The sequence below is a fragment of the Paracoccus sp. PARArs4 genome (genome assembly GCF_947311865.1).
Classification (GTDB): Bacteria; Pseudomonadota; Alphaproteobacteria; order Rhodobacterales; family Rhodobacteraceae; genus Paracoccus; species Paracoccus zeaxanthinifaciens.
The window spans coordinates 57,672-113,960 of sequence record NZ_CAMZMW010000010.1; the positions used below are offsets into that span (position 1 = coordinate 57,672).

At 67.4% G+C, this 56,289-nt stretch carries 54 protein-coding genes (1 of these 54 cut by a window edge); 36 read left to right on the forward strand and 18 right to left on the reverse strand.

From position 1 onward, the window contains the following. The 4 genes from QMZ16_RS10035 to QMZ16_RS10050 all read right to left on the reverse strand — a co-directional run. A protein-coding gene (locus tag QMZ16_RS10035; protein ID WP_282603128.1) for an alkaline phosphatase D family protein crosses the window boundary here: on the reverse strand, positions 1 to 1,385 show its 5' portion. 52 nt of this gene lie to the left of the window's left edge; 1,385 of the gene's 1,437 nt are visible here — the first part of the coding sequence; it begins with the start codon at positions 1,383 to 1,385; the stop codon falls past the left edge of the window. Positions 1,386 to 1,454: 69 nt separating this feature from the next. Next, positions 1,455 to 2,096 carry a DUF3047 domain-containing protein gene (locus QMZ16_RS10040; protein WP_282603129.1) on the reverse strand — a complete coding sequence of 214 codons (642 nt, stop codon included), beginning with the start codon at positions 2,094 to 2,096 and terminating at the stop codon, positions 1,455 to 1,457. 87 nt (positions 2,097 to 2,183) lie between these two features. After that, a complete protein-coding gene (locus QMZ16_RS10045; protein WP_282603130.1) occupies positions 2,184 to 3,572 on the reverse strand; it encodes an FAD-linked oxidase C-terminal domain-containing protein in 1,389 nt (462 codons plus the stop codon). Between the two features lie 76 nt (positions 3,573 to 3,648). Then, a complete protein-coding gene (locus QMZ16_RS10050; RefSeq protein ID WP_282603131.1) occupies positions 3,649 to 4,545 on the reverse strand; it encodes a LysR family transcriptional regulator in 897 nt (298 codons plus the stop codon). 162 nt (positions 4,546 to 4,707) lie between these two features. Between QMZ16_RS10050 and QMZ16_RS10055 the strand changes: the two genes are divergently transcribed. Together QMZ16_RS10055 and QMZ16_RS10060 are read left to right on the forward strand one after the other, a co-directional pair. After that, positions 4,708 to 5,331, forward strand: a complete 624-nt coding sequence (locus QMZ16_RS10055; RefSeq protein ID WP_282603132.1) for a glutathione S-transferase — start codon at positions 4,708 to 4,710, stop codon at positions 5,329 to 5,331. Between the two features lie 7 nt (positions 5,332 to 5,338). Beyond that, complete coding sequence (locus QMZ16_RS10060) at positions 5,339 to 6,958, forward strand: pyridoxamine 5'-phosphate oxidase family protein (RefSeq protein WP_282603133.1); 1,620 nt, start codon at positions 5,339 to 5,341, stop codon at positions 6,956 to 6,958. A gap of 4 nt (positions 6,959 to 6,962) precedes the next feature. Here the strand turns inward: QMZ16_RS10060 and QMZ16_RS10065 are convergent, their stop codons facing one another. Continuing rightward, entirely contained in the window at positions 6,963 to 7,637 is a 675-nt protein-coding gene (locus QMZ16_RS10065) for a GntR family transcriptional regulator (protein ID WP_282603134.1), read from the reverse strand. A 106-nt stretch (positions 7,638 to 7,743) separates the two neighbouring features. On the opposite strand from QMZ16_RS10065, the gene uxuA reads away from it, so the two are divergent. The 5 genes from uxuA to QMZ16_RS10090 are packed head-to-tail and all read left to right on the forward strand — an operon-like array spanning position 7,744 to position 12,974. Next, positions 7,744 to 8,955 (forward strand): mannonate dehydratase, encoded by a 1,212-nt coding sequence (uxuA, locus tag QMZ16_RS10070; RefSeq protein WP_282603135.1) that lies wholly within the window; start codon positions 7,744 to 7,746, stop codon positions 8,953 to 8,955. Next, positions 8,952 to 10,082, forward strand: a complete 1,131-nt coding sequence (locus QMZ16_RS10075) for an AGE family epimerase/isomerase (protein ID WP_282603136.1) — start codon at positions 8,952 to 8,954, stop codon at positions 10,080 to 10,082. The genes uxuA and QMZ16_RS10075 overlap by 4 nt, the downstream gene beginning before the upstream one ends. Positions 10,083 to 10,126: 44 nt before the next feature. Next, complete coding sequence (locus QMZ16_RS10080) at positions 10,127 to 11,098, forward strand: C4-dicarboxylate TRAP transporter substrate-binding protein (RefSeq protein WP_282603137.1); 972 nt, start codon at positions 10,127 to 10,129, stop codon at positions 11,096 to 11,098. A 59-nt stretch (positions 11,099 to 11,157) separates the two neighbouring features. Then, positions 11,158 to 11,691 carry a TRAP transporter small permease subunit gene (locus QMZ16_RS10085; protein ID WP_282603138.1) on the forward strand — a complete coding sequence of 178 codons (534 nt, stop codon included), beginning with the start codon at positions 11,158 to 11,160 and terminating at the stop codon, positions 11,689 to 11,691. Further along, complete coding sequence (locus QMZ16_RS10090) at positions 11,688 to 12,974, forward strand: TRAP transporter large permease (protein ID WP_022706292.1); 1,287 nt, start codon at positions 11,688 to 11,690, stop codon at positions 12,972 to 12,974. The genes QMZ16_RS10085 and QMZ16_RS10090 overlap by 4 nt, the downstream gene beginning before the upstream one ends. A gap of 13 nt (positions 12,975 to 12,987) precedes the next feature. On the opposite strand, the gene QMZ16_RS10095 is transcribed toward QMZ16_RS10090, so the two are convergent. Further along, a complete protein-coding gene (locus QMZ16_RS10095; RefSeq protein ID WP_282603139.1) occupies positions 12,988 to 13,755 on the reverse strand; it encodes a DeoR/GlpR family DNA-binding transcription regulator in 768 nt (255 codons plus the stop codon). A gap of 165 nt (positions 13,756 to 13,920) precedes the next feature. On the opposite strand from QMZ16_RS10095, the gene QMZ16_RS10100 reads away from it, so the two are divergent. From QMZ16_RS10100 to mvaD, 12 genes are all read left to right on the forward strand, one after another. After that, positions 13,921 to 14,889, forward strand: coding sequence for an ABC transporter substrate-binding protein (locus tag QMZ16_RS10100; RefSeq protein ID WP_282603140.1), 969 nt, complete (start codon positions 13,921 to 13,923; stop codon positions 14,887 to 14,889). After that, positions 14,889 to 16,592, forward strand: a complete 1,704-nt coding sequence (locus tag QMZ16_RS10105) for an iron ABC transporter permease (RefSeq protein WP_282603141.1) — start codon at positions 14,889 to 14,891, stop codon at positions 16,590 to 16,592. The genes QMZ16_RS10100 and QMZ16_RS10105 overlap by 1 nt, the downstream gene beginning before the upstream one ends. After that, the gene (locus tag QMZ16_RS10110) at positions 16,580 to 17,620 is read left to right on the forward strand and encodes an ABC transporter ATP-binding protein (RefSeq protein WP_282603142.1); all 1,041 of its coding nucleotides are present in this window, start codon (positions 16,580 to 16,582) and stop codon (positions 17,618 to 17,620) included. Before QMZ16_RS10105 ends, QMZ16_RS10110 begins: the two co-directional genes overlap by 13 nt. Then, positions 17,621 to 18,649, forward strand: a complete 1,029-nt coding sequence (locus QMZ16_RS10115) for an MBL fold metallo-hydrolase (protein ID WP_282603143.1) — start codon at positions 17,621 to 17,623, stop codon at positions 18,647 to 18,649. It abuts the gene before it with no gap. Further along, a complete protein-coding gene (locus tag QMZ16_RS10120; protein ID WP_282603144.1) occupies positions 18,646 to 19,179 on the forward strand; it encodes a histidine phosphatase family protein in 534 nt (177 codons plus the stop codon). The genes QMZ16_RS10115 and QMZ16_RS10120 overlap by 4 nt, the downstream gene beginning before the upstream one ends. Then, complete coding sequence (locus QMZ16_RS10125; protein ID WP_282603145.1) at positions 19,176 to 19,634, forward strand: HAD family acid phosphatase; 459 nt, start codon at positions 19,176 to 19,178, stop codon at positions 19,632 to 19,634. Before QMZ16_RS10120 ends, QMZ16_RS10125 begins: the two co-directional genes overlap by 4 nt. 201 nt (positions 19,635 to 19,835) lie before the next feature. Next, the gene (locus QMZ16_RS10130; protein ID WP_282603146.1) at positions 19,836 to 20,870 is read left to right on the forward strand and encodes a hydroxymethylglutaryl-CoA reductase; all 1,035 of its coding nucleotides are present in this window, start codon (positions 19,836 to 19,838) and stop codon (positions 20,868 to 20,870) included. Further along, positions 20,867 to 21,916, forward strand: coding sequence for a type 2 isopentenyl-diphosphate Delta-isomerase (gene fni / locus QMZ16_RS10135; protein ID WP_282603147.1), 1,050 nt, complete (start codon positions 20,867 to 20,869; stop codon positions 21,914 to 21,916). Before QMZ16_RS10130 ends, fni begins: the two co-directional genes overlap by 4 nt. A gap of 11 nt (positions 21,917 to 21,927) precedes the next feature. Next, positions 21,928 to 23,079 carry a hydroxymethylglutaryl-CoA synthase gene (locus QMZ16_RS10140; RefSeq protein WP_282603148.1) on the forward strand — a complete coding sequence of 384 codons (1,152 nt, stop codon included), beginning with the start codon at positions 21,928 to 21,930 and terminating at the stop codon, positions 23,077 to 23,079. After that, a complete protein-coding gene (locus tag QMZ16_RS10145) occupies positions 23,060 to 24,196 on the forward strand; it encodes a hypothetical protein (RefSeq protein ID WP_282603149.1) in 1,137 nt (378 codons plus the stop codon). The genes QMZ16_RS10140 and QMZ16_RS10145 overlap by 20 nt, the downstream gene beginning before the upstream one ends. Next, positions 24,196 to 25,113, forward strand: a complete 918-nt coding sequence (locus tag QMZ16_RS10150) for a hypothetical protein (RefSeq protein WP_282603150.1) — start codon at positions 24,196 to 24,198, stop codon at positions 25,111 to 25,113. The genes QMZ16_RS10145 and QMZ16_RS10150 overlap by 1 nt, the downstream gene beginning before the upstream one ends. Further along, complete coding sequence (mvaD, locus tag QMZ16_RS10155; protein ID WP_282603151.1) at positions 25,106 to 26,104, forward strand: diphosphomevalonate decarboxylase; 999 nt, start codon at positions 25,106 to 25,108, stop codon at positions 26,102 to 26,104. Before QMZ16_RS10150 ends, mvaD begins: the two co-directional genes overlap by 8 nt. Before the next feature lie 300 nt (positions 26,105 to 26,404). On the opposite strand, the gene QMZ16_RS10160 is transcribed toward mvaD, so the two are convergent. After that, entirely contained in the window at positions 26,405 to 27,304 is a 900-nt protein-coding gene (locus QMZ16_RS10160) for a LysR family transcriptional regulator (RefSeq protein ID WP_282603152.1), read from the reverse strand. A 126-nt stretch (positions 27,305 to 27,430) separates the two neighbouring features. Here QMZ16_RS10160 and QMZ16_RS10165 point away from each other — a divergent pair, with 126 nt between their 5' ends. Continuing rightward, positions 27,431 to 28,114, forward strand: a complete 684-nt coding sequence (locus QMZ16_RS10165) for a type 1 glutamine amidotransferase domain-containing protein (RefSeq protein ID WP_282603153.1) — start codon at positions 27,431 to 27,433, stop codon at positions 28,112 to 28,114. Positions 28,115 to 28,153: 39 nt separating this feature from the next. Here the strand turns inward: QMZ16_RS10165 and QMZ16_RS10170 are convergent, their stop codons facing one another. The 3 genes from QMZ16_RS10170 to QMZ16_RS10180 all read right to left on the reverse strand — a co-directional run bounded on the left by QMZ16_RS10170 (position 28,154) and on the right by QMZ16_RS10180 (position 29,613). Further along, positions 28,154 to 28,675: a TetR/AcrR family transcriptional regulator gene (locus tag QMZ16_RS10170; protein WP_282603154.1), complete on the reverse strand. Its 522-nt coding sequence runs from the start codon at positions 28,673 to 28,675 to the stop codon at positions 28,154 to 28,156. Beyond that, on the reverse strand, positions 28,672 to 29,001 hold the full coding sequence (locus tag QMZ16_RS10175) for a multidrug efflux SMR transporter (protein WP_282603155.1): 330 nt from the start codon (positions 28,999 to 29,001) through the stop codon (positions 28,672 to 28,674). The genes QMZ16_RS10170 and QMZ16_RS10175 overlap by 4 nt, the downstream gene beginning before the upstream one ends. A 66-nt stretch (positions 29,002 to 29,067) precedes the next feature. Next, complete coding sequence (locus QMZ16_RS10180) at positions 29,068 to 29,613, reverse strand: XRE family transcriptional regulator (RefSeq protein ID WP_282603156.1); 546 nt, start codon at positions 29,611 to 29,613, stop codon at positions 29,068 to 29,070. A 93-nt stretch (positions 29,614 to 29,706) separates the two neighbouring features. Between QMZ16_RS10180 and QMZ16_RS10185 the strand changes: the two genes are divergently transcribed. Continuing rightward, positions 29,707 to 30,852, forward strand: coding sequence for a benzoate/H(+) symporter BenE family transporter (locus tag QMZ16_RS10185; RefSeq protein WP_282603157.1), 1,146 nt, complete (start codon positions 29,707 to 29,709; stop codon positions 30,850 to 30,852). 220 nt (positions 30,853 to 31,072) lie between these two features. Further along, positions 31,073 to 31,291, forward strand: a complete 219-nt coding sequence (locus tag QMZ16_RS10190) for a hypothetical protein (protein ID WP_282603158.1) — start codon at positions 31,073 to 31,075, stop codon at positions 31,289 to 31,291. A gap of 102 nt (positions 31,292 to 31,393) precedes the next feature. Here QMZ16_RS10190 and QMZ16_RS10195 read toward each other — a convergent pair whose 3' ends face one another. Beyond that, complete coding sequence (locus QMZ16_RS10195; protein WP_282603159.1) at positions 31,394 to 32,029, reverse strand: TetR/AcrR family transcriptional regulator; 636 nt, start codon at positions 32,027 to 32,029, stop codon at positions 31,394 to 31,396. A gap of 228 nt (positions 32,030 to 32,257) precedes the next feature. Between QMZ16_RS10195 and QMZ16_RS10200 the strand changes: the two genes are divergently transcribed. Next, complete coding sequence (locus QMZ16_RS10200) at positions 32,258 to 33,340, forward strand: efflux RND transporter periplasmic adaptor subunit (RefSeq protein ID WP_282603160.1); 1,083 nt, start codon at positions 32,258 to 32,260, stop codon at positions 33,338 to 33,340. Then, entirely contained in the window at positions 33,337 to 36,375 is a 3,039-nt protein-coding gene (locus QMZ16_RS10205; RefSeq protein WP_282603161.1) for an efflux RND transporter permease subunit, read from the forward strand. The genes QMZ16_RS10200 and QMZ16_RS10205 overlap by 4 nt, the downstream gene beginning before the upstream one ends. Positions 36,376 to 36,418: 43 nt before the next feature. Here QMZ16_RS10205 and QMZ16_RS10210 read toward each other — a convergent pair whose 3' ends face one another. Further along, complete coding sequence (locus QMZ16_RS10210) at positions 36,419 to 37,765, reverse strand: Na+/H+ antiporter NhaC family protein (protein ID WP_282603162.1); 1,347 nt, start codon at positions 37,763 to 37,765, stop codon at positions 36,419 to 36,421. Between the two features lie 174 nt (positions 37,766 to 37,939). Then, on the reverse strand, positions 37,940 to 38,440 hold the full coding sequence (locus QMZ16_RS10215; protein ID WP_282603163.1) for a MarR family winged helix-turn-helix transcriptional regulator: 501 nt from the start codon (positions 38,438 to 38,440) through the stop codon (positions 37,940 to 37,942). Between the two features lie 154 nt (positions 38,441 to 38,594). Here QMZ16_RS10215 and QMZ16_RS10220 point away from each other — a divergent pair, with 154 nt between their 5' ends. From QMZ16_RS10220 to QMZ16_RS10235, 4 genes are all read left to right on the forward strand, one after another. Beyond that, positions 38,595 to 39,785, forward strand: coding sequence for a hypothetical protein (locus QMZ16_RS10220; RefSeq protein ID WP_282603164.1), 1,191 nt, complete (start codon positions 38,595 to 38,597; stop codon positions 39,783 to 39,785). Beyond that, the gene (locus QMZ16_RS10225) at positions 39,785 to 41,020 is read left to right on the forward strand and encodes a Zn-dependent hydrolase (protein ID WP_282603165.1); all 1,236 of its coding nucleotides are present in this window, start codon (positions 39,785 to 39,787) and stop codon (positions 41,018 to 41,020) included. The genes QMZ16_RS10220 and QMZ16_RS10225 overlap by 1 nt, the downstream gene beginning before the upstream one ends. Positions 41,021 to 41,369: 349 nt before the next feature. Beyond that, complete coding sequence (locus tag QMZ16_RS10230) at positions 41,370 to 42,557, forward strand: DUF3500 domain-containing protein (RefSeq protein WP_282603166.1); 1,188 nt, start codon at positions 41,370 to 41,372, stop codon at positions 42,555 to 42,557. Then, positions 42,554 to 43,111: a hypothetical protein gene (locus tag QMZ16_RS10235; protein ID WP_282603167.1), complete on the forward strand. Its 558-nt coding sequence runs from the start codon at positions 42,554 to 42,556 to the stop codon at positions 43,109 to 43,111. The genes QMZ16_RS10230 and QMZ16_RS10235 overlap by 4 nt, the downstream gene beginning before the upstream one ends. Before the next feature lie 188 nt (positions 43,112 to 43,299). On the opposite strand, the gene QMZ16_RS10240 is transcribed toward QMZ16_RS10235, so the two are convergent. Next, positions 43,300 to 44,205, reverse strand: coding sequence for a LysR family transcriptional regulator (locus QMZ16_RS10240; protein ID WP_282603168.1), 906 nt, complete (start codon positions 44,203 to 44,205; stop codon positions 43,300 to 43,302). Between the two features lie 101 nt (positions 44,206 to 44,306). On the opposite strand from QMZ16_RS10240, the gene QMZ16_RS10245 reads away from it, so the two are divergent. Further along, positions 44,307 to 45,047, forward strand: coding sequence for an SDR family oxidoreductase (locus QMZ16_RS10245; RefSeq protein ID WP_282603169.1), 741 nt, complete (start codon positions 44,307 to 44,309; stop codon positions 45,045 to 45,047). 71 nt (positions 45,048 to 45,118) lie between these two features. Here QMZ16_RS10245 and arsJ read toward each other — a convergent pair whose 3' ends face one another. From arsJ to QMZ16_RS10265, 4 genes are all read right to left on the reverse strand, one after another. Further along, complete coding sequence (gene arsJ, locus QMZ16_RS10250) at positions 45,119 to 46,372, reverse strand: organoarsenical effux MFS transporter ArsJ (RefSeq protein ID WP_282603170.1); 1,254 nt, start codon at positions 46,370 to 46,372, stop codon at positions 45,119 to 45,121. Beyond that, positions 46,369 to 47,367: an ArsJ-associated glyceraldehyde-3-phosphate dehydrogenase gene (locus tag QMZ16_RS10255; protein ID WP_282603171.1), complete on the reverse strand. Its 999-nt coding sequence runs from the start codon at positions 47,365 to 47,367 to the stop codon at positions 46,369 to 46,371. The genes arsJ and QMZ16_RS10255 overlap by 4 nt, the downstream gene beginning before the upstream one ends. Beyond that, positions 47,364 to 48,197 (reverse strand): helix-turn-helix domain-containing protein, encoded by an 834-nt coding sequence (locus tag QMZ16_RS10260; protein ID WP_282603172.1) that lies wholly within the window; start codon positions 48,195 to 48,197, stop codon positions 47,364 to 47,366. Before QMZ16_RS10260 ends, QMZ16_RS10255 begins: the two co-directional genes overlap by 4 nt. 237 nt (positions 48,198 to 48,434) lie before the next feature. Beyond that, positions 48,435 to 49,463: a LacI family DNA-binding transcriptional regulator gene (locus QMZ16_RS10265; protein ID WP_282603173.1), complete on the reverse strand. Its 1,029-nt coding sequence runs from the start codon at positions 49,461 to 49,463 to the stop codon at positions 48,435 to 48,437. A 274-nt stretch (positions 49,464 to 49,737) separates the two neighbouring features. Here QMZ16_RS10265 and QMZ16_RS10270 point away from each other — a divergent pair, with 274 nt between their 5' ends. The 7 genes from QMZ16_RS10270 (at position 49,738) to QMZ16_RS16300 (ending at position 56,145) form a co-directional block, all read left to right on the forward strand. After that, positions 49,738 to 51,006: an ABC transporter substrate-binding protein gene (locus tag QMZ16_RS10270; RefSeq protein ID WP_282603174.1), complete on the forward strand. Its 1,269-nt coding sequence runs from the start codon at positions 49,738 to 49,740 to the stop codon at positions 51,004 to 51,006. 83 nt (positions 51,007 to 51,089) lie between these two features. Beyond that, the gene (locus QMZ16_RS10275) at positions 51,090 to 51,935 is read left to right on the forward strand and encodes a sugar ABC transporter permease (RefSeq protein ID WP_282603175.1); all 846 of its coding nucleotides are present in this window, start codon (positions 51,090 to 51,092) and stop codon (positions 51,933 to 51,935) included. Then, positions 51,932 to 52,768, forward strand: coding sequence for a carbohydrate ABC transporter permease (locus QMZ16_RS10280; protein WP_282603176.1), 837 nt, complete (start codon positions 51,932 to 51,934; stop codon positions 52,766 to 52,768). Before QMZ16_RS10275 ends, QMZ16_RS10280 begins: the two co-directional genes overlap by 4 nt. Before the next feature lie 30 nt (positions 52,769 to 52,798). Further along, positions 52,799 to 53,842, forward strand: a complete 1,044-nt coding sequence (locus QMZ16_RS10285; RefSeq protein ID WP_282603177.1) for an ABC transporter ATP-binding protein — start codon at positions 52,799 to 52,801, stop codon at positions 53,840 to 53,842. 9 nt (positions 53,843 to 53,851) lie between these two features. After that, a complete protein-coding gene (locus QMZ16_RS10290; protein ID WP_282603178.1) occupies positions 53,852 to 55,129 on the forward strand; it encodes a hypothetical protein in 1,278 nt (425 codons plus the stop codon). Between the two features lie 256 nt (positions 55,130 to 55,385). After that, entirely contained in the window at positions 55,386 to 55,736 is a 351-nt protein-coding gene (locus tag QMZ16_RS16295; protein ID WP_348984644.1) for a transposase, read from the forward strand. 58 nt (positions 55,737 to 55,794) lie between these two features. Next, positions 55,795 to 56,145, forward strand: coding sequence for a transposase (locus tag QMZ16_RS16300; RefSeq protein ID WP_348984662.1), 351 nt, complete (start codon positions 55,795 to 55,797; stop codon positions 56,143 to 56,145). The last annotated feature ends 144 nt before the right edge of the window (positions 56,146 to 56,289 follow it).

A 56,289-nucleotide genomic window follows, 5' to 3' on the forward strand; every position in this document is an offset into this window, starting at 1 on the left:
GCCGACCAATCGGCGCCGTGCCTGTCCAGCACCAGGAAGTTCCGCTCGGCGGCATAGCGGTGGCGCTGGCCGGGCAGGGTGCGGATCGCGATGGGATGGCGCGGCAGGGGATCCTCGCCCAGCCAGGACAGCATTCCCAGGAAACGCGCCCATGCCTTGGGCGGGGCGCGATGCGAGATCCCCGAGGCGACCAGCTGATGCATCGCGTGACCGTCCGACAGCCGCATGACCGCGCGGGTCGCCAGGTGGATCTCGCCCGAGAGGGTGGTGAGGCGGTGGCCGGGGGCCTCGGCCATGTCGCGGACCAGCCCCAGCATGCGCCGCCATTCGTCGCGATGCGCGCGGCTCTGCCATTGGTCGCGCAGGTCGTCCTCGTATTTCTGCATGCTTGGGATGGCCAGCATGACGGTCTCCAGGATCGACATGCGCGGACCCAGCAGGGGCACGCTCGACATCAGCATCGTGTGCCCGCCCGTCGTTGCCCGGGCCTGATCCTGCATCATGGACCACCCGCCCGGACCCATGATCCGGCGGCGCGTGCGTTCGCCGCGCAGGTCCGGTGCCAGGATTCGCAGGTCGCCCGCGGCGACCGACCAGCCCAGATGCGCGCCCGCCGGATCGGCAAAGCGCGCGGGCAGGTCGCCCTCGGTCGTGGCGTGCTGGAACAGCAGGAACGCCTCTCGGGCGGCATGGAACAGGGTCTGCCCGATGTCCGAGCGGGTGCGTTCGGTCCGCAGCGAGCCCCAGCCATCGCAGATGTCGTGGTCGTCCCATTGCATCAACGAGGGCACGCGCGCCGACAGCCATGCCAGTTCCGGCGCGGCATAGAGCGCGGCATAGCGGTCGAAGAACCGTTCGCGCAGATGGCGGTGCAGATCGGCCAGCTGTTCTGCGGTGGGATCGGCGGGCAGGCGGTCGGGCCAGTCCTCGGTCAGCGGATGGCCCTGCGTGACCTCGTCGGCATAGACCTGATCGCCCCCGTGCAGCATCAGCGCGAAGGGCACGCGGCGATGTTCGTCGCGCAGGCGCGACCACATCACGTTGCGCTCGGACCCCTCGCGGTCCATGTCGCCGACCTCTTCACCGTTGCAGGACACATAGGCCAGGCGCAGGTCGCCGGTCATGTCGCCCGCGACCTCGTATTCCCGACCGCCCCAGCCATAGCTGGACGCGCGATCCGCAGGCAGGGCGAAGCGCGCGCGCCAGACCGAGGCGCGGTCGAAATCTGCGATACGCTCGGGCTGGGCCGTCCCTTCGGCCAGGGTCAGCGGGCCGGGGACATCGCCTGCGGGCATGATGAACATGGCCGCCAGCCGCATCTGTGACCCCGAGATGTCATCGAGCAGCAGGATCGGACCGACGGGCTGGAAGGGATCGTTTGCCATTCCCGTGGGTTACGATGCCCGCACGGTCCCCGCAATTCGCAAATGGGGCCGTCGCGGCGACGTGATCCCCTAGCGCAGGGTCAGCCCGCCGATCGCGGCGCGGATGCGGCTGTCGGTGTCGTCGCTGTCGCCCGACACGGCCAGCCCGACCAGCGCACCCTTGCTGCCCCCGAAGGCGCGCGCGTAATCGCCCGCCAGGTCGACATTCTCGGAATGCGAACCGGTGCCAGCCTGGCGCAGCGGGATCGTCACGCCCTGTCCGCGCGGCCCGTAGGGTGACGGCAGCACCTGCCCCCGACCGTGATTGCCGCCCCAGGCGTATTGGATGATCCGCACCTCGGAATTGCCCAGCAGGCTGCGGATGTTCGCGTTCGCCAGTCCGGGCGCCGAGGCTTCGGGCACGAAGACGAAATAGATCGACAGGTTCCGGTCGTCACCGCCCTTGCGCGACAGGTCGGTCGCGGGCACGGATTCCTCGACCGTCCAGTTCCAGGATGCGGCATCCGCGCCCCAGTCGCCCTGTCCGACCCGCGTCCACGCGATCGAGACCGACCCCTCGGACTGCATCGAAAGGCTGGACCCGAAGCGATAGTCGTTCGTGCTGAACAGCGACAGGCGCTGTTCCTGCCAACCGCTGGCAAAGCTGATCGGCCCGGCCATGGCCGCGCCGCCAAGCGCCATGAAGGTGGCTGCCGTGATCGCAAGACGCATCGGAATTCTCCTTGTGGTAACCGTGCTTCGGGGCCGATACGTGCGCGGGGGGCGGAACGTGACAGCCGCTCACGCGGATGTGAGCGGTCAGACCTCGACCACCTTGCCGGGGTTCATGATGTTCAGGGGGTCGATGCTGCGCTTGATCTGGGCCATCAGGTCCCAACCCTCGCCGTGTTCGGCACGCATATAGGCGGTCTTGCCGGACCCCACGCCATGTTCGCCCGTCACCGTCCCGCCCAGTTCCAGCGCGATCATGTTCACCGCACCCGCAAGCGTTTTTGCGCGCGCCATGTCGTCGGGATCGTCGGGGTCGATCAGGATCGCAAGGTGGAAATTCCCGTCGCCCACATGCCCCACCAGCGGCGCGACCAGCCCGGATTCCGCGATCAGCACCTTGGTCCGCGCGATGCATTCCGCCAGCGCCGAGATGGGCACGCAGCAATCGGTCAGCACCGCCGAACAACCGGGCCGCAGCGCCTTGGCCGCGAAATAGGCGTTGTGCCGCGCCTCCCACAGGCGGGTGCGGTCCTCGGTCCGGCTGGCGCTGCGGAAACCGCTGACGCCGAATTCGCCCGCGATGTCGCCGAAGGTCGCGACCTGTTCCTCGACCCCGGCCTCGGTCCCGTGGAATTCGAGGAACAGGTGCGGCTTCTCGGGCAGGTCCAGGTCGGGGTTGAAGATGTTCATGCCGCGCATCTGCATCTCGTCCAGCAGCTCGATCCGGGCCATGGGCAGGCCGCTCTGGATGGCGAGGATGACGGTATCGACCGCGTCCTCGACCGTGTCGAAGGCGCAGGTGGCGGCCATGATGCGTTCGGGCGATCCGTGCAGCCGGACCGTCAGTTCGGTGATGATCCCGAGCGTCCCTTCCGAGCCGACGAACAGATGCGTCAGGTCGTACCCCGCCGAGGATTTGCGCGCGCGGCTGCCCGTCCGGATCACGCGCCCGTCGGCCAGCACGACCGTCAGTGCCATCACGTTTTCCCGCATCGTGCCATAGCGCACGGCATTCGTCCCCGAGGCCCGCGTCGCCGCCATGCCGCCGATCGTGGCGTCGGCGCCGGGATCGACGGTGAACATCAGCCCCGTGGCGCGCAGTTCGGCGTTCAGCTGCGTCCGTGTCACACCCGGCTGCACCACCGCGTCCAGATCGCGGTCGTTGACGGCCAGGACGCGGTTCATGCGGCTGGTATCGACGCTGATCCCGCCCTTCAGCGGCACGACATGCCCCTCCAGCGACGAGCCGATGCCGAAGGGCACGACCGGGCAGCGATGCTCCGAACAGATCCGCATGATCGCCGCGACCTCCTCGGTGCTGTCGGGAAATGCCACGGCGTCCGGCAGGTGCGGCGTCGCATAGGCCGCGTCCCGCCCGTGCAGGTCGCGGATGGACGGCCCGGTCGCAAGCCTGTCGCCCAGAAGGTCGCGCAGCCTTGCGATGGCCTTTTCATGGTTCGGTGTCGCGGTGGTCATGCTGCGCTCCTCTGGCCTGTGGGGCCATGTGTGGGATGTCGCGCGACGGGGTGCAAGGCCGGGGTTGTCGCGCTGATCACGCCAGAACCGGCAATGCGCGCAGGCGTTCGGTCGCGAGATCGATGAAGCTGCGGACCTTCGCGGGGGCGCGGCGGCCCTCGGGATGGACCAGGTGGATGGGCAGCGGCTCGGGTTCGTGGTCGGTCAGCACGGCGCATAACCGGCCCGCCTGAAGGTCGGGGCCGACCTGATAGGACAGCACTCGCGTCAGTCCCCAGCCCTGGCGGGCGACCTCGATTGCGGCGGCGACGCTGCTGAGACGCAGGCGCGGCCTCATCCGGATCACCTGCGCGGGGTCCCCGCCGAAGCGCCATTCGACCAGCGGGCTGACGGGGGCCGCCGCGGCGATCCTGTGCCGCGCCAGATCCTCGGGGGTGCGGGGCGTCCCGTGCCGCGCAAGATAGCCGGGCGAGGCGCAGACCACCCGGCGCACGCTGCCCACGCGGATCGCGACCAGCCCCGACGAGGGCAGCGGCCCGATCCTGACCGCGACGTCGAAGCCTTCCTCGACCATGTTCACGACCCGGTCCACCATCACCACATCGGCGGAAACCTCGGGGTGGGTGTCCAGGAATTCGGTCAGGATGGGGGTGACGTAGATGCGCCCGAACTCGTTCGAGCAGGTCAGCCGCAATTCGCCCTTGGGTTTCAGCGCCGCGCCCGAGGCCGCATCATCCGCCGCCTGAAGCTGGGCCAGGACGTGGCGCGCATCCTCGAGATAGGTCTTGCCGACCTCGGTCAGGCGGACGCGGCGGGTGGTGCGGGTGAACAGGCGCGCGCCCAGACGCGTCTCCAGCGCGTTGACGCCGCGCGTGGCGGATGGCGCGCTGATGCCGACGCGCCGCGCGCCCTCGGCAAAGCTCTCGGATTCGGCCACGGCGATGAAGATCTCGAGGGTCTGGAGCCGGTCCATTCATGCCATCCGGTGAAATTATTCCTTTTGCAAAGGGTATATTCATTCGCCCTGCGCGGCAAATTAACTTTGGTGCCGGACGACGCGCCGCCCGGCCCGAAGATCGACAGGGCGGCCATCCCGCTGACGCTGGAACGCCCCGTCACGCAAGGAGAAAGACCGATGACCCCGATCACCCTGTACCGCCACCCGAAATCCGGCCATTGCCACCGGGTCGAACTGATGATGGCCCTGCTGGGCATCCCCTACCGGACCGTCGATCTGGACATGGCGAACGGTGCGCACAAGGCGCCCGATTTCCTGCGGATCAGTCCCTTCGGCCTCGTCCCTGCCATCGACGATGGCGGCTTTACCCTGGCCGACAGCAACGCGATCCTCGTCTATCTGGTGGGCACCCATGCGCCCGATGCGGGCTGGATCCCTGCCGACCCCAAGGATGCTGCCGAGGTGCAGCGCTGGCTGAGCATTGCCGCCGACGACATCTATGCCGGACCCTGCGCCGCGCGTTTGGTCAAGGTCTTCGGCACGGACCACGACCATGCCGCTGCGGTTTCCCGGGCGCACCGGCTGCTGTCGGTGATGGAGGCGCATCTGGCGGGCCGCGACTGGCTGGGCGCGGATCGCGTCACCATCGCGGATGTCGCGGGCTACAGCTATGTCGCCCATGCCCCCGAGGGTGGGGTGGACCTGTCGCCCTATGCCCGGGTCCGCGCGTGGATCGACCGGATCGAGTCCCTGCCGGGCTTTGTCGGCATGGCGCGTTCGCCCATCCCCCAGCTGGCCTGATGTCCCGATGACCCATGCCAACCCCTTTCACGAAGCCGAGCGTGCGGCCCAGATGCGGGCGGGCGTGGATGACGTGTCGCGGTGGGCGGGCGGCTTCGTCCGCGATCACCTGCCGGATCAGCATCGCAGGTTCCACGCGGGCCTGCCCTTCATGGTCCTGGCGGGCGCGGACGCCTCGGGGCATGTCTGGGTGACCCTGGTCGAGGGCCAAGACGGCTTCGTCACCTCGTCCGATCCGCGGCATCTGGCGTTTCGCGCCCATGTCCCGGACGACGATCCACTGGCGCAGCGCTTCGCGCAGGGGGGCGATGTGGGTGCGGTGGGGATCGACCTTGCGACGCGGCGGCGCAACCGGTTCTCGGGGCGGCTGCGCCCCGTGCCGGACGGCTTCGTCATCCGCGTGGCGCAGACCTTCGGGAATTGCCCGCAATACATCCACGAGCGCAGCCTTGCCCGCGTTCCGTCATCCCCCGGCCCCGTGCGCCGATCGGATGCGCTGGACGATGACCAGATCGCGCGGATTCACGCGGCGGACACGCTGTTCATCGGATCGGGTCAGCACGAGGGCGCGGGCGCGGCCTCGGACGGGTACGACGCCTCTCATCGGGGCGGGGCGCCCGGCTTCGTGCGGGTCGAGGGGCGGAACCGGCTGCTGATCCCCGACTACATGGGCAACAATTTCTTCAACACCATCGGCAATATCATGGCCGATCCCCGCGTGGGGCTGGTCTTCGTCGATTTCGCGACCGGCGGGTTGCTGCATCTTCGCGGGCGGGCCAGCGTCGACTGGTCGCCCGAGGGTGCGCATGATCCCGACGCCTGGCGCATGATCCGGGTCGAGGTCGAGGCCGTGATCGACCGGCCCGCCGCGCTGTCGCTGCGCTGGTCGCGGACGGAGGCTGGGACGCGCAAGCTGCGGGTGGTGCGCAAGACGGTCGAGTCCGCCTCCATCACCTCGTTTCATTTGGCATCGCTGGACAGGCGGCCCCTGCCGCGGTTTCGCGCGGGGCAGCATCTGCCGATCACGGTCCAGGTGCCGGGGCAGGCTGGGACCAGCAGCCGCAGCTATTCCCTGTCGGGCGATCCGAAGGGGGGCGAGTACCGCATCACCGTCAAGCGCGAGGATCGCGGCCTCGTCTCGCGCCATCTGCATGACGCGCTGCCAGAAGGAGGCGTGATCGAGGCGGGCGAGCCCTCGGGCGAGTTCGTGCTGCCCGAGGGGCGCGGGCCGGTGGTCCTGATCGGGGCGGGCGTGGGGCTGACGCCGATGCTGTCGGCGCTGCATGCGCTGGCGGGGACCGACCGCAGGACCTGGTATCTGCACGCGGCCCGCAGCGGGCGCAATCACGCGATGCGGGACGAAGTTGCGGCCCTTGTCGCGGCCCACCCGAACCTGCGGCAGGGCGTGTTCTACAGCAGGCCCGAGCCCCATGACCGGATCGGGGGCGATCATCACGAGACGGGCCGGATCACCGCCGGGCATGTGCTGGCACTGGGTGTCGGACCCGATGCGGATTACATGATCTGCGGACCGGCGGGCTTCATCGCGGATCTGCGGAACGGGCTGGAGGACGCGGGCATCCCGCCTGAACGGATCCTGTTCGAGACCTTCGGACCGGGGGCCTGACGGCTCAGCCCGGCTCGAAGCAATGGGGCTGAAGCCGGGCGACCTTCTGCAGGTCCGCCAGCACGCCGCGCAGATGGGTGCGGATCGCGGCCTCGGCGGCGGTCGCGTCGCCTGCCGCGATGGCCTCGACGATGGCTTCGTGCTGGTCGATCAGGTGATCGGTCGGAAACTCCTCGGCGGTCAGGTGGCGCACGCGGTCCATCTGCATCTTGATCTGCTGGATATGCGCCCAGACCCCGCCACGGCCCGCAGCCGCCGCCAGCGCCTGGTGGAAGCGTTCGTCCAGCGCGAAGAAGCCCGCACCGCCCTTCGCGCGGCGCTGTTCGGCGATCAGGCCCCGCAGATGCGCGATGGCGGCGGCATCGGCGCGGTCCGCCGCGATGCGTGCGATATCGGCCTCGACCGCCTCGCGGACGAACTGGCCCTGCGTCACGTCGTTCATGTCGATCTTGCACACGAAGGTGCCGCGCTGCGGGCGGATCTCGACCAGGTTTTCGGCTGCCAGCTTGATGAACGTCTCGCGCACGGGTTGGCGCGACAGGCCATAGGCGGCGGCGATTTCCTGTTCCGACAGCCGCGTTCCGGGTTGCAGCCTGCCGCTGACGATGCGGTTGCGCAGATCGGCGATCAGCTGAACGCCAAGCGGCGCGGTGGCTTCGATTGTGGCAAGCGTATCCATGCCAAGCGTTCTACTCTGCCACACGGCCCCTGCCAAGTTGATATACTACCATACTTGTAATCAACGCGGACCCGCGCTAGGCATGAAGGGGGACAAGGGAGGAATCATGCGGCAGACATGGCGCTGGTTCGGCCCCCGTGACGGGGTCGGCATCGAGGACATGCTTCAGGCAGGGGTCGAGGGGGTCGTCTCGGCGCTGCACCACGTGCCGACCGGCGCGGTCTGGACACCCGAGGAAATCGCACGCCGCCAGGCCGAGATCGCGACGCGGCCCGACGGGACACCCTCGGGTCTTGCCTGGGAGGTCGTCGAGAGCCTGCCCGTATCCGAGGACATCAAGCGGCAGTCGGGCGAGTGGCGCGCGCATGTCGCGGCCTATCGCGACAGCCTTGCGAACCTTGCGGCGGCGGGGATCCGGACGGTCTGCTACAACTTCATGCCGGTGCTGGACTGGACGCGGACCGATCTTGCCTGGCGCGTCGGGCATGGCGGGACGGCGATGCGCTTCGACCTGATCGACTTTGCCGCCTTCGACATCCACATACTGCAGCGCGAAGGGGCGGCGGATGCGTTCCCCGAGGGCGTCGCGGATCAGGCCGCCCGCCGGTTCGCCGCCATGGACGATGCCCGCCGCGAGGGGCTGTCGCGCAACGTGGTCTTCGGCCTTCCGGGCGCGGCCGAGAATTTCAGCCTGTCCGATGTGCGCGATCACCTTGCGGAATACGCCACCATCCCGACCGAGCGTCTGCGCGCCAACCTGATCGACTTCCTGTCGCAAATCGCCCCCGAGGCCGAGCGGCTGGGCATCCGCCTGTGCTGTCACCCGGACGATCCGCCCTTCCCGCTGCTGGGCCTGCCGCGGATCATGTCGACCGAGGCCGATTACCGCGCCATCCTCGACGCGGTCGATCTGCGCGCGAACGGCGTGACGCTGTGTTCCGGATCGCTTGGGGCGCGGGCCGATAACGACCTGCCGGGGATGATGCGCCGCCTGGGCGATCGCGTGCATTTCCTGCACCTGCGCAACGTCACCCGCGAGGAAGACGCCACCCCCTGTTCCTTCCACGAGGCCGAGCATCTGGGCGGCGGCACCGACATGGTCGCCCTGATCCACGCCGTGCTGGCCGAGGAGGCCGCGAGACGTGCGGCGGGGCGCGACGATGCCTCGATCCCCTTCCGCCCCGATCACGGGCAGGACATCCTGGACGATCTGCGCCGTAACGCGCAGCCCGGTTATCCGGCAATCGGACGGCTGAAGGGGCTGGCCGAGCTGCGCGGGATCATGACCGCGCTGTCCCATCCGCTGGTGGCGTCATGACGGGGGTCGCGGGCGCAGAAGGCTTCGCCTCGCGGCTGATCCCTGCCTGGCTGGCCGTCGCGCTGCCGCAGGGCGAGGGTCCCGCGCCGGTGATCGAGGCGCTTGGCGATGACGGCCCCCGCACCACGCTGGCGCAATGCCGCACGGTCTTTGCGCTGGCGCATCTGGCGCGCGTGGCCGACCGCCCCGATCTGCTGGACGCGGCGCATCGCATCCACGGTTTCGTGTCGTTGCACCTGCGCGGCGCGGATTGGGGGCACCGTTTCTCGGACGGGCAGGGGCCGGATGCCTGCCTGCGCCGCAGCTATGATCAAAGCTTCGCGCTTCTGTCCGTCGCGGCGCTGATGCGCGCGGGGTCGGACCGCGTCGATGCCCGCGACCTGCACCGCATCTGGGATTTCATCGAGACCAGGCTGATCGAACCCGCGACCGGCGCCCTGTGGCAGGACGAGCGCGGCCCAGACAGCCCCGACACCCGCAGCCAGAACCCGCAGATGCACATGCTCGAGGCCGTGCTAGAGGCGCATGCCGCAACGGGCGATCCCGTCTGGCTGGCCCGCGCCGAAGGTCTTGCGGCGGTCGGCCTGCGCCACTTCGTCGATCCCGCGACGGGTGCCGTGCGCGAGTTCACGGGCCCTGACCTGGAACCGACCGACGACGCCAGCGGCACCCGCCGAGAGCCGGGCCACCAGTACGAATGGGCGTGGCTGCTGCATTGCCTGGCCGACGCGACGGGGCGCGACGACCTGCGCAAGGCCGCGGCCCGCATGACGGAATTCGCGGAAACGCACGGCCTGCGCCGGGGCGGCCCGCTGGACGGCGCGCCCTTCGAGGCGGTGGACGCCACGGGCCGTCCGACCCTGCCCGAGCACCTTCTGTGGCCGCTGACCGAGGCGGGCAAGCTGCATGCGCGGCTTGGCCATCGGGACCGGACCATCCGCATCGCGGACATCATCTTCGGCGCCTATTTCGCGCCGGATCACGACCCCCGCTGGATCAACCGGCTGGATGCCGAGGGTCGCACCACGTGGGATGCCGCACTGACGCGGCTTCTCTATCACGTGGCGATCTTCGTGACCGAAGGGCATCGCGCGGGCTGCTGGAGGATCGGCCCCGCGACCGCATGATGCGTCGTAACGACGACATGACCGAACAACAAGGAGGAGACACAATGACCCATCTGACCAAGGCGACCGCCGCCGCCATCCTTGCGCTGGCCGTATCGCCGGCAATGGCGCAGGACTTCAAGCTGGCGCTGTCCACGTCCCAGCCCACCACGGACCCGATGGTCATCGCCATGGAGGAGGCGAAGACCAAGATCGAGGAGCGCAGCGAGGGCCGGATCGGGGTCACCATCTATCCCAGCTCTCAGCTGGGCGAGGATAACGACGTGCTGGAACAGATCCGCGGTGGCGCGCCCATCGCCGTTCTGGTCGATGCGGGCCGCCTGTCGGCCTTCAAGCGCGAGCTGGGCATCCTTGCCGCCCCCTACCTGGTCGAGGACTACACCGGATACGCGGCGATCACCTCGTCGCCGGTCTTCCAGGGCTGGGCGGACGAGCTGGCCGAAAGCTCGGGCCTGCGGCTGATGAACTACAACTGGTTCCAGGGCACGCGGCAGATGTTCACGAAGAAGCTGGTCGAGGGGCCGGACGACCTGTCGGGCGTCCGCGTGCGCACCATCGACGCACCCGGCTGGGTCGCCACGGTCGAGGCGATGGGCGCGACGCCTGCGCCGATGGCCTGGTCCGAGGTCTATTCGGCGATGCAGCTGGGCGCCATCGACGGCGCCGAGGCCCAGCTGACCGGGGCCTTCGGGATCAAGCTGCACGAGGTTTCGACCAACGTGGCCTTCACCAACCACATCCAGCTGTTCACCGGTCTCGTGACATCCGAGGACTGGTACCAGTCGCTGCCCGACGACCTGCGCACGATTCTGGACGAGGAGTTCAAGGCCGCAGGCGACATGGCGACCGAAGGCACCGTCGCGCGGCTGGCGCAGGTCCAGTCCGACATGGAGGCCGCGGGCGTCAGCTTCAACGAGCTGGACACCGCCCCCTTCCGCGAGGCGACCGCCGCCGTCTACGAGACGCTGGACCTGGTCGAGGCGCGCGAGGTGCTGCAGCCCTATCTGAGCCAGTGACACGGGTGCCCGCCCCCGGCCGGACCGGGGGCGGGTCCATGACGGAAATGGGGGACGCCGTGACGTTCTGGAACATCTTCGACCGGGCCGAACGGCTGGCCGCGCTGCTGGCGCTGGTGGCCGTGGTCCTGTCGGTGCTGGTGGCGGGGATCGGGCGCAGCCTTGGCTGGCCCGTCGCCGCCGCGCCGCAATATGCGCAGCTGTCGCTGATCTGGGCCTGCATGCTGGGTGCCGACATCGCCGCCCGCCAGGGGCAGCACATCCGCGTCGGCGCGATCTTCGACATGCTGCCGCGCCCCGTTCGCGCGGCCCTCACCGCGCTGAGCCTTGCGCTGATCCTGCCCTTCCTCGGCTTCGTGGCCTGGCACGGATGGTTCCTTGCGACCAACAACTGGGAGCGGGAACTGGGTGCCTCGGGGCTGTCCTATGGCCTTGTGACGCTGGCGCTGCCGGTGGGCGCGGTGCTGCTGATCCTGTCCTTCACGCGCCGCCTGTGCGCCGAGGGGCTGGCGGGGCTGTTCGACCACCTGGCGAACGAGGACGCCCCCTCGGATGGCCCTTCCGAACATGCGGCGAAGGAGGAAATCCTGTGATCTCAAGCCTCATCCTGATCCTTGCGCTGACGCTGATCGCCATCGGCATGCCCGTGGCCTTCGCCATCGGGATCGCCGGAACGTCCTATTTCCTGCTGCCCTCGACCTTTTTGCCCGACCAGACCTCGGTCCAGCGGATCGTGGCCGTCAGCCAGTCCTTCCCGCTGCTGGCGGTGCCGCTGTTCATCCTGCTGGGCAACCTGATGAACGGATCGGGCATCACCGAGCGGCTGATCCGGTTGTCCACCACGCTTGCGGGCTGGATGCGGGGCGGGCTGGCGCAATCCTCGATCCTGCTCAGCGCGCTGATGGGCGGCGTGTCGGGATCGGCGGTGGCGGATGCCGCGATGCAGGCGCGCATCCTTGGCGTCCCCATGGTCGCGCGCGGGTATTCCCCCGGCTTCGCGGGGTCGCTGCTGGCCATCGGCGGGCTGATCACCGCGACCATCCCGCCCAGCCTGGGGTTGATCCTCTATGGCTATCTGGGCGAGGTGTCGATCGGGCGCCTGTTCATCGCGGGCATCGTGCCGGGCGTGCTGCTGACGATCGCGCTGATGCTGACCACCACCATCGTCGCCCGCAGGCGCGGCTATGTGCCCGAACGCGACCGCGCACCCACCCTGTCCGAGGTCTGGCGCGATTTCATCCACGGGTTCTGGGCCGTGCTGTTCCCCGTCTGGCTGCTGGTCGGGATCCGCTTCGGCTTCTTCACCCCGTCCGAGGCCGGCGCCTTCGCCATCGCCTATACGCTGATCGTGGGAATGGGCATCTATCGCGAACTGACCCTGCGGCGCGTCTACGAGGCGTTCATGCAGACGCTCAGCGATATCGGGATGATCATGCTGATCATCCTGTTCTCGGGGGCCTTCGGCTATGTCATCACCTTCGAGCGCGTCCCCCAGGACATCGCGGAATTCGCGCTGACCGCGCTGACCGACCCGACGGTGCTGCTGTTCGTCGTCTCGGCCTTCCTGCTGGTGCTGGGCATGCTGATCGAGGCGACGGTCCTCGTGATGCTGCTGACGCCGATCCTGGTGCCGGTCGTGACGGCGGCGGGGATCGATCCGGTGCATTTCGGGCTGATCATGATGACGCTGGTGACCTTCGGGGGCATGACGCCGCCGGTCGGGGTGTCGATGTTCACCGTCTGCGGGATCCTGCGCTGTTCCTATCGCGACTATACGGTCGAGGCGCTGCCCTTCATCGCGGCGGTGCTGGGAACGGTGGTGCTGATGATCCTGTTCCCCGGCGTGGTGATGTTCCTGCCCAACTGGCTGATGTAGGCGGCGCGGGGCGTCAGGCGACCAGGACCCTGGTGCCCCGCCCCGCGCATTCGCGCATGACCCGATCGGGCAGCGGGGCGGTGGTCACGACGATGTCGTGATCGGACAGCCGCCCGTGGCGACAGGCGAGGTCCAGCCCCATCTTGCCGCCATCGGCAACCAGGATACGGGTCGCAGCACAACCCGCGATCGCGCGGCGGGCCATCACCTCGTCGGTGTCATAGTCCAGCACCTCGCCCAAAGGGGTCAGGCCGCCGCAGCTGAAGATCGCGAAATCCATCCGGTAGCCCGCGAAGAACTCCAGCGCGGTCGCGCCCACCAGGTCCAGGTCGCGCATCCGCACCGTCCCGCCCGCCATGGCCACCGCGATGCCGGGGGCGTTCTGCAACGCCGATACCGCGTGGATGCTGTTCGTTGCCACGAACAGATCCCGATGCCCGGCAAGAAAGCGCGCGCAATGCTCGACCGTGGTCCCTGTCCCAAGCGCCAGCCGCGACCCGTCTGGGATCAGCCCCCTGACAACGGTGGCGATGCGCTGCTTGTCCTGCCACGCGATGCCCACGCGCGGGTGATAGCCGATATTCTCGGTCCGGTTGCGCAGCTGCACGCGGCCATTGCGACGCTGCACCAGCCCCGCCTGATCCAGGTCGCGCAGATCGGCGCGCACGGTCTGGACCGAGACGCCCAGCCGGTCCGACAGCTCGGTCGCGGACAGGGGGCCGCCCTCGGACAGAAGCGCAACGATGACATCGCGCCGTTCGACCAGATCAAGCCGTGACATGATTTTCCTTCGAAACCACCGCAGATTGCGCGAAGCCTAGGGTATCGGCGCAAGTGTCTGCAATATAATAAATTCTTCAAACTCGCGTCGTCGAACCGTCACATTGCGCGACCATAAGGCCCCTGTGCTTGGCTTTCGAACGAAAGCAAACCTCAGGAGAGCCCGATGAAGACCTTCCTCACCTCGACCGCCCTCGTGCTGCTGGCGGGCACCGCCATGGCGGATACGATCACGCTCTATACCTCGCAGCCGAACGCGGATGCGCAGCAGACCGTCGATGCCTTCATGGCCGCCAATCCCGGCACCGAGGTCGAATGGGTCCGCGACGGCACCACCCAGCTGATGGCCCGCCTGCGCGCCGAGATCGAGGCCGGCAATCCCCAGCCCGACGTGCTGCTGATCGCCGATACCGTCACGCTGGAGGGCATGGCGCAGGAAGGTCTGCTGACCGCCTACCAGTCCCCCGAGGCTGCGAATTACGACGCCGCGCTGAATTCGCCCGAGGGGTATTACCACTCGACCAAGCTGATCACGACCGGCATCGTCTACAATACCGGCGTCGAGACCGCGCCCGAATCCTGGGCCGACCTGGCGCAGGACGGGCTGAAGGGGCAGGTCGCGATGCCGTCGCCGCTGTATTCGGGCGCCGCGCTGATCCACCTGGCGACGCTGACCGGCGATGACAGCCTGGGCTGGGAATACTACGAGACGCTGGCCGCGAACGAGGCCCGCGCGCAGGGCGGCAATGGTGGCACCTTCAAGGCCGTCGCCTCGGGCGAGAAGCCCTATGGCATGGTCGTGGACTTCCTTGCGATCCGCAACAAGGCCGAAGGCTCGCCGGTCGAATTCGTCTTCCCGACCGAGGGCGTGTCCTACGTGACCGAACCGGTGGCGATCATGTCCACCGCGAAGAACCTCGAGGGTGCGCAGAAATTCGTGGACTTCCTCATCAGCGAGGAAGGCCAGCAGCTGGTCCTGGACATGGGCTACATCCCCGCCCGCGAGGGCATGGGCGTTCCTGAGGGCTTCCCCGCCCGCGACCAGATCCGGCTGATGGATTTCGACCCCGCCGCCGCGCTGGAACAGGCCGAGGCCGACAAGGCGAAGTTCACCGAGCTGTTCGGCGCCGAGTGATGCAGGCTGCCATGCAGAAAGGGGGCAGCCGGTCCGAGAACCGGCTGCTCTCGGTCGTGCTGCTGATCGCGACCTTCGTGACGCTGGCGCCGGTCATGCGCCTGTTCGTCGAGGGGCTGACCGACCGCACGCGCCCGGGTCTTGGCCTTGCGGCGGATGTGCTGTCGCAGCCCGCGACGCTGGATGCGCTGCGCAATTCGCTGGTCACGGCGGGGCTGGGGACGGTGATCTCGGTCGTGCTGGGATCGGCCTTCGCCTTCATCGTGGCGCTGACGGATCTGCGCGCCAAGGCGGCGCTGGTCTTCTGCCTGATGATCCCGATGATGATCCCGCCGCAGATCACGGCGCTGTCCTGGATCCAGCTGATGGGGCCGTCCTCGGTCCTGCTGAAGACGCTCTGGATCGCGCCGCCACTGGGTTCGGCGCAGCCGCTCTATTCGCCGGGGGGGATCGTCCTGCTGCTGGGCATCCAGCACATGTCGATCGTGTTCCTGACCCTGCGCGCGGGCCTGCGCGCCATCCCGCAGGAGGTCGTCGAGGCCGCCCGCATCAGCGGCGCGCGCGGGCTTCGGACATGGTGGCAGGTCGTGATGCCCCTGACCCTGCCCAGCCTTGCTGCGGGCAGCGCGATCACCTTCGTCACCGCGCTCGGGAATTTCGGGATCCCCGCGATGCTGGGCATTCCCGCAGGCTATTCCACGCTGCCGACGCTGGTCTATCAGAAGCTGGCGGGCATGGGCACGGGCGTCCTGGCCGAGGTGTCGGTGCTGGCCATGCTGATCGGCACAGTCGCGATCGCGGGCATCCTGGCGCAGCGCCTCTTCCAGACCCGCCAGCGCGTGCATCTGGTCGGATCGACCTCGCGCCCGCTGGCGATCCCGCTTGGCCGTGCCCGCCTGCCGGTCGAGATCGCGCTGTGGGCCGTGGTCGCGGCGATCCTCGTGCTGCCGATGCTCGGGCTGATCGCGACCTCGCTGGTGCCGGCATATGGCGTGCCGCTGCGGCTGGACACGATCACGCTGAAATCCTGGGCCGAGGTGCTGTTCAGCCAGCCCGTCACCCGCCGCGCCTTCGCGAATTCGCTTGGCCTCGCGCTTGGGGCCGCGCTGGTGCTGATGGCGATGTGCCTGCCGCTGGCATGGCTGATGTCGCGCAACCCCACGCGGCTGACGCGGCTGTTCGACAGCCTGCTGGACCTGCCCTATGCGCTGCCGGGGGTGGTGCTGGCCATCGCGATGATCCTGCTGCTGATCGACCTGCCGCTGACGGATGCGACCCTGTATGGCACCGTCTGGATCATCTTCCTTGCCTATCTGGCGCGGTTCTTCGCGGTGATGTTCCGCCCCGTGCAGGCCAGCCTGAAGCAGCTTGACCCCGCCATGGCCGAGGCCGCGCAATCGGTGGGCGCGGGCCTGTCGCGCCGGATGCGCGACGTGGTCCTGCCGCTGACGGCGCCCGCCGCCGCCGCGGGGGCGATCCTGGTCTTCCTGACCGCGTTCAACGAACTGACCGTCTCGGCGCTTCTGTGGTCCTCGGGGACCGAGACGCTCGGGGTGGTGATCTTCAACCTCGAGGACAGCGGCGAGACCGCGATGGCCAGCGCGCTTGCCATGACCATCGTGCTGGTCGTCATGGCGCTGATGGGCCTGATCCAGCTGTTCTCGCGCCGCTTCCCCAAAGGAGTCGTCCCATGGCAGACATAGACCTGTCCTCTGTCGGCAAGGATTTCGCGGGCACGCCCGCCCTGCAGGACATCACCACCCGGTTCCATGACGGAGAGTTCATCGCCCTGCTGGGTCCGTCCGGCTGCGGCAAGACCACGCTACTGCGCCTGCTGGCGGGGTTCGAGATGCCGGACCGTGGCCGCATCGCCATCGGCGGCTGCGACGTGGCGGATGCGGGGCGGGGCGCGATGGTCCCCCCCGAGGACCGCAATATCGGTTTCGTCTTCCAGTCCTATGCCCTGTGGCCGCACATGTCGGTGCGCCGCAATGTGTCCTATCCGCTGGAGATACGCCGCCTGTCGCGCGATGCCATTGCCACCCGGACCGAGGCCGCGCTGCAGGCCACCGGCCTTGGCGATTATGCCGACCGGATGCCGTCGGACCTGTCGGGCGGGCAGCGACAGCGAGTGGCCCTTGCGCGCTGCCTCGTGTCCGACCCGCAGGCCGTCCTGCTGGACGAGCCGCTGGCGAACCTGGACGTGGCGCTGCGTGCCTCGATGCAGGCGGTCTTCACCGATTTCCACCGCCGCACCGGGGCCACGATGGTCTATGTCACCCATGACCAGTCCGAGGCGATGGCCATGGCCGACCGCATCGCGGTGATGGACCGGGGCCGGATCCGGCAGCTGGACACGCCGCAGAACCTGTATGAACGCCCCGCCAGCCGCTTCGTCGCGGAATTCGTCGGGCGCGGGACGGTGGTGCCCGTGCAGGCCCATGACGGCGCGGGCCGCGCCCGCATCCTGGGGGCCGAGGTTGCGGTGAACGCCGCCCCGCAATCGCGCTTTGTCGATCACGTCTGCCTGCGCCCCGAGAACCTTGCGATCTCCGAGACGGGCGACCTGCGCGCCAAGGTCGCGCGTGTCACCTATCTTGGCGGGAAATACCTGCTGGAAACCGTGCTGGATTGCGGCACCCGCCTGGTGACCGAGACCCGCGCCCGCTTCGATCCGGGCGCGCAGCTTGGCCTGACCATCAACGCCCCCTGGGCCTTTGCCGAGGATTGAATGGACAGCGTGAAGATCCTTTCGGGCATGGGCGTGAAGGGCCCTGCCTGCATCAGGCTGGATGTCGGCGGGATGCGCCTGATCCTCGATTGCGGGACGGGCCCGGACGAGGGCGCGGATTTCGACCCCGCCTGGCTGGCGGGCGCGGATGCGGTGCTGATCACCCATGACCACGTGGACCATATCGGCGGCGCGCGTCACGCGGTCGCGGCGGGGCTGCCGATCCACGCGACACGGCAGACGGCGGCATTGCTGCCCGCGGGGGCGGATCTGCGCCTGCTGCCCGAACGCGGTGTCACGCGGATCGCGGGGGTCGATCTGACGACCGGTCGCAACGGGCATGCCGCGGGCGGCGTCTGGATGCATTTCGACATGGGCGAGGGGCTGTTCTATTCCGGCGACTGGTCCGAGGAATCCGATTGGTTCGCCTTCGATCCGCCCCCGCCTGCGGGGACGGCGATCCTCGACTGCTCCTATGGCGGTTTCGACGTGGCGCAATCCGATTGCATCGCGGACCTGGACGACCTGCTCGAGGTGCTGCCGGGGCAGGTGCTGCTGCCGGTGCCGCCATCGGGCCGCGCGGCCGAGCTGGCCCTGCGGCTGATCCGCCGCCACGGACCGGGCAGCGTGATGGTCGACGACGCCTGCCTGCCGGCCATCGCGCATCTGCCCGAGGCGCGCGGACTGGCATCCGCCACCGAGGCGCGCTTTCTTGTCTGCGACACGCCGAACGCCGAAGCCGGCGCGGCATGGCGGCATCTGCGCGCGTGGCGCGATGCGGGCAGGCTGGGGCAGGACGCGCATGTCGTCTTCACCGGCCACATGAACGCCCATGCGCGCGGCTTCTGCGACCGCCCCGGCGGGCATTTCCGCCGCTGGAACGTGCATCCGCCGCTGCGCGACCAGCGACGGATGCTGGAACGGCTGGCCGCGCGGCGCTTTGCCCCGGCCTTCTGCCCCGACCCCGAGATCTATCTGGCGCTGGACATGGGCGCGCAGGTCTTCATGCACCAGGAGGTGACGCCATGATCCCCGCCCGCAGCTTCTGCCTGATCCGCCACGGCGAAACGGCCGCCAATGCCGAGGCGATCATCGCGGGCGCGACCGATGTGCCCCTGACGCCAAGGGGTCGCGATCAGGCCCGCGCCCTGGCAGGGCGCGAATGGCCATCGGGCATCGCGCTGTTCGCCAGCCCGATGTCGCGCGCCCGCGATACCGCGCTGCTGGCCTTTCCGGGGCTCGACCACCAGCCCGAGCCCGATCTGCGCGAACGCGACTGGGGCATCTTCGAGGGACGCCCCGTCGCCGATCTGCCCCCGCGCGAAATCACGCCGCAGGGGGGCGAGGGCTGGGACGACATGCTGGCCCGCGTGGACCGTGCGATCCGGCGGATCTGCGCGACCTCGGGCGATGCGCTGCCGGTGCTGGTCTGCCATTCGGGCGTGATCCGTGCCGCGCGCGTGCTGTGGACCACCGGCGATGCGGGCGACCGTCCGCCCAACGCCACGCCGATCCTGTTCAGCCCGGACGGCGACCGATTCAAGGAAGGAACGATATGACCGCCACCACCCCCTGCGTCGTCTTCGACGTGGACGGCACGCTTGCCGAATTCGACGCCGACCGCCTGGGCCATCTTGTCCACGGCACGACCAAGCACTGGGACGCCTTCCACCACGCGATGGCCGACGCCCCGCCCATCCCCGAGGTCGCCCGCCTGATGCGCAAGCTGAAGGAGGGGGGCGAGACGGTCGTCATCTGCTCGGGGCGGCCCCGCGGCTGGCAGGATCACACGATCGCATGGCTGCGCAAGCACGACCTGCCCTTCGACGGGATCTATCTGCGCCCCGAGGATCAGGACGGCGCCAGCGACCCCGAGGTCAAGCGCCGCGCCCTGGCCGAGATGCGCGCCGACGGGCTGGCGCCCTGGCTGGTCGTGGACGACCGGCGGTCCGTCGTGGATGCCTGGCGGGCCGAGGGGCTGGTCTGCCTGCAATGCGCGCCGGGGGACTTCTAGGGCCGCGCGACGGGGGCGCGGACAGGCTGGGCGGGAAACCGCTCCGCCAACATGCCCGACACGCGTCGAACCGCGCGTCCGACGCCGATTTCCGCACGGAAACGCGCGGCAAGTTGACATAACTTGCACGCGACGTCTCGATTCTGCCCGCGAAGAATGCGATGCATCCAGATGATGCAGAACGAAGAAGCGGAAGCGCCCGTGAAAGACCAGATGATTTCCCATACCCCGGTGCCCACGCAATGGGTCGGCCCGATCCTGTTCCGCGGCCCCGTCGTCGAGGGCCCGATCAGCGCGCCGCTGGCCACCTACGAGACGCCGCTCTGGCCCTCGACCGCGCGGGGGGCGGGGGTTTCCCGGCATTCGGGCGGGATCCAGGTCTCGCTGGTCGATGAACGCATGAGCCGCTCGATCGCGCTGCGGGCGCATGACGGGGCGGCAGCGACCGCCGCCTGGCAGTCGATCAAGGCCCGCCAGGAAGAGGTCGCGGCCGTCGTCGCCACCACCAGCCGCTTCGCCCGCCTTGTCGAACTGAACCGCCAGATCGTGGGCAACCTGCTGTTCATCCGCATCGAATGCGTGACGGGCGACGCCTCGGGTCACAACATGGTCACCAAGGCCGCCGAGGCCGTGCAGGGCTGGATCCTGTCGGAATACCCGATGCTGGCCTATTCCACGATCTCGGGGAACCTGTGCACCGACAAGAAGGCGTCGGCGGTCAACGGCATCCTGGGCCGCGGCAAATACGCCGTCGCCGAGGTCGAGATCCCGCGCAAGATCCTGACCCGCGTGCTGCGCACCAGCGCCGAGAAGATGGTCCGCCTGAACTACGAGAAGAACTATGTCGGGGGCACGCTGGCGGGGTCGCTGCGCAGCGCGAACGCGCATTTCGCGAACATGCTGCTGGGCTTCTACCTGGCGACGGGGCAGGACGCGGCCAACATCATCGAGGCCAGCCAGGGCTTCGTCCATTGTGAGGCCCGCGGCGAGGATCTGTATTTCTCGTGCACGCTGCCCAACCTGATCATGGGCTCGGTCGGCGCCGGCAAGGGCATCCCCTCGATCGAGGAGAACCTGTCGCGGATGGGCTGCCGCCAGCCGGGCGAGCCCGGCGACAACGCGCGCCGTCTTGCGGCGATCTGCGCGGGCGTCGTGCTGTGTGGTGAATTGTCGCTGCTTGCGGCCCAGACCAACCCCGGAGAGTTGGTCCGCACCCACATGGAGATGGAGCGATGACCGACAGCAAGGATCACCATGTCGCGGGGCGCAAGCTGGACCATCTGCGTGCACTGGACGACGATGCGGATATCGACCGGGGCGACAGCGGCTTCGACCGCATCGCGCTGACCCATCGCGCCCTGCCCGAGGTGGATTTCGACGCCATCGACACGGCGACCAGCTTCCTGGGCCGTGAACTGTCCTTCCCGCTGCTGATTTCCTCCATGACCGGCGGCACCGGAGAGGAGATCGAGCGCATCAACCGCAACCTGGCCGCAGGTGCCGAGGAGGCCCGCGTCGCCATGGCGGTGGGCTCGCAGCGCGTGATGTTCACCGACCCCTCGGCACGGGCCAGCTTCGATCTGCGCGCCCATGCGCCCACGGTGCCGCTGCTGGCCAATATCGGCGCGGTGCAGCTGAACATGGGGCTGGGGCTGAAGGAATGCCTGGCCGCGATCGAGGTGCTGCAGGCGGACGGTCTGTATCTGCACCTGAACCCCCTGCAAGAGGCCGTCCAGCCCGAAGGGGATCGCGACTTTGCCGATCTGGGCAGCAAGATCGCGGCCATCGCCCGCGACGTTCCCGTGCCCGTCCTGCTGAAGGAGGTGGGCTGCGGCCTGTCGGCGGCCGATATCGCCATCGGGCTGCGTGCCGGGATCCGGCATTTCGACGTGGCCGGTCGCGGCGGCACATCCTGGAGCCGGATCGAGTATCGCCGCCGCCAGCGGGCCGATGACGATCTGGGCCTGGTCTTCCAGGACTGGGGCTTGCAGACCGTGGACGCCCTGCGCGAGGCACGGCCCGCGCTTGCGGCCCATGACGGGGCCAGCGTCCTGATCGCCAGCGGCGGCATCCGCAACGGCGTCGACATGGCGAAATGCGTCATTCTGGGGGCCGATATGTGCGGGGTCGCCGCGCCCCTGCTGAAAGCGGCCCAAAACTCGCGCGAGGCGGTTGTATCCGCCATCCGGAAACTGCATCTGGAGTTCCGGACAGCCATGTTCCTCCTGGGTTGCGGCACGCTTGCCGACCTGAAGGACAATTCCTCGCTTATCCGTCAATGAAAGTGCCTAAGATGACCGTGACAGGAATCGAAGCGATCAGCTTCTACACCCCCCAGAACTACGTGGGACTGGATATCCTTGCCGCGCATCACGGGATCGACCCCGAGAAGTTCTCGAAGGGGATCGGGCAGGAGAAGATCGCGCTGCCCGGCCATGACGAGGATATCGTGACCATGGCCGCCGAGGCCGCGCTGCCGATCATCGAACGCGCGGGCACGCAGGGCATCGACACGGTTCTGTTCGCCACCGAGAGCGGGATCGACCAGTCCAAGGCCGCCGCCATCTATCTGCGCCGCCTGCTGGACCTGTCGCCCAACTGCCGCTGCGTCGAGCTGAAGCAGGCCTGCTATTCCGCGACGGCGGCGCTGCAGATGGCCTGCGCGCATGTCGCCCGCAAGCCCGACCGCAAGGTGCTGGTGATCGCGTCCGATGTCGCGCGCTATGACCGCGAAAGCTCGGGCGAGGCGACGCAGGGTGCGGGCGCCGTCGCCATCCTCGTCAGCGCCGATCCCAAGGTGGCCGAGATCGGCACCGTCTCGGGGCTGTTCACCGAGGATATCATGGATTTCTGGCGGCCGAACCACCGCCGCACGCCCCTGTTCGACGGCAAGGCATCGACGCTGCGCTATCTGAACGCGCTGGTCGAGGCGTGGAACGACTATCGCGCGAATGGCGGCCACGAGTTCGGCGATTTCGCGCATTTCTGTTATCACGTGCCCTTCTCCCGGATGGGCGAGAAGGCGAACAGCCACCTGGCCAAGGCGAACAAGACGCCGGTGGACATGGGGCAGGTGCAGACGGGCCTGATCTACAACCGGCAGGTCGGGAACTGCTATACCGGGTCGATCTACCTGGCATTCGCCTCGCTTCTGGAAAACGCGCAGGACGACCTGACCGGCGCGCTGATCGGGCTGTTCAGCTATGGCTCGGGGGCGACGGGCGAATTCTTCGATGCGCGGATCGCGCCCGGTTACCGCGACCACCTGTTCGCGGAACGCCATCGCGAATTGCTGCAGGATCGCACGCCCGTCACATATGACGAATACGTTGCCCTGTGGGACGAGATCGACCTGACGCAGGGCGCGCCCGACAAGGCGCGCGGTCGTTTCAGGCTGGCAGGTATCGAGGACGAGAAGCGCATCTATGTCGACCGGCAGGCCTGAAGCAGGCGCCCATGCCCCGGGCAAGCTTATCCTGTCCGGGGAACATTCCGTGCTCTATGGTGCGCCCGCGCTTGCCATGGCCATCGCCCGCTATACCGAGGTGTGGTTCACGCCGCTTGGCATCGGCGAGGGGATACGCACGACATTCGCCAATCTTTCGGGCGGGGCGACCTATTCGCTGAAGCTGCTGTCGGGGTTCAAGTCGCGGCTGGACCGCCGGTTCGAGCAGTTCCTGAACGGCGACCTGAAGGTGCACAAGGTGCTGACCCATCCCGACGATCTGGCGGTCTATGCGCTGGCGTCGCTTCTGCACGACAAGCCGCCCGGGACCGCCGCGATGCCGGGCATCGGCGCGATGCACCACCTGCCGCGCCCCGGAGAGCTGGGCAGCCGGACGGAGCTGCCCATCGGCGCGGGCATGGGGTCGTCTGCGGCCATCGTCGCGGCCACCACGGTCCTGTTCGAGACGCTGCTGGACCGGCCCAAGACGCCCGAACAGCGCTTCGACCGCGTCCGCTTCTGCGAGCGGTTGAAGCACGGCAAGGCCGGTCCCATCGACGCGGCCAGCGTCGTGCGCGGCGGTCTGGTCCGTGTGGGCGGGAACGGGCCGGGATCGATCAGCAGCTTCGATCTGCCCGAGGATCACGACCTTGTCGCGGGGCGCGGCTGGTACTGGGTGCTGCACGGTCGCCCCGTCAGCGGGACCGGTGAATGCGTCAGCGCGGTCGCGGCGGCGCATGGTCGCGATGCGGCCCTGTGGGACGCCTTCGCGGCTTGCACCCGCGCGTTGGAGGCCGCGCTGCTGTCTGGCGACAGCCCCGACGCCGCCATCACCGAGAACCAGCGCCTGCTGGAACGCATCGGCGTCGTGCCCGCCGCGACGCAGGCCCTCGTGGCCCAGATCGAGGCTGCGGGCGGCGCGGCCAAGATCTGCGGCGCGGGATCCGTGCGGGGCGATCACGGCGGGGCCGTCCTCGTGCGGATCGACGACGCGCAGGCGATGGCTTCGGTCATGGCGCGCCATCCCGACCTGGATTGGGCGCCCCTGCGCATGTCGCGCACGGGGGCGGCACCCGGCCCCGCGCCGCGCGCCCAACCGCTGCCGGGGCAGGGCTGATGGATCAGGTCATCCGCGCCAGCGCGCCGGGTTCGGTCATGATCACGGGCGAACATGCCGTGGTCTATGGACACCGCGCCATCGTCGCCGGGATCGAGCAGCGCGCCCATGTCACGATCGTGCCGCGTGCCGACCGCATGTTTCGCATCACCTCGCAGATCGGGGCGCCGCAGCAGGGGTCGCTGGACGATCTGCCGATGGGCGGGACCTATCGCTTCGTGCTGGCCGCCATCGCGCGACACACGCCGGACCTGCCTTGTGGGTTCGACATGGACATCGCCTCGGGGATCGATCCGACGCTTGGGCTCGGATCCTCGGCGGCGGTGACGGTTGCCTGCCTCGGCGCGCTGTCGCGGCTGGCGGGTCGGGGGACCGAGGGGCTGCATGACGACGCGCTGCGCATCGTCCGCGCCATTCAGGGCAGGGGCAGCGGCGCCGATCTGGCGGCCAGCCTTCATGGCGGCTTCGTCGCCTATCGCGCGCCCGATGGCGGCGCCGCGCAGATCGAGGCGCTTCCGGTGCCGCCGGGTCCGTTCGGCCTGCGCTATGCGGGCTACAAGACCCCGACATCCGAAGTGCTGCGCCTTGTGGCCGAACGGATGGCGGGCAACGAGGCCGCGTTCGACGCGCTCTATGCCCGGATGGGCGCAAGCGCGGATGACGCGATCCGTGCCGCGCAAGGTCGCGACTGGGCCGCATTCCACGACGCGCTGAACGAATACCAGCGCCTGATGGAGCAGCTGGGCGTGTCCGACGACACGCTGGACGCGATCATCCGCGAGGCGCGCGAGGCGGGCGCGGCGGTCGCCAAGATATCCGGCTCGGGGCTGGGGGATTGCGTGCTGGCACTGGGCGAGCAGCCCACGGGCTTCGTGCCCGCAAGGATTGCCGAGAAGGGACTTGTTTTCGATGACTGATGCCGTCCGCGACATGATCGCCCGTGCCATGGCGGGCGCGACCGACATCCGCGCAGCCGAGGCCTATGCGCCCAGCAACATCGCGCTGTCGAAATATTGGGGCAAGCGGGACGCCGCCCGGAACCTTCCGCTGAACAGCTCCGTCTCGATCTCGTTGGCGAACTGGGGCTCTCATACGCGGGTCGAGGGGTCCGTGACGGGCCACGACGAGGTGCATCACAACGGAACGCTGCTGGGGCCGGACGACGCCTTCGCACGCCGCGCGCTGGCATTCGCCGACCTGTTCCGGGGGGAGAGGCACCTGCCGCTGCGCATCACGACGCAGAACTCGATCCCTACGGCGGCGGGGCTTGCCTCGTCGGCCTCGGGGTTCGCGGCGCTGACCCGTGCGCTGGCGGGCGCGTTCGGGCTGGATCTGGACGACACGGATCTGAGCCGCATCGCCCGGATCGGCAGCGGCAGCGCCGCCCGCTCGATCTGGCACGGCTTCGTTCGCTGGAACCGGGGCGAGGCCGAGGACGGGCATGACAGCCACGGCGTCCCGCTGGACCTGCGCTGGCCCGGCTTCCGCATCGCGATCGTGGCCGTGGACAAGGGACCCAAGCCCTTCAGTTCGCGCGACGGCATGAACCACACGGTCGAGACCAGCCCGCTGTTCCCGCACTGGCCCGCGCAGGCCGAAGCGGATTGCCGCGTCATCGAGGATGCGATCGCCGCCCGCGACATGGCCGCCCTGGGTCCGCGGGTCGAGGCCAACGCCCTTGCGATGCACGCCACGATGATGGCCGCGCGCCCGCCGCTCTGCTATCTGACGGGCGGCAGCTGGCAGGTGCTGGAGCGCCTGTGGCAGGCCCGCGCGGACGGGCTTGCGGCCTTTGCGACGATGGATGCCGGCCCGAACGTCAAGCTGATCTTCGAGGAAGGCAGCGCCGCCGATGTGCTGTCCCTGTTCCCCGACGCCAGCCTGATCGCGCCGTTCGAGGGGCGTTGAACGCGTAAAAGGGTACCACTGGGCAGGATTCTCCCCGCGCGGTCGAGTGTGCCTGCAAAGAGGTGCTTGAGCTGCTGCGTGGGCGTGGGGGGGCACTCGGTACTTGCCCGCCACGGTGACCCGATGCAAAGGACCCCGCGGACTACGACCGCGTCATTGCCCTGAACCAATTTCCCGTCGGTCGAGGCGGTGCAACGCATGGGCGCTGTTGCTTCCACCCGTGTCGGCAGGCAGATGGCGCAGTCCCATAGCTTGGGCAGGATGCGGCACTGCCGGTCGCAGGCGAGGACGGCGCGTCGATCAGTCGAAATCCGCGACGATCTGGCCGATCATGCGGCGCAGCCACAGGTGGCCGGGATCGCGGCGCAGGCGGGGATGCCATGCGATCTGGCTGGGGAAGCGGCCCAGATCCACCGGGACGGGCAGGTTCCGCAGCCCATAGGCATCCGCGGTCATGGCCGCCACGCGCGCGGGCACCGTGGCGATGCCGCCCAGTCGCGCGACCACGGGCGGGGCCGACAGGAAGTGCGACACGACGACCGCGGTCCTGCGGCGAAGGCCCGTCCCCTCCATCCGCTTGTGCAGGCCGGTGCGCCATTTTCCGGGCGGGGCCACGACGACATGCGGCAGGCTCTCGTAGCGGGGTTGGTCCAGCGCCGCGCCGTCGGGCAGGGCCTGCGGGGCGACGATGCAGCGGAACCCGTCGCTGAACAGCTCGGACACGACCAGATCCTCGGGCGGGGTGTCGAACCGCCCGATCGCCAGGTCGAAGGCCCGCCCCGCAAGGTGGCGCGGGTCGAGGTCGGGGCCGATGGGCGACACCTCGAGCGCGGCCTGGGGGGCCTGCGTTGCGAAGGCCGCCGCAAGCGCGGGCGTCAGCACGATCTCGGCATAGGGTCCCAGCAGCAGCCTGAAGCGGCGCGTCGTGCGCGCGGGGTCGAAGGGCTCGGCCGCGCGGAACGCCTGTTCCAGCCGTTCGAGGCCCGCCGCGATGTCGGGGGCGATCTCGAGCGCCTTCTCGGTCGGTTCGACGCCATAGCGGGCGCGCAGGAACAGCTCGTCGCCCAGGGCCTCTCGCAGGCGGGACAGGGCCGCGCTGACGGTGCTCTGGGATTGGCCCAGCCTTTCGGCGGCGGCGGTCACGTTGCGTTCCTCCATGACGGCATGGAACACGCGAAGCAGGGAGATATCTGGCGTCATATGTCCAGCATATCGATATCTGACGTTGCTTGCATCAATTTCCCGAACCACACGCGCGCCCCTATGTTCCATCCCGAAGCACGGCAAATGCCCGTGCGCAGGAATCGAACAGAAGGAGATCCGCATATGGCACGCATCCTGATCCTCTCGACCGCCGCCGACGTGATGGGCGATACCGGCAAGCCGACCGGCGTCTGGTACGAGGAACTGGCGACCCCCTATTACGCCTTTCTCGATGCCGGGCACGAGGTCGTGCTGGTGACCCCCGAAGGCAAGCCCGTTCCCATCGACCCCAATTCCGACGAGACGGGCGAGAACGCCCCCGCCAGCGTCACGCGCTTCCGCGGCGACGAGGCGGCGACCGCGCTGCTGGCCGCGCCGGGCCGGCTCGAGGATATGGACGTCAAGCAGTTCGACGCGCTCTATGTTCCCGGTGGGCATGGCGCGATGTACGACCTGGCCGAAAGCGACCTGGTCGCGGGAGTGATCGGCACGGCATGGGACGCGGGCAAGGTCGTCGCTTCGGTCTGCCACGGTCCGGCGGCCTTCGCCAAGGCGGTCGATGCGAATGGCGATCCCATCGTCAAGGGCCGCAAGGTGTCGGCATTCACCGACAGCGAGGAACGCGCCGTCGGCCTGGCCGATGCGATGCCCTTCCTGCTGGAGACCAAGCTGCGCGAGCTGGGCGCGATCTTCGAGAACGTCGCCGACTGGCAGCCGCATTCGGTCGTGGACGGGCGTCTGGTGACCGGCCAGAACCCCGCATCCTCGGATGGCGCGGCCGAGAAGGTGCTGGCCCTGCTGGCCTGATCCCGAATTGCGCCGCCCGCGATGTCGGGCGGCGCGCCCCTATGCCATCGCCAGCAGCTCGGCCTGCCAATCGGCCGTGTCGCAGCCGTCAAGGGCGGCAAGCCACGCGCCGTCGGCGGCCAGCCGGATGACCTTGAACCGCGTGCCCGCATCCGTGGCGGCGTGGCGGGCCTCCTGATCGGCCATCCACGCATACCAATCCGCCCGCAATTGCGGATCGGCCCACATCGCGGCGGTCAGTTGCAGCTCCACATCCTCTGCCGTCACATCCAGGCAGGTCCTGACATAGGCGCGGGTAAAGCGGCCCATGCCGACCTCGGACGCCAGGTGATCGTCCAGCATGGCCGAGAATGTGGTGATCGCATGTTCGCGCATCGCATCGATAAGCGCGCTCTTGTCACGGAAATGATGCATCAGCCCGCCCTTGGTGACGCCCGCCGCATCCGCGACCGCCTGCAGGGTCACGGTCTGGATCCCGTGCCGGACCGCGATGCCGCTTGCCGCGTGCAGGATCGCCTGCTGGACTTGTTCCGGGCGCTTGGGTCGGTGAAGCCCGCTCAATGCGCGGAACCCGATACGGCGTTGATCAGCACCACCCCGGTCACGATGAAGCCGATGCCCACGATCGCCGCAAGATCCAGCGCCTGCCTGAACAGCACCACGCCGATCAGCGCCGTCAGGACGATGCCCACGCCCGCCCAGACGCCATAGGCGATCCCAAGCGGGATCTGCCGCAGCGCCAGCGACAGGCAGTAGAAGGCCAGCACATACAGCGCCACCGTCGCCAGCGACGGCAGTAGCCGCGTGAACTGCTGCGATTTCATCAGTGCCGTCGATCCCGCGACCTCGGCCACGATCGCGACCCCAAGGATAAGCCATGCCTGCATGTCGGCCCCGCTAACAAACCATCCGGTCGGTTTGTTAGCGGATCGGTCGCGATCCTTCAAGCGGCGTCAGCCCGGATAATGCATCGTGTTCAGGAACCGCGACCTGCGGTCCAGCGGGTTGCGATACCCATGCGCCTGATCCGCATTGAAGCGGAGCGCGCGGTCGGGTTCGACCCTGATCCAGTCGGACCCCAGCCAGATCTCGACCGCGCCCTCGAGGACGAAGATGTCCTCGACGACGCCGGGGGCATGGGGTTCCGAGCGATGTTCCCAGTTCGGGGCCAGGTCGTGCAGGAATACCTCGGTGCCGGTCTTGGGATCGAAGGGGAACAGCGTGCGGAAGGCGGGGCCGTCGACGATCCCCTCATGCGGTCGAATGGGGGCGCTGTCACTGCGCGACGGTCCGATCAGCGCGGTCAGCGGCAGTTGCAGCCCCCGGCACAGCTTCCACAGCGTGGCCATGGTCGGGCTGCTCTCGCCCCGCTCGATCTGGCCCAGCATCGCCTTGCTAACCCCCGTCGCCTCGGCCGCCGCGCTGAGGCTGAGGCCCGCACGGGCGCGCGCCTCGCGAAGATTGTCGCCCACGATCTCATCCCTGCGTGGCTCGGTCATGTGCATCCCCGTCATTCCAGTGTTGTGCGTCATAACGCACGCGTGCTAGGCCTGCGTGCGTCATAGCGCACGATTCCCGGATTAGAGACTGCCATGCTTCCCTTCAAGCTCTCTCATGTCGTGGCCGGTTTCATCGCGGTCCTTGTCGGATATACCAGCTCGGTCGCGATCATCTTCCAGGCCATCGACAGGCTGGGCGCGACCGAGGCGCAGGCCAACAGCTGGATGCTGGTCCTCGGGGTGGGGATGGGCCTGTCGACGCTGCTGCTGTCCGTCACCTCTCGCATGCCGGTCCTGACGGCCTGGTCCACGCCGGGGGCGGCGCTGATCGCGCTTGGAACCGGGGCGACGCTGCCCGAGGCGACGGGGGCGTTCCTCTTCTGTGCGGTCCTGCTGATCGTGACCGGCCTCGGCGGTTGGTTCGACAGGCTGGCGCGGCTGGTTCCCGACAGCCTTGCGAATGCGATGCTGGCCGGTATCCTGTTTTCATTCGGGATCAAGATATTCGATGGCATAAGCTCGAATCCGGTTCTGGTCGGGATCATGGTCGCGACCTATCTTGCGATGCGGCGATACGCGCCTCGCTATGCCATCGCGGTCGTGTTCCTGGCGGGCCTGACCCATGTCGCCGTGACGGGCGGTTTCGCGGATGCAGCGCTGCCCCTGTCATTGGCGCGCCCGTCCTTCGTCATGCCCGAGTTCCAGCCCGCCGTGCTGATCGGCCTCGGCCTGCCGCTGTATCTTGTGACGATGAGCTCGCAGAACATGCCGGGCGTCGCCACCCTGCGCGCCGACGGATTCGAGCCTCGGATCGGCCGTGCGATCACAGTGACGGGGGTCTTCAGCCTGCTGCTTGCGCCCTTCGGTGGCTATGCCTTCAACCTTGCCGCGATCACGGCGGCGATCTGCACCGGACCCGATGCCGACGAGGATCCGCGCACGCGCTGGAAGGCGGGCGTCTTCACCGGGATCTTCTACGTGATCGTCGGGCTGATGGGGGCCGCCGTGATCGGGCTATTCCTGGTCCTGCCGCAGGCGCTGGTGCTGACGATCGCCGCGCTGGCGCTCCTGGGCAGCATCGGCAACAGCCTCTCCGCCGCCCTGACCGACAAGACCGACCGAGAGGCCGCGCTGGTCACCTTCATGGCGACCGCCAGCGGTTTCGGGCTGATGGGCATCGGCGCCCCGTTCTGGGCACTGCTGTTCGGACTGATCGTGCGCTTCGCCCTGCGGCGTTAAGCTGCATCCGGCCGCCGTCCCTGTTACAGCAGCAGCTCGTGCAGTCGGCCGGATCACCCCATTCCCTTCGGGTTGCGGCTACGACAGGCGCTCGGAAGCTCGGCTGATATCGTAAGGTTTAGGTTGATCGCGACATTGCGCGTCCTGATGATGGCAGGATCGCTGCGGTAACTGGTCCCGCTTGGGCATCTGAGGTGGTCGTTCAGGCAGGCTGTTCACATTGGCGCGCATTCATTGGCGGCTGCTGCAATCCCAGATGGAATACGCCATGCGCCACTTTCTGCCGCAATGGGGGCGCTGCGAGATCGGCGCAGATTTGATGCGCAGGATTGGGGATCGCGCGGCGACCTTCCCTGTAAGCTTCGGCATGGCATGGACCGACTGGCCGATGGGGACGCCGAACGACGCCGAAATGGCGAGTGCCCGATACGGTCCCTAACGCTGCCGAGCAGGGGATGGCCCGGTACGACATGAAATCGGGAACCGCGCGAAAGGCATTCGGGCGCGTCCGCTGGCTGTGGCGGTCCGCCTGCGATCGCCGTCACTCCGGGCGGGCGGCCTTCAGGAAGAGGCGGGTCGCCGCCTCCAGTTCCGGCCCGATCTGCTCCATGCTGCGGGCGGGGCGCGCAAGGGTCAGCCGGTCCCAGATATGCGGGACCAGCGCAAGGTCGGTGAACTGCCGCGCCAGTGTGTCGGGATCGCCGCTCACGCGCCCTTCGTGGATCAGCTGCGACATCACGTCGGCCACCAGCATCTGTCCGGGGATGCGGGCGCGACGCTCGGCGATCTCGGCCAGCTCCGGCATCTGTTCGCATTCCGAGATGACAAGCCGCAGCATCATCACGGCCTCGCCCGCCAGCGCGGATCGCAGGATCGCATCCGCCAGCGCAAGCAGCCGCGTCTCGGGGTCGCCGTCGGTGCCCGTGACCTGGCGGGGCGATTGCAGCATCCGTTCCGCGAAGGCGGTCACCACCGCCTCGACCAGCGCGCGCTTGTCGGGGAAGCGGGCATAGATCGTCTGCTTCGATCCGCCGAACTGCCGCGCCACGTCCTGCATCGAGGTCGCCGAGTAGCCCTTGGTCAGAAACAACTCGGTCGCGGCCTTGACGATGCGTTCGGCCGCCTCGGGTGACGGTGGGCGCCCGCGCGTGCGGCAGATGCGGTCCTGCAGTCTCATTGCGGCTTTTCCTTGGGCGTTCGTCGCTGTAAGAGCCTTTCCGGAACTTGCGGGTTCCGTAATTGGCTGATGCCTAACTTGTACATGCAACATGATCAATCGAAAGGCTTCGGCATGGCCCATGAAATATCGCCGCGGCACGGTCCGGGGTTCCCCGGGCCGGGATTGCGGACCCCGCGCGCGCCCTCGGAGGGGCGCAGGGCACCCCACACATCACGAAGGTCTCTCATGCGAATAGCGACTGCACTGGTCCTCGCCTTCCTGACGACGCTGACCGCCACGCGCGCCATCGCGCAGGACGGGCAGGCCGACGATCTGCGCCCGGCCAAGCTGATGGAGCTGGAACGCTCGGCCGACGTGCTGAGCCGCCGCTTCTTCGGGCGCATCACGGCGCGCAACACGGTGAACCTGTCGTTCCGCGCGGGCGGCCAGATCGAGGAGTTGTCCGTGCGCGAGGGCGAGCTGGTCGAGCGCGGCGACGTGCTGGGCCGTCTGGACCCCGCGCCCTTCGAACGCGCCGTGCGCGAGGCCCGCGCCCAGCTGGACCAAGCCGATCGTCAGCTGGAACGCTTCAGCAATCTGGGGCCAGGCATCGTTCCCCAAGCCGATATCGAGGATGCCCAGACCGCGCGCGAGGTCGCGCAGGTCGCCTATGACGACGCGCTGGACAACCTGGACGACGCAACGCTGACGGCACCCTTCGACGCGCTGATCTCGGAGCGGCTGGCGGATCGCTTCGCCACGGTCGCCGCGGGCGAGCCCATCGTGCGCGCCCACGACATGAGCGAGATCCAGGTCGAGATCAAGGCGCCCGAGATCCTGTTCCGCAAGTTCGGCGAGCAGCCCGAATTCACCGCCAGCGCGCAGCTGACCCATGAAGGCCCGCTCTATCCGCTGGAATTCCGCGAACTGGCCGCCGAGGCGACCGAGGTCGGCCAGAGCTATCGTCTGACCTTCGCGCTTGGGGCCGATGTGCCGGATTACCTGCTGCCCGGTTCCTCGGCCACCGTGCTGGCCGAGATCCGCAACCGCGACAGCAACGGCCATCCCGTCGTTCCCGCCAGCGCGCTGCGCTTTACCCCCGAAGGCGGTGCGCAGGTCCTGGTCTTCACCCCTGACGAAGGCGACGACGATACCGGCAGCGTCAGCATCGCCGATGTCACCATCGAGCCTGCGACCGGCACCGATTTCCGCATGACGAGCGGCCCCGCGCCGGGGACGACCATCGTGGCCGCAGGGGCCGCGATGCTTTCCGATGGCGACCGCGTGCGCCGCTTCACCAGCCTGTCGGGCGACGGGGGGCAGCCGTGAATCTTGCACGCAAGGCGATCGAGGCATCGCTTCTCACCTGGCTCCTGATCCTCGGCTGCCTCGGCGGCGGGCTGTGGGGCTATGCCACGGTCGGCAGGCTGGAGGACCCGGCCTTCACCATTAAGACGGCGGTCGTGCTGACCACCTATCCCGGCGCATCGGCGGCGCAGGTCGCCGAAGAGGTAACCGAGCCGCTGGAATCGGCGATCCAGCAGATGGGGGTGCTGGACACCATCACCTCGTCGAACAAGCCGGGCGTGTCCCGCATCGATGTCGAGATCCTGCCGACCGTCGGCGGGGACGAGCTGCCGCAGGTCTGGGACGAACTGCGCAACCGCGTGGCCGACGCCGCAGCCCAGCTGCCGCAGGGCGCGGGGCAGCCCATCGTGAACGACGATTTCGGCGATGTCTTCGGCATCTATTTCGCGGTGACCGCGCCCGGCTTCTCGGATGCGGAGATCCACGACATCTCCAGCTATCTCCGCCGCGAGATCCTGACGGTCGAGGGCGTGTCGGATGTCGCGCTGGCCGGACTGCCCGAAGAGGCGGTCTTCGTCATGCCCGACATGGCCATCGCCGCGAACCTGAACGTGGCGCCCGACGCGCTGACCCAGCAGATCGCGGCGGCGGCGCAGCTGTCGCCCGCAGGTTCGATGGAATCGGACGGCAAGCGCTTCGACATCGACGTGCCGCGCAGCACCGACAGCGTCGATGCGCTGCGCGAACTGACCGTGAATGTCGGCGCGAACACGGTGCAGATGACCGATATCGCCACGGTCGAACGCGGGCGCGTGGACACGCCCAGCCAGATCATCCGCTTCAACGGGCAGGAGGCCTTCACCCTTGCCGTCGCGGGCATCGCCTCCGAAAACATCGTCGATATCGGCAACCGCGTGGATGCCAAGCTGCAGACCCTGCGCCACGACCTGCCGCACGGGGTGGAATTCCACCCCATCTACCAGCAGCACGTCGTCGTGGACGAATCCTCGAACGGGTTCCTCAAGAACCTCGCCATGTCGGTGGCGCTGGTCGTGGTCGTGCTGGCGGTCTTCATGGGCTGGCGCTCGGCGCTGGTCGTGGGGGTCACGCTGTTCCTGAACGTGATCGGCACCTTCTTCTTCATGTCGCTCGGCGGCATCGAGATGGAGCGCATCTCGCTCGGGGCGCTGATCATCGCGATGGGGATGCTGGTCGACAACTCGATCGTGGTGGCCGAGGCCATGCAGATCAAGATGCAGCAGGGCCGGTCCTCGCGGCAGGCGGCCGAAGAGGGCGCGGCCCGCATCCAGCTGCCGCTGCTGGGCGCGACGGTGATCGGCATCATGGCCTTTGCCGGGATCGGCCTGTCTCCCGATGCCACGGGCGAGTTCATGTTCTCGCTGTTCGCGGTGGTGGGCATCTCGCTTCTGCTGTCTTGGGTGCTGGCGCTGACGGTGACGCCGCTTCTGGCGCATTACGTCTTCAAGCGCGGCACGGGCGAGGATGACGGCTATTCCGGACCGATCTTCAACGCCTATCGCCGGGTGCTGGGGATGGCGCTGAACGTGCGCTGGCTGTTCCTTGCGGGGCTGGTCGTTGTGACGGCGCTGTGCTTCCGCGGGTTCGCCTCGGTGCCGCAGCAGTTCTTCCCCGACAGCAGCACGCCGATCTTCTATGCCCATTACAAGCTGCCGCAGGGCAGCGACCTGCATGCCGTGTCGCGCGACCTGCAGCAGGCCGAGGACTGGCTGCTGGAACGCGACGACGTGGCGTCGGTCGCCAGCTTCATCGGGGGCGGGGCCACGCGGTTCATGCTGACCTATGCCCCCGAGGAATCCATGCCGACCTACGGGCACCTGATCATCCGGACCGACACGCTCGAGGCGATCCCGCCGCTGCTGGAGGACCTGAACCGGTTCGGCCGCGAAAGGCTGTTCGCCGGAGAGTTCAGGACCGAGCGCCTGGCCTTCGGTCCGGGCGGCGGCGCGCCGATCCAGGCGCGGATCTCGGGGCGCGATCCGGTCGTGCTGCGGCAACTGGCCGAACGGATCGGGCAGACCTTCCGCGACCAGGACGCGCCGCTGATGGATATCCGCACCGACTGGCGCGAATACGAACCCGTGCTGATCCCGGACTATGCCACGCAGCGCGCGCAGACGGCGGGGATCACCCGCGCCGACATCGCCGATGCCAGCCTGATGGCGACCGAGGGGATGGCCGTCGCCACCTATCAGGAAGGCGACCGCCAGATCCCCATCCGCCTGCGCACCCGCGCATTCGGGGAAACCCCCGACCTGACCGAGCAGCTGATCTATTCCAGCGCCGCCGGGGACTACCTGCGGATGGAGCAGCTGATCGACGGGCTGCGGTGGGAACCCCGCGACACGCTGATCCAGCGCCGCAACCGCGTGCCCACGATCACGGTCGAGGCCGGCCTGCCGAGCGGCACGAACGTCTCGGCGGTCTTCGCGCAGATCCGTCCCGCCGTCGAGGCGGTCGACCTGCCCGAGGGCTACGTCCTGGAATGGGGCGGCGAATACGAGAGCAGCACCGAGGCGCAGGAGAGCCTGGGCGGCCAGCTGCCCGTGACCATCCTGATCATGGTGCTGATCTCGATCCTGCTGTTCGGGCGGCTGCGTCAGCCGCTGATCGTGTGGCTGCTGGTGCCGATGGCGGTGAACGGCGTGGTGATCGGCCTGCTGATCACAGGGCTGCCCTTCTCGTTCACGGCGCTTCTGGGGCTTCTGTCGCTGTCGGGCATGCTGCTGAAGAACGGCATCGTCCTGGTCGAGGAGATCGACCTGGTCCGCGCCGAGGGGCAGCCCCTGCGCCGCGCCATCGTCGAGGCGTCGACCTCGCGTCTGCGGCCCGTGGTGCTGGCAGCGGCGACGACGATCCTGGGGATGGCCCCGCTGCTGTGGGATCCGTTCTTCGCGTCGATGTCGGTGACGATCATGGGGGGGCTGGCCTTTGCCACGATCCTGACGCTGATCGCGGCGCCGACGCTGTACTACGTGCTGTTCGGCAAGGACCGCGGGTCCGAAGCCGCGGCCTGAAGCGCCGCGCCTGCCCGGAGCGGTCTCCGGGCAGGCGCATGGATCACAGGACCATCGCCGCGATCCAGCCCGCCGCCAGCAGCGGCAGGTTGAAATGCAGGAAGGTCGGCACGACGGTATCGCGGATATGGTCGTGCTGGCCGTCCGCGTTCAGTCCCGCCGTCGGCCCGAGCGTGGAATCCGATGCCGGCGATCCCGCATCGCCAAGCGCGCCCGCCGTCCCGATCAGCGCGATCGTCGCCATGGGCGAGAAGCCGAAGCTGATGCAAAGCGGCACATAGATCAGCGCGATGACCGGCACGGTCGAGAAGGACGACCCGATCCCCATCGTGATCAGCAGCCCGACCGCCAGCAGCACGAAGGCCGCAAGGCCCTTGCTGTCACCGATCAGCGCGGCCGAGCTTTCGACCAGTTCGGGGACCGCGCCGGTGGCCTGCATGACCGCCGCAAAGCCCTGCGCGGTGACCATGATGAACCCGATCAGCGCCATCATCCGCAGGCCCAGCACGAAGACGTCGTCGACCTCTTTCCACTGGAAGAACCCGCCAAGGCTGAGAACCGCGAAGCCGACCAGCCCGCCCAGCAGCATCGAGCCGCTGGACAGCTGCACTGCCAGCGCGACCGCGATGGATGCAAGGCTGAGCGCCAGCTGCAGCGGCGTCATGGCGTGGTCGGCGGGCGCGGTCTCGCCCGCTGCCGCGCCGATCTGCGCCGTCGCATAGTCGCGCGGGGCACGATACGAGAAGACGACCGCGACCAGCAGGCCCAGCAGCATCCCCAGTGACGGGATCAGCATCGCCATCGGCACGATCGAGGCGCTGATCTCGAAGCCTTGATCCACGCCCGCAAGGTTGATGTTCTTGGTCAGGATCTTGTCCTGATAGATCGACCCGAAGCCCACCGGCAGCAGCATGTAGGCAAAGACCAGCCCGCAGGTCAGCGCGCAGGCCGCCGCGCGGCGGTCGATGCGCAGCCGGTTCATCACCGCCAGAAGCGGCGGCACCAGAATGGGGATGAAGGCGATATGGACCGGGACCAGCGTCTCGGCCAGGGTCGCGGTCAGCAGGAAGGCGGCATAGATCACCATCGCCGCATACATGCCGCTGCTGGCCGAACTGCGCGCGCCGACCAGCGCCGCGATGCGCGTCGCTAGCAGGTGGGTCAGCCCCGACCGCGACAGCGCGACCGCGAAGGCGCCCAGCATCGCATAGGACAGCGCGATGGTCGCGCCCTCGCCCAGGCCGGATTCGAAGGATGCGACGATCTCCGCGATCGGCATTCCGGCAGTCAGCCCGCCCACCAGTGTCGCCACGATCAGCGCGACGATCACCGGCACGCGGATCAGGCTCAGCACCATCATCGTGACGACGGCGACTACGACAGCATTCATTTTGCCTCCTTCATGAAGCCTTGCCCGTCGGGTGGACGGGCGGGTCTGCGGGGGCAGGATGGCCTGAACGACATGCCCGCCCGGTAATACGGTCCGAGCGTCGATGTCAGGCTGCGATTTCGATGCCAGCGGCCTTAGCCGATGTGGGTGCCGGGATGAAGCCGTCGAATGCGCCTATTGCGGATCGTCCGCGGGGCGCAGCGCGTCCGAGCCGTGCAGCCCGCCGCCTTCGATCACCTTGCGGCACAGATGCAGGAACTGGTCGCGTTCCGCCGCGCTCAGCCCGCCGAAGATCTCGTCCTGCCTGCGCAGCACGCGGGCCTCGATCTCGGCCAGGACGCGGCAGCCCTCGTCGGTGGGGAACAGGTGCTTGGCGCGGCTGTCATCCTCGTTCGTGCGCGTGGTGATCCAGCCGCGTTCGCGCAGCAGCGACACCGCGCGGCTGATCGAGTTCTGCGGCCGGGGAAACAGCGACTGGATGTCCCGCGCCAGCAATCCCGGAAAGCGCACCACGGCATAGAGCGCGGACCACGCATGGACCGGCATGCCGTAATCCTTCTCGAAGAAGCGGTTCGAGACCTGGTTGTTCGCCAGCACGATGAAGCTTGCCACCATGAGATAGCGCAGGTCCGAGCTGAAGGTCTCGCGCAGGATGTCGTCGGTCTCGTATCGCACGTGGCCTCCTTCCGGTTCCGGGTGATGCGTCAGGGGTGCTGACGCTTTGCGCGATGCATTCTTTCATTTTTCGGACCGCATCAATAGCACTCCTTGCGAAATACATCCAAGTGGATGTAACAATCCGACGAACCCGTATCCAGACGAGAGCCCGATGCCCCAACTTGCCGCCTTCGCCTTGCTGACGCTGATCCTGTTCCTTGGCGATGTCGCCGCCACGCGGACACGGTCGCGCCTGCCGTCCATCTTCGTCTGCGCGGTGCTGTTCCTGCTGGGATACTGGACCTTCTTCCCCGAGGATATCGTGCAGGTCGCGGGCTTCGGCACGCCGGTCGTCTACCTGTCGATGTACCTGCTGATCACCAACATGGGCACGCTTCTGTCGGTGCAGGAACTGCGCCGCCAGTGGCGCACGGTGGTCATCGCGCTGCTGGGGATCGCGGGGATCGCGGCGATGCTGTTCACCGTCGGCCGGCTGTTCCTGGATTTCGAGACGATCGTCGTGGTGACGCCGCCGCTGACCGGGGGCGTGGTCTCGTCGCTGATCATGTCCGAGGCCGCGGCGAATGCGGGGCTTGAAAGCCTCGCGGTGCTGGCGATCCTGATCTATGTCATGCAGGGCTTCGTCGGCTATCCGCTGACCTCGTGGATGCTGCAGCGAGAGGGGCGGCGCGTGCTGGCGCTGCACCGCGCGGGCCGCTGGAACGGCCCCGCTGAGGTCGCACAGGCCAAGCCCGCCGCGCCTGAATCCGGCCCCGCCATGTTCCGCAGCCTGCCCGCCGAATACGACACGGTGTATTTCAAGCTGTTCCGCCTTGGCATCGTGGCCTTCCTTGCATGGGGTGCCGCGCAACTCGTGAGCCCCTATTTCCAGATAAGCCCCTTCGTGCTGTGCCTCGTGGCGGGGGTCGTGGCATCCTCGGTCGGGTTCCTCGAACGGCAGCCGCTGCAGCAGGCCAATTCCTTCGGCTTCGTCATCATGGTGCTGATGCTGTTCATCCTGGGCGGGCTGAACCGCGCCACCCCGGACATGCTGCTGGACCTGGCGGGGCCGATGTTCGGCGCGATCTTCGTGGGCATCGCGGGGATGTACGTCTTCTCGTTCATCGCGGGGCGCCTGCTGGGCAGCACGCCGGAAATGGCCTTCTCCTGTTCCCTGACGGCGCTTTACGGCTTTCCCGCCGATTACGTCATCACGAACGAGGTCGTGAACGCCCTGTCCGACGACCCGGAGGAACGCGGCATCCTGTCGGCGCATATGCTGCCGCCCATGCTGGTGGCGGGCTTCGTCACCGTCACCATCGTGTCCGTGCTTCTGGCCGGCATCTTCGCGGGGCTTCTGTAATGACACTTCACGCAAACGAGACGCGCATCCGCCAGATGATCGAGACGCTGGCGACCTTCACCGCCACGCCGGGACGGGGGACGACGCGGCTGACCTACAGCCAGCAGCACCGCGATGCGCTGGATTACCTGCGCGGCCGGATGGAGGATGCGGGTCTTGCCACGCGCATCGACGCGGTCGGCAACCTGTTCGGCAGGTTGGAGGGGACCGAGCCTTCGCTGCCGCCCGTGCTGATCGGCTCTCATATCGACAGCGTGCCGAATGGCGGGGCCTTCGACGGACCCGCAGGTGTCGTCGCCGCCATCGAGACCGCCTTCTGCCTGCAGGACCTGAACGAGCGCCCTCGCCGCCCGATCGAGGTGATCGCCATGATCGAGGAAGAGGGCGGCCGCTTCGGCGGCGGGCTGCTCGGCTCTCGTATCCTGACGGGGCAGCTGGGGCAGAACACGCTCGGGACGATGGCGGACGGGCAGGGGATCGCCCTGCGCGACGCGATGGCGGGGTTCGGGCTAGATCTTGGCCTTGCGCATCAGGCCGTGATCCCCGCAGGCGGCATCCACGCCTTTCTGGAGCTGCATATCGAACAGGGGCCGATCCTTGAAAGCACGGGCGATGCGGTGGGCATCGTGGGCGCCGTGGTCGCGCTGTCGCAGCTGTCCGTACGGATCGGGGGTGCGGCGGGCCATGCGGGGACGACGCCGATGCCGGGCCGCCGCGATGCGCTGGTCGCGGCGGCGGGCGTGATCGCCGAACTGCCCGCCCTGGCGGCGGCGATCGACCCGAACGCGGTCGTGACCGTCGGTCAGATCGAGGTGCAGCCCGGCGGGGCGAACGTCATCCCCGAGCTTGCGGCCTTCAGCATCGATGCACGCGCCGAACGGGCCGAGACGGTCGCGGCGATCAAGACCGCGATCCGCGCCCGCCTGGCCGATCTGGACCGCGACGGCTTCCGCACCGAGGTCGAGGAGCTGCTGTCGGTCCCCGAAACGCCGATGTCCGAGGATATCCGCGCAGGGCTTGTCGCCTCGGCCGAGGAATGCGGCTTTGCGTGGCGGGCCATGACCAGCGGGGCGGGGCATGACGCGATGGTGCTGTCGCGGATCGCGCCCGTCGGGCTGATCTTCGTGCCCAGCCGCGACGGCATATCCCACACCCCCGAGGAATGGACCGACTACGACCAGCTGACCCGCGGCATCGAGGTCTATTTCCGCACCGCCCGCAAGCTGGCGGCGTGACGGGCCGCGCCCTTGCTCGATCAGGAAGGTCCGGCGGGGCCTCGGGATGGGACAGCCCCGCCGCTGTGACGTTCGAGATGCAGTTGCGGGCCGCGTAGATAGGCTGCCGCGTCATGGGCGTGGCACATGGCCGTACCGCGTAGGACGGGATCTGGCGAGGGCTTTGCCGCGTCCAAGCGGCAATCAGGCCAATCTCATGCCGATGAGCGTTCTTCCGCCTGATGCCGATCGCGACACCAGCCGAAATGCCCGCCATCTCCGGTTTCGCTGGCCGGGTATCGCCTTGCCTTTCTTTCCGGCTCTGCCCAGGTTCGGGGACGAACGCAGCTTTGCCGCAGAAGGATCGCCCATGTCGCATCGCCTCGAACTCGCCTGCGCCGCCGCTTTGGCCGCGCTTCTGGTTTCACCGGTGCTTGCACAGGGCCACGATGGCCCGCCACCGGGCGATGGCGGTCCCCCGCCCATGTCCGAAGAGGACCAGGCGCTGAGCGAGGCGCTGCAGGCGCGCATGGGCGATACCAGCACGCTGATGGAAACCGTGCCGATCCCCGAGGATGCCGGGGAATGCGGGGACGCGCCGGGTTACGACCGGATGCTGTGCCTGATCGACCTGCTGAAGGCCGATGTTTCCGAGGACATCCTTGAAAAGCTGCAGCTGGACTATTCCCGCACCGAGGCCGAATACTGGAGCAACCTGCCTGCCGGGGCCTTCCCGAAGCGCCCGGGCGTCCTGCTGGGAGAGCTGAACACCCGCCAGCGCGGGCTGGTCAAGGCGATCATGATGGAAGCGACCGGCAGCAAGACCGACGAGGGTTGGGACGAGATGGTCCAGACCCTGAATGCCGACGACTACATCGACACCGTCAGCACCGACTACAAGGCCGGGTATTCATCCTACAACACCAAGTTCGCCTTCCTTGGCACGCCCGGTCCCACCGGGGTGTGGGAGCTGTATTACGGCGGGCACCACATGGCGTTCGCCAACACTTATGTCGACGGGCAGCTGGCCGGGGCAACGCCTTCCTTCCGGGGGGTCGAGCCGTTCCCCTATTTCGAGATGAACGGCCGCGTGAACCAGCCGCTGACGCAGGAACGCGATGCCTTCGCCACGCTTCTCAGCTCGCTTTCGGATGACCAGAAGGCGGTTGCCCAGCTGGAGGGAACCTATCGCGACATCCTTGCGGGGCCGCAGGCCGATGACGCGATACCCGACAGCTTCGAAGGGCTGCCGGTGTCCGAACTGGATGACGACCAGACCGCGCTGCTTCTGACCGCGATCCGGACCTATGTCGGCGACATCGCGCAAGCCGATGCCGAAGCCTATATGGAGAAATATGGCGCCGAGCTGTCCGGGACCTATCTGGGATATTCCGGCACGCCGCAGCTGAGCGCCGAGGACGACTATGTCCGGGTGCATGGGCCGTCGCTGTGGATCGAGTTCTCGTTGCAGTCGAACAAGTCCACCGAGAAGGTCGGGAACCATCCCCATTCGGTCTGGCGCGACCTGAACGACGATTACGGCGGGCAGCAGAAGTGAACCTCCGCGCTGCGATGCTGGCGGTCGCGGTCCTTGCCGGCAGTGCGGGGGCCGTCCTTGCCCATGCCCTGCCCGGCAGTGTGCTGCTGCTGCGCAAACAGGGGGACGCGCTGGAATTGACGATCCAGTTCCCGGTCGAGGATCTGATCGTCGCGGCGCCCGATCTTGCCGCCCTGGAGACACTGCCGGCAGGCCAGCCCGTGCCGCAGGACCTGTCAGCGGCCTTCGGGCGCTATCTTAGGCAGCATCTTTCGGTGACGGAGGATGCCGCCCCCCTGGACCTGACGATGACCGACGCGCGCATCCAGTCCGCATATCATGACCACCTTGGACATTTCGCCCTGATGGTCAGCCAGTGGCGGATCGAGGATGTCGGGGATCGTTCGGCCCCTATGAAGCTGACATATGATGCGGTGATGCACGAGGTGCGCAATCACCGCGCCACGGTTCGATGGAACGGACCGGACGGGGGAACCCATCAGATCTCGGAGTTCGGTTACCTCGATGCGGGCGAGGGCACAGAACTTGTCCCGCCTGACGAGGGCCTGGAATGAAGGGGATCCTTCGCGATGAAGTGACCGCTGGTGGCGGCGAGGCGAAGGTCCGGGATGTCCGGAGGGGAGCCGCGAAGATTTGCGGCGGTCCGCTTGGCGGGTTTTCAGGCATTGCAGGTGCCGCGCTGTATCTGAGGACGCCCATGCCTTCGCACCACGCGAGTTTGGCGGGCCTGAACGGAATGCGGTCAGCCTTGGGCCGCAGCCCCTTCGGCAAATGATCTGTCGGCCAGCCAATCGAGGAAGACCCGCAGCCGAGGAGAGAGCTGGCGGTCACGCGGATACAGCGCGACGACCGGCGACGGGGCAGGGGCGAACTCGGGCAGCACCTCGACCAGACGGCCCGCGGCGAGATCGCCCGCCAGATGATAGCGGGGCGCCTGGATCAGGCCGAGGCCCAGCCGAGCGGCCTCGACCATCGTCTCGGCCCCCGTCGTGGTCAGCGCGGCGGGAAGCGGGCGTGTGACCTGCCGACCGTTCAGCGTGAACTCCGGATCGATCGCCGGCCCCGTCTTCGAGGACAGGAACGCCACCGCCTTGTGACCGTCGAGTTCGTCCGGCGTTTGCGGAATGCCGTGACGTGCCAGATAGGCGGGCGCGGCAACGGTGGCTTCGGGCAGCGTGCCCAGTCGGCGGACGATCAGGTCGCTGTCCGACGGTTCGGCGACACGGATGACGCAATCCACGCCCTCGGCCATCAGGTCGACCAGGCGGTCGCCTTCGGACATGACCAGGTCCAGATCGGAATGCCTTGCAAGGAATGCGGGCAGGTCCGGCAGCAGGAAATGCCGCGCAAGCGTGCCGTGGACATCCACCCTGAGACGCCCCGCGACGGCCCCGCTGGCGAAGGACGCCTCGGCATCCTCGACCTGCGCGATGATCGCGCGGCACCGCTCTTGCCAGATCTCTCCGTCCAGCGTCGGGGCGACGACACGCGTCGTCCGGTCCAGAAGGCGGACGCCAAGGCGGGCCTCCATCCGCTTGATGACATCCGTGACCGTCGACCTGGGAATCCCGAGGCTTTCCGCCGTGCGGCGAAAGCTTCGCGTTTCGGCCACGCGGACGAAGACGCGCATCTCCTCTATTCGATCCACTGTTCGCCTTTCCCGGATTCTGAAGCCGATGAGGCCCGGATGATTTCCCCTGCGCAATTGCCTATCTGAAATCCTGAAGACAGGACAGAAAGGATGCATGAATGACGCAGAAACACCCAAGGACCGCGCTGGTCACCGGCGCGTCGCGCGGCATCGGCGCGGCCATCGCCGAACGGCTTGCGCAGGACGGTTTCGCGGTCGTGGTCAATTATGTCGGAAACGAGGACGCGGCCAATGATGTCGTGGCCCGCATCGAGGCAGCCGGGGGCCGCGCCATCGCCGCCCAGGCCGATGTGCAGGATCCGGCGCAGGTAGCAACGCTGTTCGATGCAGCCAAGGCGGCCTTCGGCATCCCCGATGTGGTGGTGAACTCGGCCGGGATCCTGCAGCTGTCGCCGCTGGCGGACAGCGAGGACGAGATCTTCGACCGCATGATCGCGATCAACCTTCGGGGCAGTTTCAACACCATGCGCGAGGCCGCGCGGCGCATGCCGGACGGGGGGCGGATCGTGAACCTCTCGACCTCGGTGGTGGGGGCCAAGCTGACGGGCTATGGCATCTATGCCGCCACCAAGGCCGCGGTCGAGGTGATGGGCGACATTCTGTCGAAGGAGCTGCGCGGCCGGAACATCACGGTCAATTCCGTGGCGCCGGGCCCGACGGCGACATCGCTTTTCCTGGACGGCAAGTCCGACGAACAGATCGAGGCGCTGTCCAAGGCGAACCCGTTGGAGCGTCTGGGTCAACCGGAAGACATCGCGGGGGCGGTCTCTTTCCTTGTCGGTCCGGACGGTGGCTGGATCAACGGCCAGACGCTGCGCGCCAACGGTGGCATGGTCTGACATCGACTTGGCCGACAGGGGCCTGATCGCCGCAGGGAACGACTTCCCGTGCCGCGAACAGGCCCGAAGGCTCAGGCCGTCTGGTCGGTCAGACGGCCCGAAGTCAGGGCCGCCAGGACGACCATGACGGCTGCGGTAGCCATGACCAGGGTCAACCCGCCGACCTGGTAGGTAAGACCGGACAGAAGGGTCCCGATCAGGCGACCCGCCGCGTTCGCCATGTAATAGAATCCCACATCCATCGTGACCCGTTCGGATTTCGAGAAAGCGAGGATAAGATACGAGTGCAGCGAGGAATTCACGGCGAACAGCGCCCCGAATGCCAGCAGCCCCACGACCAGCGTGACCGTCAGCCATGTCTGCGGCGCAGGCGAAAGCGCGACGGCCACCGTCAGCACCGCCGGCACGACGAACAGCGCAATCGCCCAGCTGCGGGCGGCGCGGATCAGCTCAGCCTCGGGGCGGCCCGCCGCGCGCAGGATCTTCGGTGCGCTGGCCTGCACCATCCCATAGAGGATGACCCAGGCCGCCATGAAGGTGCCGATCATGAAGAAGGCCGCGCGGTTGCCCGCCTCGGATCCGTCCGACAGCACGGCGTAGAAATAGATCGGGATGCCCACGACGAACCAGACGTCGCGTGCCCCGAACAGGAACACGCGCGCCGCCGAAAGCCAGTTCACGTTGGCCGATTTCGAGAAGACCTCGGAGAACTTGGTGCCCTTCCTGCCCTTGGGCAGACCCGAGGGCATGAACAGCACGACCGCGACAAGGATCGCGCCAAGGACGACCGCCATGCCCAGCACGGCCCCATCGAATCCCGCCGTCGCCAGAAGTGCCGCACCCAGCAGGAAGCCCAGCCCCTTCACCGCGTTCTTCGATCCGGTCAGGAACGCGACCCACCGGAACAGCCCGCCATCGGCCGAGGGGGCCAGCAGCTTCACCGCCGATTTCGACGACATCTTCGCAAGGTCCTTGGCGACCCCGGAAAGACCCTGGACGCACATGACGAAGACGACCGAGGCCGCGATGCTCCACCCCGGATCGAGCTGCGCCAGCGCCAGCAACGCGATCACCTGCAAGCTCAGGCCCGCATAGAGCGTCGAGGTCAGCCCGAAGCGCAGCGCGATCCAGCCAGCTGCAAGGTTGGTGATCATCCCTGCAACCTCGTAGAGGATGAACAGATAGGCCAGCTGCACGGCACTGAAGCCGAGGGTGTGAAAATGCAGCAGGACCAGCATCCTCAGCGCGCCATCGGTCAGCATGAAGGCCCAGTACGCCGCCGTGACGGCGACATAGGCGGACATGCCTTCGGGGCGCGGGGTCACAGCGCCCCCCCGACCATCAGCGCCACGTCGACCAGCCGGTTGGCATAGCCCCACTCGTTGTCATACCAGGCATAGACCTTCAGCTGGGTGCCGTTGATCACCATGGTCGAGGGCGCGTCGATGATCGAAGACCGCGCATCGTTGGTATAGTCGGTCGAGACGAGGGGCCGCGTCTCGTAGCCGAGGATGCCCTTCAGGGGACCATTGGCCGCGGCCTCGAAGGCGGCGTTGACCTCGGCCACGGTGACCTCGCGCTCCAGCTCGAACACGCAATCGGTCAGCGACGCGTTCAGCAGCGGCACGCGCACGGCATGGCCGTTCAGACGGCCCTTCAGTTCCGGATAGATCAGGGTGATCGCCGTCGCCGAGCCGGTCGTCGTCGGGATCAGCGAATTCAGCGCCGACCGCGCACGACGCAGATCCTTCGCCGGGCGATCGACGATGGTCTGGGTGTTGGTCACGTCATGGATCGTGGTGATCGAGCCGTGCCGGATGCCGAAGGTCTCGTGCACCACCTTCACCACCGGGGCCAGGCAGTTGGTCGTGCAGGATGCGGCGGTGACGATGCGGTGCTCGGCGGGATCGTAGGTGTCGTTGTTGACGCCATAGACGATGTTCGCGGCATTTCCGTCCTTCACCGGGGCCGAGACCACGACCTTCTTCACGCCCGCCTCGAAATAGGGGGCAAGCTTGGCCTCGGTCTTGAAGACGCCGGTGCAGTCGATCACCACGTCCACGCCTTCAAGCGGCAGCTCGGAAATCGTCCGGGCACCGATGAAGGGCAGGCGGGTGCCGTCGATCGTGACGCTGTCGGCGTCGTGTGAAAACGCGGCATCCCAACGGCCATGGACCGTATCGAATTCCAGCAGATGGGCGTGCATCTCGGGATCGCCCACGGCGTCGTTGATCCAGGCGATCTTGGCGCCGCTTTCCAGAAGGGGCTTCAGGGCAAGCTTGCCGATGCGGCCAAGGCCGTTCAGTGCGTAGGTGGTCATGCGAGGGTCTCTTGGCTGGTGCGGCCGATGTCATCCACGGCCTTTTGCAATGCGATACGGTCCAGGGTGCCGATCGGCAGGGCGGCGAAGGCTTCGATCCTGTGCTTCAGCGACCCGTAGGCTTGCTGGAAGGCAAGCGCCTTCTCGGCATTGGTGCCCTCGACCTTGACCGGGTCGGGCATCCCCCAATGGCCGCTGACCGGCTGGCCGTCCCATGCGGGGCATTCCTCGTTTGCGGCCTGATCGCAGACGGTGAAGACGAAGTCGAACTGAGGCGCGTCGGGGCGGGCGAACTCGGACACGTCCTTGGCGCGCAGGACCGAGACGTCATGCCCCTTGTCCTGCAAGATCTGGACCGCGAAGGGATTGAGCTCCGATCCGGGGCGGGTGCCTGCGGAAAAGACCTCGAACCGGTCGCCGGCCACCTTGCGGAGGATGGATTCGGCAAAGATGGACCGCGCGGAATTGCCCACGCAGATGAAGAGGACACGGTATTTCCGGTCAGGCATGGGGGCTGTTCCTGTGCTGAAAGGCATGCAGATTTCGGGACGACCACGGCAGCAGTCGCCGAACAGGTATCCGAACAGCCGTTGCACGGTCGTCATGTCGATCGCGTAAAGAAGCGACGTGCCGGACCGCTGCTGATCGACCAGTCCTTCACGTGTCAGCGCGGACAGATAGGTCGACATGGTGCTTGGCTTGACGCCGAGCGCCGAGGCGATCTCTCCGGCCGGAACGCGGTCGGGATAGCGACGCATCAGCAACCGGAAGATCGCCAGCCGCTGAGGATGGCCGAGGGTGGACAGCTGATCGGGGAACTCTGTTTTCATATTTCGTGAAATATTGAATTATAGAGCGCCTGCCAAGTGAAGGTTTTGTAACGGACTGCGTCGTTTAATGTGCTGACGGTGTCCCGCCATCGGGCATTAAGCATCGGACGCGGGTCCATGGTCGTGAAGGAACGCAGAGCCTGATGCTCAGTGTGGGCATTTCAAGCAGGGCGTTTTAGACGATACCGGTCCTTCGGCGCAGCGCAGGGGTTGCGTGACAGGAACTACGCCACCGCATCACGCCCCGTCGCAGGATCGCTGGTCCCGAGGGGCCGACGTCGTCGACCGCACTGCGATCTCTGCCGAGATTTCGGAAACGGTCACCGGCATTCCAGGGTCCTGGATGCGGTCCAGAAGGACGCGCGCCAGCTTCCGACCAAGCCGATGCGGAGACACGGCCATGGTCGTCAATGGCGGTGTCGCCAGGGCTGCGTCCTGCACGTCATCGAAGCCGATCACCGACAGATCCTGCCCCGGCACAAGCCCCTGCCGCTGCAACCCGAGGCAGGCACCCAGGGCCACCATGTCGCCATTGCAGACGATTGCCGTCACATCGGGGTGCTTTGCGCGAAGTTGGTCGATCGCCTCGAGGCCCGCGAGCTTGTCATTTGCCGAATCCCAGACGATTGCCGGGGCAAGGTCGCGATCCCGCATCACACGGCGATACCCCGAGATGCGGTCCTCGCGCACCTGCGTCGTGCCCATGCCGCCCAGATAGGCGATGTGGCGGTGCCCCAGATCGGCAAGGTGGCCGGTGGCGGTCGCCGTCGCCTCGGCGTTCCTGATGCCGACATGATCGAGCCTGTCTGTGACCCGGCGCAGGAAGGTCACGGTCGGAATGGCGTGCTTGGCCAGCATGTCGAAGGTCTCGTCGGGCGTGTCGAGGGCAGGGACCCACAGAAGCCCGCCGCGCCCATGCCGGATGAAGGCATCCAGGTGGCGACCCTGCCTTGTGGCGTCATCGCGCGTGTCCAGAACCGAAACCAGATAGCCTTCGGCCTCGAGCAGGTCGACGACACCGCCGATCACCTCGGCGTTGAAGGGGTTGGCCAACTGATTGATCAGGAAACCGATCTCTCGGTTCTCGCCGGATCGCATCGAGGCCGCGCGCGAATCCGGGATGTAGTGCAGCGCGCTGGCGGCCTTCAGCACCTTGTCCCGCGTTTCAGCCGAGATGCGCCCGGTCCCGCGCATCACCTGGCTGACGGTCGGGATCGAAACGCCCGCCGCCTCTGCGACGCTGGCCAGTGTCGGTTTCCTGCTCACGCCGCTCTCCCGGTTGATAGAACGTTCAGGCTGTCGGGCAGCTGTCATCCCGATATCTACCGCGATCGGTTCCTCGAAGCCAAGCGCTGCCTCGGACATTTCTGCTTGACCAAAGATATATCGTTATATCAAACTGGCCGACAAGTCGAGCGAGTCGGCAGGTTTCCCTCGGCTCGATCAGCGCCCCCGATGCGGCTGCGTCGTCCGGGTGCGGCCACGTTCCGACGGATCAGACGAGGAGGTCTGGCCCGAAAGTCCAACATGGGAGGAAAGCATGAAGCTACGTTTCGAACTCGCCGGTGCCGTGTCGGGCATCGCCATCGTCTGCTCGGCCGTCGCGGCGCAGGCGGATGTCCTGTTCTGGTCGACCCAGGCCCGACCCGCCGAGGAAGCGCAGGCCATGCGCGAGGTGGTGCTGTCCGGTTCCGATGTCGCGGTGGACTACCAGCCCAACGAGACCGGCCCCTGGCTGACCCGCCTGCAGGCCGAAAGCCAGGCTGGCAGCGGGACCATCGGGCTGCTGGGATCGCTGCATGGCGATTTTGCCGCGCTGGACCCCGCAATCCTGGCACCCCTGGACGATCTTGGGCTTGCCGCCTCCAGCGAGACCTTCAACGAACTGTCGAAGCTGGGCACCGACAGCGTGAAATACATCCCGTGGATGCAGGCAAGCTATGTGATGGCGGCCAACAAGAAGGCGCTGCCCTATCTGCCCGAAGGTGCCGACATCGACGCGCTGACCTATGACCAGCTGATCGAATGGTCGGCGAACGTGCAGGAAGGCGAGGGCCGTCCGCTGTTCGGGTTCCCGGCCGGTCCGAAGGGGCTGAAGCATCGGTTCTTCCAGGGCTATCTCTATCCCTCCTATACCGACGGCGTGGTGCGGACCTTCGCCTCGGCCGAGGCAGAGGCGGCATGGGAGAAGTTCCTGGAGCTGTGGGAACACACCAATCCGGCGTCGACGAACTTCTCGTTCATGCAGGAACAGCTGCTGTCGGATGACGCATGGATCGTCTTCGACCACACCTCGCGACTGGCGCAGGCCTTCAACGAACGCCCCGACGATTTCGTGGCCTTCCCGGCGCCTGCCGGTCCGACCGGGCGTGGCTTCATGCCGGTGCTGGCCGGCCTGGCCATCCCCTCGACCGCCGGCGACATGGAGGCGTCGAAGGCCGTCCTCGACTACATGATGCAGCCCGAGACCCAGATCGCGACGCTGCGCGCCACGAACTTCTTCCCGGTCATCGATGTCGAGCTGCCCGACGACCTGCCGCCTGCCGTGCAGGCCACCGGTGCCGCCATCGCCACCATGAGTGCCGCCGAGGATGCCAATCCCGGTCTTCTGCCTGCCGGTCTGGGCGATCAGGGCGGCGAATTCGACCGCATCTTCGTCGACACGTTCGAGCGTATCGTCCTGGCCCGCCAGCCGATCCGCGCCGTGCTGGACGACCAGAAGACGCGCCTGAACGACATCATGCAGGAAACCGGCGCGCCCTGCTGGGCGCCCGACGCGGCATCGGAAGGTCCGTGCCCGGTCGAGTGATCCCGACCGCTCGCGTCTGACGCGATCCAGCCCGGACCATTCACGGTCCGGGCACCCCACCCAAATCTGACCGGAGCGATGCGATGAACGCGCGACTGCTTCCCTATGTCCTGATCCTGCCGGTGACGGTCTTCCTGTGCATCTTCTTCCTTTACCCATTCGTGCTGGTCGCCCAGCAGGCCTTCGGCTCCGATGCGGGCTGGTCGCTGGACAACTTCCGCGACGTGGTCAGCCACTGGAAGTTCTCGGTCTCGCTTTGGAACACGCTGCTGCTTGCCGCCGTCGTGGTGCCGGTCCAGCTGGCCCTGTCGCTGCTGATGGCCACCATGGTCAGCAAGATGAAGCGGGGGCGCGATCTTGTCCTTTACGTCTGGACAATCCCCCTTGGCATCTCGGACCTTGCGGCGGGCATCATCTGGCTGGCGATCTTCGAGCAGTCGGGCTTCCTCAACTCGATGATGCACGGGCTGGGCTTCATCGACGCGCCGATGAACTTCATTTCCTATCAGAACATGACGATGGTCTTCATCGCCATCGCCCTGGCCGAGATCTGGCGCGCCACGGCCATCATGCTGGTGATCCTTGTGGCGGGCATCGGGCTGATCCCCAAGGAATATTACGAGGCCGCCGAGGTCTTCGGTGCATCGCCCTGGAAGCGGTTCGTGAAGATCACGCTGCCCTTGCTGCGTCCGTCGCTGCAGACCGCGCTGGTGCTGCGGGTCATCCTGGCATTCGAGGTCTTTGCCGTGGTCGCGGCCCTTGGCGGCACGCTGTTCCCGGTGCTGATGGGCGAGACCTATTCCTATCAGTTCGACCTGTCCAACAGCGGCGCGGCAGCGGCCCTTGCGCTGGTCATCCTCGCCATCTCGATCGCTTCGACGCTTGTCATCCTGCGCGTCCTGCGCGTCCCGAAAGGAGCCACGATATGACCGCCGCCACCGATGCGCCCCTGATCGACACCCGTCGCAGCGGACGCTGGCTCTATGTCGCGTCCGTCATCCTGCTCTGTGCCTGGGTGCTGGTTCCGCTGTATTTCCTGTTCATCAACACGCTCTCCTCGCCCGAAACGGTGAACAGCTTCCCGAAGGAATTCGTCCCCGAGTTCGACTTCGGCAGCCTCAGGTTCTTCGCGGGCTTCCAGGGCATGATCGACGCGCTCTACAATTCGATCCTGGTGGCGGTGCTGACCATGATCATGTCGATCCTGATCGGCGCCCCCGCGGGCTATGCCCTGTCGCGCTTCGATTTCCGCGGCAAGGAGCTGTTCCGCCTGCTGATCCTGCTGACGCGGGCCTTCCCGCTGCCGCTTCTGGCGCTGCCGCTGGCCGTGCTGTTCATCCGCGTCGGCCTGGACGACACCGCCTTCGGCCTGGCGCTGGTCCATACCACGCTGGCCATCCCGTTCGCGGTCCTGATCACCTTCTCGCTGTTCTCGGGCATCCCGGTCGAACTGGAAGAAGCCGCATGGACGCTTGGCTGCACCCGCCTTCGCGCATTCACCAAGGTCGTCCTGCCGCTGATCCTGCCGGGCATCACCGCATCCGCGATCTTCGCCTTCGTGATCTCGTGGAACGAGGTCTTCGCCGCCGCCGTCCTGACCATCGAAAACCGCACCCTCCCGGCCTTCCTGCTGCAGAGCTTGGCGGAAAGCCCGCTGCATCTGAAATTCGCGGGCGGCTTCATCCTGGTCGTCCCGGCGCTGATCTTCATCTTTGCCGTCCGCAAGTACCTGTTCGCCATGTGGGGCATCGCCAACCGCTGAGGCGGGGCGTATTCGAAAGGAGCCGAGTCAATGGCTGAAATCCAGATCAAGAACGTCGCCAAGACCTTCGGGGCGTATCAGGCCCTGCACGACATCAACCTGACCATCGCCGACCAGGAATTCATGGTCCTGCTGGGCGCATCGGGCTGCGGCAAGACCACGCTGCTGCGCATCATCGCCGGGCTGGAAACCGCCTCGACCGGAGAGGTCTGGATCGGCGGGCGCCGCGTCGATCACCTGGCCCCCAAGGACCGCGGCATCGCGATGGTCTTCCAGAACTATGCCGTCTTCCCGCATCTGACCGTCTTCGAGAATATCGGCTTCGGTCTGCGGATGGCCAAGATGCCCAACGCCGAGGTCACCCGCCGCGTCGAACGCGTGGCATCGCTGATGCATATCGAGCAGCTGCTGAAGCGGTATTCGGGTGAGCTGTCCGGCGGCCAGCGTCAGCGCGTCGCCGTGGCCCGCGCCTTGGCGATGGAGCCGGACGTGATCCTGATGGACGAGCCGCTGTCGAACCTCGATGCGCTGCTGCGCCTGGAAATGCGCGCCGAGCTGAAAGGCGTCTTGGCCGAAAGCAAGACCACCGCCATCTATGTCACCCATGACCAGGTCGAGGCCATGAGCCTTGCCGACCGGATCAGCGTCATGCACCAGGGCAAGATCGTGCAGGCGGCCTCGCCCATCGAGGTCTATCGCAACCCGGCCGCGCATTTCGTCGCCTCGTTCATCGGCAACCCGCCGATGAACTTCCTGCACGCCGAGCCTGCCGGAAGCGGCAAGTGGAAGGTGGCGGGCGAAACGATCGACGGTCCGGTCAGCGCCGCCACGCCCCTGCAATTCGCCATCCGCCCCGAAGACATGCGCCTTGCCGATCACGGCCTGAAGGCGCGCGTCAAGCTGGTCGAGCCGCTTGGCGCGCATCTGCTGGTCACCTGCGCCGTGGACGGCACGATGATCCGCGCCGTTCTGGACAGCGACCTGACCGTCAAGGTCGGCGATGTCCTGACCCTTGCCCCCCAGCCCGACCGCGTGCGCTGGTTCGACCCCCAATCCACCCTTGCCGTTGCCTGAGGCCCCTTCATGTCCGACACAATGATCACCGCCGCCCGCGCGATCCTCGCGCAGAACGACCGCGGCACCTATACAGTGCCGACGCAGGGGCTGTATCCGTTCCAGTGGAACTGGGACAGCTGCCTCAGCGCCATCGGCTTCGGCCATTTCGACGAGGCCCGCGCCTGGACCGAGATCGAGACGCTGTTCGCCCATCAATGGGATGACGGCATGGTGCCGCACATCATCTTCCACGAATTCGACGACGGCTATTTTCCCGGTCCCGATGTCTGGCGGACCGGACGGGCGGTGCCGACGACGGGCATCACCCAGCCTGCGGTTGCAGGCTTTGCCGTGCGGCGCCTGTTCGAACGCGCCCGCGACAGCGACATGGCCCGCAGCCGCGCCCGCGCGCTGCTGCCCCGGATCGCCGCCTGGCACGACTGGTTCTTCCGTTGCCGCGATCCGCGGGGCACCGGGCTGGTGGCCATCATCCATCCCTGGGAATCGGGACGCGACAATTCCGTGGACTGGGACGCCGCGCTCGACCGCGTGCCGACCGAGGGCGTCGAGCCCTTCACCCGCCGCGACACCCAGCATGCCAACCCCGCCCATCGTCCAACCGACGATCAGTACAACCGCTTCATCTGGCTGGTGCAGCATTTCCGCGACCTGGGTTGGGACAATGCGAAACTGCATGATGCCTCGCCCTTCCGGGTGGTCGATCCGGGCTTCAACGCGATCCTGATCCGCGCCTGTGCCGATCTGGCGTGGCTTGCCGAAACGCTGGACATGCCCGAGATCGCCGCCCGTTCCCGGGCGCAGGCCGACAAGGGCATCGCAGCGATGGAGACCCTGTGGAGCGATGCGCACGGCCAGTATCTGTGCTTCGACCGTGCCATCGACGCCATGGTGCCCAGCCAGTCCATCGGCGGGCTGCTAGCGACCTTTGCAGCGATCCCGCAGTCCCGTGCCTCAGCCATCGCGCAGCGCATCGCGACCCTTGGCGAGAAGCTGCCCTACCTCGTGCCCAGCCATGACCCTTCGGCGCCAGAATATGACGGCAAGCGATACTGGCGCGGACCGATCTGGCTGATCGTCAACTACATGATCGCCGACGGCCTTGCCGCAGCAGGCCAGACGGCGGTAGTCGAGCGCATCGTCTCGGACAGCCTGCGCCTGATTGATCGGGGTGGGTTTGCCGAATATTACGACCCCATGACGGGCGAGGGCTGCGGCGGCGGCAGTTTCACATGGACCGCGGCCATGGTGATCGAGTTCCTGACAGGGGAACGGCAGCCCGCGTGAGGCGCGCCGAGATCGACGATACCCTGGTGTCGGCGGATGAGACGATCCGCCGACATGGCTTCGTCCTGCCGCCTGAAGCCTATTGCGCACTCCAGCGAGTTAAAGGCAACGGCGAATACCGCGTGCCATCTGATCGGAAAGGGTTGCGGATGTGACAGCATCGTCCATGACGCAGGCGAGCTGCTATGGTCTGGACCCATTAATCCGCTTGCGACCCCCTTGTCGGCGTGATTCACGCTCCCAAACTGATTGGGGCATGATGAGCAATCTTTTCTGGCTGAGCGACGAGCAGATGGCGCGGCTGCGGCCGTTCTTTCCAAAGAGCCATGGCAAGCCGAGGGTCGATGATCGGCGGGTCTTGAGCGGGATAATATTCATCAATCGTAATGGCTTGCGTTGGTCCGATGCGCCGCCGGAATATGGTCCACCGAAGACCCTCTACAACCGATGGAAGCGCTGGAGCGACATGGGTGTTTTCGCCCGGATGATGGAGGGACTTGCTTCCGAAGCCGCCGATCGGAAGACACTGATGATCGACGCCACCTATCTCAAGGCGCACCGCACAGCTTCGAGCCTGCGGTTGAAAAAGGGGGGCGTGGCAGGCTGATTGGGCGGACGAAGGGCGGCATGAACACCAAGTTGCATGCCGTCACGGACGCGAACGGCTGCCCGATCAAGTTCTTCATGACAGCCGGCCAGGTCAGCGATTACACCGGCGCGGCGGCCCTGCTGAGCAGCCTGCCCGGGGCCGAATGGCTGCTGCCGATCGGGGCTATGACGCCGACTGCTATCGTGAAGCTTTGCAGGACAAGGGCATCAAGCCCTGCATCCCTAGCCGGAAGTCCCGAGGCAAGCCCGTCAAATACGACAAGCGCCGCTACAAGCGGCGCAATCGTATCGAGATCATGTTCGGCAGGCTCAAGGACTGGCGCCGCGTTGCGACCCGCTACGACAGGTGCCCGAAGGTCTTTCTGTCCGCCATCGCTCTCGCCGCAACTGTCATCTTCTGGCTTTGAGAATTAACGAGTCTGGAGCCTAGTTCGGTGCCCAGCCGCTCATCGAACGTCAAGACACGCACGCAATACCGTTTGATCGCCATTGGCAGTCCCGAACGAAGTGCAACCGCCCTTTTTTGAGCCTGCGCGCGGTGCATGGTGTAC

What these genes read in the sequence shown, in the direction of transcription:
- fni (WP_282603147.1), top strand. Translation starts at nt 20,867, where the DNA reads ATGACCGACAGCAAGGATCACCATGTCGCGGGGCGCAAGCTGGACCAT.
- QMZ16_RS10280 (WP_282603176.1), top strand. Translation starts at nt 51,932, where the DNA reads ATGACCGCCGCCACCGATGCGCCCCTGATCGACACCCGTCGCAGCGGA.
- QMZ16_RS10120 (WP_282603144.1), top strand. Translation starts at nt 18,646, where the DNA reads ATGATCCCCGCCCGCAGCTTCTGCCTGATCCGCCACGGCGAAACGGCC.
- QMZ16_RS10115 (WP_282603143.1), top strand. Translation starts at nt 17,621, where the DNA reads ATGGACAGCGTGAAGATCCTTTCGGGCATGGGCGTGAAGGGCCCTGCC.
- QMZ16_RS10125 (WP_282603145.1), top strand. Translation starts at nt 19,176, where the DNA reads ATGACCGCCACCACCCCCTGCGTCGTCTTCGACGTGGACGGCACGCTT.
- QMZ16_RS10270 (WP_282603174.1), top strand. Translation starts at nt 49,738, where the DNA reads ATGAAGCTACGTTTCGAACTCGCCGGTGCCGTGTCGGGCATCGCCATC.
- QMZ16_RS10260 (WP_282603172.1), bottom strand. Translation starts at nt 48,197, where the DNA reads ATGAAAACAGAGTTCCCCGATCAGCTGTCCACCCTCGGCCATCCTCAG.
- QMZ16_RS10290 (WP_282603178.1), top strand. Translation starts at nt 53,852, where the DNA reads ATGTCCGACACAATGATCACCGCCGCCCGCGCGATCCTCGCGCAGAAC.
- mvaD (WP_282603151.1), top strand. Translation starts at nt 25,106, where the DNA reads ATGACTGATGCCGTCCGCGACATGATCGCCCGTGCCATGGCGGGCGCG.
- QMZ16_RS10160 (WP_282603152.1), bottom strand. Translation starts at nt 27,304, where the DNA reads ATGACGCCAGATATCTCCCTGCTTCGCGTGTTCCATGCCGTCATGGAG.
- QMZ16_RS10255 (WP_282603171.1), bottom strand. Translation starts at nt 47,367, where the DNA reads ATGACCACCTACGCACTGAACGGCCTTGGCCGCATCGGCAAGCTTGCC.
- QMZ16_RS10180 (WP_282603156.1), bottom strand. Translation starts at nt 29,613, where the DNA reads ATGACCGAGCCACGCAGGGATGAGATCGTGGGCGACAATCTTCGCGAG.
- QMZ16_RS10050 (WP_282603131.1), bottom strand. Translation starts at nt 4,545, where the DNA reads ATGGACCGGCTCCAGACCCTCGAGATCTTCATCGCCGTGGCCGAATCC.
- QMZ16_RS10105 (WP_282603141.1), top strand. Translation starts at nt 14,889, where the DNA reads ATGCAGGCTGCCATGCAGAAAGGGGGCAGCCGGTCCGAGAACCGGCTG.
- QMZ16_RS10275 (WP_282603175.1), top strand. Translation starts at nt 51,090, where the DNA reads ATGAACGCGCGACTGCTTCCCTATGTCCTGATCCTGCCGGTGACGGTC.
- QMZ16_RS10095 (WP_282603139.1), bottom strand. Translation starts at nt 13,755, where the DNA reads ATGTCACGGCTTGATCTGGTCGAACGGCGCGATGTCATCGTTGCGCTT.
- QMZ16_RS10100 (WP_282603140.1), top strand. Translation starts at nt 13,921, where the DNA reads ATGAAGACCTTCCTCACCTCGACCGCCCTCGTGCTGCTGGCGGGCACC.
- QMZ16_RS10195 (WP_282603159.1), bottom strand. Translation starts at nt 32,029, where the DNA reads ATGAGACTGCAGGACCGCATCTGCCGCACGCGCGGGCGCCCACCGTCA.
- QMZ16_RS10285 (WP_282603177.1), top strand. Translation starts at nt 52,799, where the DNA reads ATGGCTGAAATCCAGATCAAGAACGTCGCCAAGACCTTCGGGGCGTAT.
- QMZ16_RS10200 (WP_282603160.1), top strand. Translation starts at nt 32,258, where the DNA reads ATGCGAATAGCGACTGCACTGGTCCTCGCCTTCCTGACGACGCTGACC.
- QMZ16_RS10110 (WP_282603142.1), top strand. Translation starts at nt 16,580, where the DNA reads ATGGCAGACATAGACCTGTCCTCTGTCGGCAAGGATTTCGCGGGCACG.
- QMZ16_RS16295 (WP_348984644.1), top strand. Translation starts at nt 55,386, where the DNA reads ATGATGAGCAATCTTTTCTGGCTGAGCGACGAGCAGATGGCGCGGCTG.
- QMZ16_RS10145 (WP_282603149.1), top strand. Translation starts at nt 23,060, where the DNA reads ATGTCGACCGGCAGGCCTGAAGCAGGCGCCCATGCCCCGGGCAAGCTT.
- QMZ16_RS10060 (WP_282603133.1), top strand. Translation starts at nt 5,339, where the DNA reads ATGACCCATGCCAACCCCTTTCACGAAGCCGAGCGTGCGGCCCAGATG.
- QMZ16_RS10210 (WP_282603162.1), bottom strand. Translation starts at nt 37,765, where the DNA reads ATGAATGCTGTCGTAGTCGCCGTCGTCACGATGATGGTGCTGAGCCTG.
- QMZ16_RS10065 (WP_282603134.1), bottom strand. Translation starts at nt 7,637, where the DNA reads ATGGATACGCTTGCCACAATCGAAGCCACCGCGCCGCTTGGCGTTCAG.
- QMZ16_RS10225 (WP_282603165.1), top strand. Translation starts at nt 39,785, where the DNA reads ATGACACTTCACGCAAACGAGACGCGCATCCGCCAGATGATCGAGACG.
- uxuA (WP_282603135.1), top strand. Translation starts at nt 7,744, where the DNA reads ATGCGGCAGACATGGCGCTGGTTCGGCCCCCGTGACGGGGTCGGCATC.
- QMZ16_RS10075 (WP_282603136.1), top strand. Translation starts at nt 8,952, where the DNA reads ATGACGGGGGTCGCGGGCGCAGAAGGCTTCGCCTCGCGGCTGATCCCT.
- QMZ16_RS10245 (WP_282603169.1), top strand. Translation starts at nt 44,307, where the DNA reads ATGACGCAGAAACACCCAAGGACCGCGCTGGTCACCGGCGCGTCGCGC.
- QMZ16_RS10045 (WP_282603130.1), bottom strand. Translation starts at nt 3,572, where the DNA reads ATGACCACCGCGACACCGAACCATGAAAAGGCCATCGCAAGGCTGCGC.
- QMZ16_RS10040 (WP_282603129.1), bottom strand. Translation starts at nt 2,096, where the DNA reads ATGCGTCTTGCGATCACGGCAGCCACCTTCATGGCGCTTGGCGGCGCG.
- QMZ16_RS10150 (WP_282603150.1), top strand. Translation starts at nt 24,196, where the DNA reads ATGGATCAGGTCATCCGCGCCAGCGCGCCGGGTTCGGTCATGATCACG.
- QMZ16_RS10055 (WP_282603132.1), top strand. Translation starts at nt 4,708, where the DNA reads ATGACCCCGATCACCCTGTACCGCCACCCGAAATCCGGCCATTGCCAC.
- QMZ16_RS10175 (WP_282603155.1), bottom strand. Translation starts at nt 29,001, where the DNA reads ATGCAGGCATGGCTTATCCTTGGGGTCGCGATCGTGGCCGAGGTCGCG.
- QMZ16_RS10140 (WP_282603148.1), top strand. Translation starts at nt 21,928, where the DNA reads ATGACCGTGACAGGAATCGAAGCGATCAGCTTCTACACCCCCCAGAAC.
- QMZ16_RS10230 (WP_282603166.1), top strand. Translation starts at nt 41,370, where the DNA reads ATGTCGCATCGCCTCGAACTCGCCTGCGCCGCCGCTTTGGCCGCGCTT.
- QMZ16_RS10165 (WP_282603153.1), top strand. Translation starts at nt 27,431, where the DNA reads ATGGCACGCATCCTGATCCTCTCGACCGCCGCCGACGTGATGGGCGAT.
- QMZ16_RS10080 (WP_282603137.1), top strand. Translation starts at nt 10,127, where the DNA reads ATGACCCATCTGACCAAGGCGACCGCCGCCGCCATCCTTGCGCTGGCC.
- QMZ16_RS10220 (WP_282603164.1), top strand. Translation starts at nt 38,595, where the DNA reads ATGCCCCAACTTGCCGCCTTCGCCTTGCTGACGCTGATCCTGTTCCTT.
- QMZ16_RS10185 (WP_282603157.1), top strand. Translation starts at nt 29,707, where the DNA reads ATGCTTCCCTTCAAGCTCTCTCATGTCGTGGCCGGTTTCATCGCGGTC.